The organism is Pseudomonas sp. RIT-PI-o (assembly GCF_001297215.1).
Classification (GTDB): domain Bacteria; phylum Pseudomonadota; class Gammaproteobacteria; order Pseudomonadales; family Pseudomonadaceae; genus Aquipseudomonas; species Aquipseudomonas moraviensis_A.
Genome location: NZ_LHPA01000044.1, coordinates 115,344 through 172,109 on the forward strand (window position 1 = coordinate 115,344; position 56,766 = coordinate 172,109).

Genomic DNA, 56,766 nt, shown 5'->3' on the forward strand with positions numbered 1-56,766 from the left:
GTCCTCGGCAGCACTTTCATCGGCTAATGCAACGCGCGGTTTGCCCGGGCCCGCGGCGCACCCTAGAATGCGCCGATGCGCGATGATCTCTCCCTTCTGCTGAACTCCCTCAACGATGCCCAACGCCAGGCCGTAGCGGCCCCCGTTGGCCGTCAGTTGGTCCTGGCCGGCGCCGGTTCCGGTAAAACCCGAGTGCTGGTGCACCGTATCGCCTGGTTGATCCAGGTCGAGAACGCCTCGCCTCACTCCATCCTGTCGGTGACCTTCACCAACAAGGCCGCTGCCGAGATGCGTCATCGCATCGAGCAGTTGCTGGGCATCAACCCGGCCGGCATGTGGGTCGGCACCTTCCACGGCCTCGCGCACCGCTTGCTGCGGGCGCACTGGCAGGAAGCGGGCCTGAGCCAGACCTTTCAGATTCTCGACAGCGATGACCAGCAGCGTCTGGTCAAGCGGGTGATCCGCGAACTGGGTCTGGATGAGCAACGCTGGCCGGCGCGTCAGGCGCAGTGGTTCATCAACGGCCAGAAAGACGAAGGTCTGCGACCGCAACACATTCAGGCCAGCGGCGACCTGTTCCTCGCCACCATGCGCGGCATCTACGAAGCCTACGAGGCGGCGTGCCTGCGTGCCGGCGTGATCGATTTCTCCGAGCTGCTGCTGCGCGCCCTCGACCTGTGGCGTGATCATCCAGGCCTGCTGGCGCACTATCAAAAGCGTTTCCGCCATATTCTGGTCGACGAGTTCCAGGACACCAACGCCGTGCAGTACGCCTGGTTGCGCCTGCTCGGCAAGGGCGGTGACAGCCTGATGGTGGTGGGCGACGACGATCAGTCGATTTACGGCTGGCGCGGCGCGAAGATTGAAAACATCCATCAGTATTCTTCGGATTTTCCGGATTCCGAGACGATTCGCCTGGAGCAGAACTACCGCTCCACCGCCGGCATCCTCAAAGCCGCCAACGCCTTGATCGCCAACAACACCGGGCGCCTGGGCAAAGAGCTGTGGACCGACGGCGGCGACGGCGAAGCGATCAACCTGTACGCGGCGTTCAACGAACACGACGAAGCACGCTACGTGGTCGAAACCATCGAAAGTGCGCTGAAAACCGGCCTGGCCCGTAGCGATATCGCGATTCTGTACCGCTCCAACGCCCAGTCGCGAGTGCTCGAAGAAGCCCTGCTGCGCGAGCGGATTCCGTACCGCATCTATGGCGGGCAGCGCTTCTTCGAACGCGCGGAAATCAAGAACGCCATGGCCTACCTGCGCTTGCTTGAAGGTCGAGGCAACGATGCGGCGCTGGAACGGGTGATCAACGTGCCGGCCCGTGGCATCGGCGAGAAAACCGTCGAAGCGATCCGCGAGCACGCGCGACACAGCGATGTATCGATGTGGGAAGCGATGCGCCAACTGGTCGCCAACAAAGGCCTGACCGGCCGCGCCGCCAGTGCGCTCGGTGCATTCATCGAGCTGATCGAGAACCTCGCCGCCAAGTGCGCCGAGATGCCGCTGCACCTGATGACGCAAACCGTCATCGAGCAGTCCGGCCTGATCGCCTATCACGAAGCGGAAAAAGGTGAAAAAGGTCAGGCTCGAGTGGAAAACCTTGAGGAACTGGTCAGCGCCGCGCGCAACTTCGAGAACACCGAAGAGGACGAAGAGCTGACGCCACTGGCGGCATTCCTCGGCCACGCATCGCTGGAGGCCGGCGACACTCAGGCCGACGAGCACGAAGACAGCGTTCAGCTGATGACCCTGCACAGCGCCAAAGGTCTGGAATTCCCTTACGTGTTCCTGGTGGGCATGGAAGAAGGCCTGTTCCCGCACAAGATGAGCCTGGAAGAGCCCGGGCGTCTTGAAGAAGAACGGCGTCTGGCCTACGTCGGTATCACTCGGGCCATGCAGAATCTGGTGATGACCTACGCGGAAACCCGGCGTCTGTACGGCAGCGAAACCTACAACAAGGTGTCGCGTTTCGTACGCGAGGTGCCGAAGGGCCTGATTCAGGAAGTGCGTCTGTCCAATAGCGTCAGCCGACCGTTCGGCGGCAACCAGTCGATGAGCGGCAGCAATCTGTTCAGCGGCAGCGAGATACCGGAAACCGGTTTTGTGCTGGGTCAGGCCGTACGTCATTCGATCTTCGGCGAAGGGGTGATCCTCAACTTCGAAGGTTCCGGCGCCCAGGCCCGAGTCCAGGTGAACTTCAGCGAAGGCAGCAAATGGCTGATGCTCGGCTATGCCAAGCTGGAAGCCATCTGACCCCGGTTTGTTTTTTTGTGGGAGCGCGCCTGCTCGCGAATGAAATCAACGCGGTTGATCTGATACACCGCGGTGCAGCTTTCGCGAGCAGGCTCGCTCCCACAGAGTTCGGTGTTCTGACCCACAATCCCTCTGAACCTATCGCCTTTTCCTACAGACAAAAGTACATCGGCTGATTGCCTCGCCAAGCTGAACGCAACCTGTCAGGCAAAAGCCCGAAACACTCTCTCGCTAGCCAGTAACACTTCAGCTGTGCAACATGGCGCGCGTGTCTCCACAAAACGGGAATACCCTTTATGAAACGTTTTCTTAGCATCGCCATGGCGTTGTGCATCGGCCTGACGATGAGCCTCGACGCCAACGCCAAGCGCTTTGGTGGTGGCAAAAGCGCCGGCGCTGCGCCGACGCACCAGACCAGCCAGATGGCTCCTTCTTCTCCAGGCGTGGGCGGTGCAGCAGCGACCGCTGGCGCTGCCGGTGCTGCTGGCGCCGCGGCCAAGGCCGGCGGTGCTTCGCGCTGGCTCGGCCCTCTGGCGGGCATCGCCGCCGGTGGCTTGCTCGCGTCGATGTTCATGGGCGACGGCTTCCAGGGCATGCAAATCTTCGACATCCTGATCATGGCCCTGATCGCGTTCGTGATCTTCCGCTTCATTGCCGCCCGTCGTCGCAAGCAGCAGGAGCAATTCGCTCCGGCCGGCGCGCCGATGCAGCGTGAAGTGTTCGAGCAGAAGCCAGCCGCCATGGGTTCGATCTTCGGTGGTTCGGCTGCTCCGGCTGCCGCCCGTCCGGTGATCAACGCACCGGCCTGGTTCAACGAAGAGCGCTTCCTTGAAGCCGCACGCAGCCACTTCCAGTCGCTGCAGCAGCACTGGGACGCCAACGAAATGAACAAGATCGCCGAGTTCGTGACCCCGCAAATGCTCGAGTTCCTCAAGCGTGAGCGTGCCGATCTGGGCGACGGCTTCCAGTCGACCTACATCGACAATCTGCAGGTGCAGCTGGACGGCGTCGACGATCGTGCCGACAAGACCATCGCCACCCTGACCTTCACCGGCGTGTCGAAAACCTCGCGTTTCGACCAGGGCGAAGTGTTCAGCGAAAGCTGGAACATGGAACGTCCGCAGGGCGACAACCAGCCTTGGCTGGTCGCCGGTATCCGCCAGAACGGCTGATCCCTGCTGCGCTTCACTTGCGGTAACAGAACCCCGGCCCCGGCCGGGGTTTTTCATTTCACGGTTGCATCTGTAGCGAGCTACTGTATAAACCGGCCCATATAAACCGCGCCATTCAAGCAAGAGGATCCCGGACGTGGAAGAAATTATCGAACAACTGCGCGAAGCCAACGAACCCGTGCCGGTTCCTTTGGAACTGCCTGACGAAGACCTGCTGGTGGAAATCGAAGAACAACTCTTCATCGACATTCCGTTTGTCTTCAAGGAATTTTTGCTGACCGTCAGCGATGTGGTCTATGGCAGCCTCGAACCCGTGACGGTCACCGACCCGCAGTCACACACCTATTTGCCGGACGTCGCGGCCAATGCGTGGGATGTAGGCGTTGATCGCAGCTTGATCCCGATCTGTCAGGACGGTGACGACTACTACTGTGTCGAAGAAGATGGCACCGTGGTGCTGTGGCAGGCCGAAGAAGAATTGATCGCCGAGGAAACCTGGGAATCGGTATGGCACTGGGCGCGGGACGTCTGGCTGGAGAGCTGATCCGCCAGACGCCCCGGGTGGTCAGTGCCCCGACGACTCGTTGTGGTTGTCGAGGGTTTCCAGCAGGGCCACCTGCATGCGCGTGTGCACGCGGATGAACCAGCGCCAGAGCAGCGCCGCTACCGCAGCGGCGACTACGGCGATCAGCACCAGCAGCTTGTTGGTCGGCAGGATACTGGCCGACAACGCCGCCAACAGCAGGAAAATCACCAGCAGCGAGAGAATCGGGATCACTTCGGCGATCACCCGGCGCACTCGCTGCGTGTGACGCCCGGCCATCTCCGGCTTGACGCCCATCTCCGCCAGTAGCATCGACAGCGCTTTGAGCTTGCGATATGCCGCGATCAGGAATGGCAGCGAAACCAACAGCGCCCCGCCCCAGATCAACGCCTTCTGCCAGCTCGGATCGCTGATCCAGTCCTGCAGCCACAACGACATGCGCTCGGCGAAATACGCGCCGGCGAAGAAGATCGCAATCACCAGCGCCAGATTGACCCCGACCTGCAACAGAATCCGCCGGATCATCGACGCCAGCATCGCGCCCTCGCCTTGCGGCTGAATGCTGCGCAACCATTCGCCATACATGCCGAGCACCCGGCCGAGACGCTTGGGCACGGCTGCCGAGAGCTTAATCGACAGCGGATCCGCCGCGCGAATCAAGTACGGCGTCAGCAGCGTGGTGATCACCGACACGGCCACCGCAACCGGATAGAGGAAGTTGCTGGTCACCTGCAAGGTCATGCCCAGCGCGGCGATGATGAAGGAAAATTCGCCAATCTGTGACAGGCCCATGCCGACCCGCAGCGAGGTTCGTCCGTCGTTGCCAGCGATAAATGCTCCGAGGCCGCAGGACAACATCTTGCCCAGCACCACGGCGACGGTGATCACCGCAATCGGCCAGGCGTATTCGATGAGAATCAGCGGGTCGAGCATCAGCCCGATCGCGACGAAAAAGATCGCACTGAACAAGTCACGAACCGGCTCGACCAGTCGCTCGATTTTCAGCAGCTGTCGCGACTCGGCCATGATCGCGCCGATCAGGAAGGCGCCGAGGACCATGCTGTATTCGAGCTTGACCACCAGCAGGCAGAAGCCGAAACACAAGCCAAGCACAGTGATCAGCAGCATCTCGTTGCTGTCGAATTTCGCTACATACGCCAACAGACGCGGCACCAGGAGGATGCCGATGACCAGCGCGACGATCATGAACAGCGACAGCTTGCCGACCGTGGAGAACACTTCGCCCGAGCTCACCGTGCCGCTGACCGCGATGCTCGACAGCAGCGCAATGATGCCGATGCCGAGGATGTCCTCGACAATCAATACCCCGAAGATCAACTGCGCGAAACGCTCGTTCTTCATCTTCAGATCGTTGAGGGCTTTGACGATGATGGTGGTTGAGGAAATCGCCAGAATCGCGCCTAGGAACAGCGAATCCATGGTGTTCCAGTCGAACCAGCGGCCAATCTCGTAGCCGATCCAGATCATCAAAATGATTTCGAGGAACGCGGCAATAAACGCCGTAGCCCCGACCTTGAACAACTTGCGCAGGCTGAACTCCAGACCGAGACAGAACATCAGGAAAATCACCCCGAGTTCGGCCAGGGTCTTGATGGTTTCTTCGTCGTGGATCAGGCCGAACGGTGGTGTGTGCGGGCCGATGATGAACCCGGCGACGATGTAGCCGAGCACCACCGGTTGCTTGAAACGGTGGAACAGCACGGTGACCACACCTGCGACCAGCATGATCACTGCCAGATCCTGAATAAAACTGATGGCATGCATGGCGTGGGCTCCTTGATCACGACAGTCGCAGGCAGACGTCAGAAAAGTCCGCGCGAGCAGGTTAAAAATCCGCTTTAGATGTGGGAATTGCCCTTGGGCAGGGCTTTTGCAGGTTAACACCGCGACTTCGCTCTGGAAGCCGGTGCAATATATGGAAACAGATCGCTACCGGCGTGACGGCGGCCCGTTGCCCGGCGTCCCGATAACGGTGCTTTCTGAAAAGCCACCAAGCGCCCGCAGAGGCGCTTCCAGCCATCAGCCTTGACCCGTGAGAACGTTATGGAACCCGGAAACGCCCAGCTGTCGATGACGGTACTGATGACCCCCGACATGGCCAACTTCTCTGGCAATGTCCACGGCGGCACCCTGCTCAAATACCTCGACGAAGTGGCCTACGCCTGCGCCAGCCGTTATGCCGGGCGCTACGTGGTGACACTGTCGGTTGATCAGGTGATTTTCCGCGAGCCGATTCATGTCGGCGAACTGGTGACCTTCCTCGCCTCGGTCAACTACACCGGCAACACGTCGATGGAAGTCGGCATCAAAGTGGTCACGGAAAACATCCGCGAACGCTCGGTGCGCCATACCAACAGCTGCTTCTTCACCATGGTCGCCGTGGACGACCAGCGCAAACCGGCCGCCGTACCGCCGCTGCAACCGCAGAACAGCGAAGACAAGCGCCGCTTCATGCAGGCGCAACAGCGTCGGCAGATTCGTCAGGAGCTGGAGAAGCGTTATCAGGAGATCAAGGGCGACGCTTGAAATGGAGAGCGCTCGATTGATCGCTTTCGCGAGCAGGCTCGCTCCCACATTGGGAATGCATTCTTCCTGTGGGAGCGAGCCTGCTCGCGAATACAGACGACTAGCTCTTAGAGACTGATCGCTGTCGCCTCGAACTTCACCCGCGGATGGGCAATCCGGTCCTGCGCCCGCACCAGTTGCAGCTCATAACTGGCGCACGCTTGGGTTTCCAGCAACACCTCATGCACCGCCGCTGCGGTGAATTCGAAGGCTGCGAGCAGGCTGTCGCCCAGCAGTACCCGCGCCAGGAACAGGCCGGATGTCAGATCGCCCACGCCCACCGGCTGACGCGGAAACGCCAGTAATGGACGGCGCAGATGCCAGCTGCCCTCAGCCGTCACCAGCAGCATCTCGAAACCATCGGCCGGTTTGCCCGGGTAATCCAGATGCTTGACCAGCACTGCTTTCGGCCCGCGCGCCAGCAGCGCCCGCGCCATGGCAAGGCAATCAAACAGCGACTGCGGCTTGCGCCCGGAAAAACTGTCCAGCTCCAACTGGTTCGGGCACATGATGTCCGCCACGGCGGCCGCTTCATTGAGCAGGAAATCACTGACCTCGGTGGGCACGCTGCAACCCTTCTCTGGATGACCCATGACCGGGTCACACAGATACAACATCTTCGGATTGACTGCTTTGATCCGCGCCACACCGCTGAGTATCGCCCGGCCCTGCGCGGCGCTGCCGAGATAGCCGGACAGCACCGCATCGCAGTTGCCCAGCTCGCCAATCGCGGCGATGCCTTCGATCAGTTCGGGAATCTGCTGCGGCGCCAGCACTTCACCGGCCCACTGACCATACTGGGTGTGGTTAGAGAACTGCACGGTGTTGAGCGGCCAGACGTTGACCCCGACGCGCTGCATCGGAAAAACCGCAGCGCTGTTGCCGGCGTGGCCAAACACCACGTGGGACTGGATGGCGAGCAGATGAGGCGTACGTTTCATTCGGGTCATTCCGTAAAACGATTGAAATTCAAGCCGCGCAGTATGCGACGAAACACAGCCTGTACGACAGACCGGCGAGACAGTTAAGCTGACGCCATCTTTTGGAGTTCGATGTAGATGCTGACCCTGGAAAACATCTTCGTGCTGATGCTGTTCGCCGCTGCCGGTGCCTGGTTCTGGCACAACCACGGCTTGCGCGAGCGCGCGCTGGAGCGGGTCAAACAGCATTGCAGCAACGTCGGCGTCGAATTGCTGGACGGTAACGTCGCGCTGAAAAAGATCGGTTTGATCAGGGATGCCAACGGTCGCCGCCGACTGGCGCGGGTGTACAACTTCGAATTCACCGTGACTGGCGAGAGCCGCCACAACGGCACCGTGACCCAATTCGGCGCGCACAGTGCGCAGATTGAATTGGCACCCTACCCGGCACCGTTCGACGATACGCCGCCGGTGGTCGAAGTGCACAAGCCTCGCGCGGAAGTCATCGAGCTGAGCCAGTGGCGGCAGGAACATACAAAGTGGAAGCCTTGAGCTGATTCACCGAACTCGGCATTGAGTCAAATCGGCGTCTAGCTGTTCGATATTCTGCGGCCCGGTAAAGATCAGCTCAATTCGCGAATCTTTTCGCCATTCGCTGGCCTGCCAAATCAGATCTGCATTTTCCAGCGCATTGACTGAAACCCAGCCATCGCTGCCGTGGATAACCAGTTTGGCCCGCTTCCACTCGAGAGCGGCCAGCCAATCAACGATGCGTCCTTGGTCAAATATCTGTCCAGGATGCCAGCGCCACCCGATGCTCCAGCCATCCTCCTGCGCCTGGCTCAGGCAAATCGGCACGCTCGGGTCGCTCCAGACGGCCGGCAGCTGCGCCAAGCCCGTGGGCAGCGGCAGATTAACCACGCCTTCGGTTGCTTTTTCTGTCATCCCCGGCAGCTCATCCAGAGGCAACTGGGCTTGCTGCGTCCAGATCATCCTGACCGGTGGCAGCTGGCGAGCGATGTTCTCCCGAACCGTTTCATCAAGGTCGTCTGCCTTGTTCAACAGCAACAACCCCGCGCTGGCCAACGCTTGCTGCTGGGGCTCCGGCAAGCCTCTACCTGCATGCAATGCCTGAGCATCCAGGACCAGAACACACGGCTGAACCGCCAGCACGCCCAGCCAAGGCGCCGTGTTCAATTGCTTGAGCAACTGTGCGGGATGGCCCAGCCCGGATGGCTCGATAAACAGTCGATCCGGTCGGGCCTTGCGCAGCAAGCGGCCAAGGCCGATCTGGAACGGCGCGCCATTGACGCAACACAGGCAGCCCCCGGCCACCTCACCCAGTGCGATACCATCGGCATCGCGAGTCAGCAGCGCGGCATCCAGACCGATCTGGCCAAACTCGTTGATCAGCACCGCCCAGCGTTCGTCCGCGGGCCGCTGCGCCAACAACTGGCGAATCAGGCTGGTCTTGCCCGCGCCCAACGGGCCGGCGATGACGTGGGTCGGAATGTTCTGCAACATGGCGGGTACTTTTCTGCGGACAGTTATTGAGGAGACTGATGATGCGCTGGTGGGGATGGTCGTTGCTGTTGACGCTGCTGTCGAGTGAAGCGTGGGCCCAGGCCTGCGTGGTGCACACACAGGGCGAACGGCTCGACGTCAAAGTCTGTCAGCAGAACAGGACGATTCCGCAGAAATTGTTCAGTGACGGCTTCTGCCAACCGACGCTGGCCGGGCAGAAGGTCGAGGTGCAATACGTCGATCAGTGCCCGAGCGGGGCTTTCGGTGTGTGCAGCAACGCGCAAGTCGCCAATATGCCCTATCGCCAGGATATCCACTATTACGGCGTGGCCACTGATGCGGCGTATCTCAAGCCGTACTGCGAAGGCCAGAGCCAGGGCGCCTGGCGCAAGCCCTGAGTGTCAGCCGAGCCAGTCGAGGGTCAGCAGCAGACGGCGTTCACCGGGAGCCGGTTGCGGTGAACGATGGATTAGGCCGAAGCCCTCATTGCCGTGCCACTTTTCGCCCTTGAGCAGGGCAACGTCGCCGCTGTTGAGCTGGCGAATCGTCGCTGCATCTTGCGGTTCGGCATTGGCCTGACCAAGTCGCATGCGATCCATCGCCCCCTCTTCAAGCCACTGGCTACCGACCCCGGCATAGGTCGTGATCAGGCGCACGGGTACGTGATCGACGTGGAAGCGCGGACACATGGCCTTGTCCAGCACGCGCAAGCGCACGCCGATACGCCGCGCGCCGAGCAGGCAGGCGAAGGCACTGATCAGCCATTTAAGGTCGCTCATGAAACCTTCGTAACCTTGAAGATCACGCAGCCCTGAAGCCAGTCCGTCGAGATCCGGTTCGGCGTCTTCGTCAGGTAATTCCAGGCAAAGCGACTCGGCCAAGGGCTCGTTGAGCGACAGCACTAATTGTGCGAAATCGGCGATGTGCAAAGGCAGCTGGCGTTGCCAGATCGCGAGATTGGTTCCGTCCTCAAGGATTCGCGTCAGCGTTTGCGGGCTCAGGCCCTGATGCTGATGACGGGTAAGGAGGTAATGATCTTTGAGTGCGAGCATCAGGCGGCCTCTTCGTGCCAAGGGCCGAAGGGATCAGGCAGCAAGCGCCAGCCTTCGACACCCACTGCCATTTCTTCATCGGTGAGCAGACAGGCATCCAGCTCGGCTGCGAGCTGTAGGAAATCGATGTTCTGACCGATGAAAACCAGTTCCTGGCGACAATCTCCTACGCTCGGAGTCCAGTTTCCCATGATGGCCTGTACGCTTTCCTGATCCTCAGGCCATTGATTCTTCGCCACGAAACGCCACCAGCGACCGGCAAATCCATGCCGCATCAAACCACCGGCCTGCGACCAACTGCCAGCATCGGTAGGCTTGCTGGCGAGCCAGAAGAAGCCTTTGGAGCGCAGCAGCTTGCCGTTCAGCCATGGGCGGTCGATGAAGCTGAAAAAGCGCTGTGGGTGGAAGGGCCTGCGGGCGCGGTACGCCGTCGAGGCGATGCCGTACTCTTGAGTTTCCGGGACGTGCTCACCGCGTAATTCCTGTAGCCATCCGGGTGCCTGTGCGGCTTTTTCAAAATCAAAACGGCCAGTGTTGAGGATTTTCTCCAACGGCACCTCGCCCATCACCATTGGAATGATTTCAGCCTGGGCATTCAGGCGCTTGAGGATCGCTATGAGCTCTTCGCGCTCATGCTGGCTGATCAGGTCGATTTTGCTGATCAGCAGGACGTCGGCGAATTCGATCTGTTCGATCAACAGGTCCGTGATGGAACGCTCGTCTTCTTCACCGAGGATTTCGCCGCGAGAGGCGAGGCTTTCGGCGGCCTGGTAATCGAGCAGGAAGTTCACGCCGTCGACGACTGTGACCATGGTGTCGAGACGGGCGATGTCGGCGAGGCTTTGTTCGTGTTCATCGCGGAAGGTGAAAGTTTCGGCGACTGGAAGCGGTTCGGAGATGCCGGTGGATTCGATCAGCAGGTAATCGAAACGTCCTTCCCTTGCGAGCTTGCTGACCTCTTCAAGCAGGTCTTCACGTAACGTACAGCAAATGCAGCCGTTGCTCATTTCAACGAGTTTTTCTTCTGCGCGGTTCAAGCTGACATCACGCTGGACTTCGCTACCATCAATATTGATTTCGCTCATATCGTTGACGATTACCGCAACGCGCAGACCTTTGCGGTTACGTAGTACGTAATTCAAAAGCGTACTTTTACCGGCGCCGAGAAATCCTGAAAGTACGGTGACGGGCAATTTCTCTGACATTGGATAATCCTCGTTGATAGCCGCCGATATGCGCTTTGGTGATTTGCGCATGACGTATTGCGCTTCTTGGTAGTGAAGAAGGCAACGGTTGTTATCGGCAGCTCCGGCTGGTTTGCGCTTTATGTTATAGTGTAACAATACAGAGTTGCTAGCCCGAGCGGGAAGATTTCACGATTTGTCTCGCCACCTATCCTGGAAACCGCGATGAACAATGCGCTGAAATACCTGCTTTTGAGTTCCGGCATGGCGCTCACCGGCCAAGCCGAAGCGCACGTTCCCGGTCTCGCGCACTGCACGCGCAGCGCTAACCTGCTGGCTTGCGTGGACGCCGAAGGCAACGCCTATAGCGTCAATACGGTCGGCACCTCGCTGTATCTCAGGGGATTCGAAAAGAATGGCCATCGCTACTGGGCGCAAACCAACAGCCGGTTCGGCCAACTGACGTTTTTTACCGGCATTGCCTCGGATGGCGAGGCTTGGGTCGGCTATACCCGGCGTGTTGGCTGGACGACCATCAACCGCTTCTCAAGCTCGGGAGGCAGCAGCGCAAGGTTCACTTGCAGCCGGATGACGGGCTGCTAGTGAAAACCTTTTCATGAAAAAAGCTTCGCTGCATGCAGTGTTATAATGTAACGTAAAATGAGATCAACACGACGGTCTCAACCATGAACGCTCTTACGCTACCGGATATCGCCAACCAATCTGCACGCCAGGCATTGCCACTCGATTGGGTAGGCATGCGTGGGATTGCCCTACCTGTTTTGCTTGAAGGCCAACGCCTCAGTGCCAAAGTAGACGCTGGCGTGAGCCTTGATGATGGTGAAGCGCGCGGTATTCACATGTCGCGGTTGTACTTGGCACTCGATACGCTCGAACAGCGAAGCCTTTCCCCGGCGCTGTTGCGGGAAATACTCAAGCGTTTTCTGGCCAGTCATCAGGGTCTGTCTGACTGCGCATATCTGAACATTCATACTGACTTGCTACTCAAGCGACCCGCGCTGATCAGTCCCTTGGCAGGCTGGAAATCCTATCCGGCTACCATCTCAGCCAGCCTGAAACAGCGGATGTTCCACGTGGAACTAAAAGTCGAGGTGCCTTATTCCTCGACATGCCCGTGCTCCGCAGCCTTGGCAAGGCAATTGATCCAGCAGCAATTCGTCGACGATTTCGCCAATAAGTCTCTGCAGCACGCTGAGGTGTTGGCATGGCTCGGCTCAACCAAAGGGATCGTAGCGACACCGCATAGCCAACGCAGTTATGCGCAACTTCACCTGCATCTTGATGACTTCATCGATGAGCTTCCGCTGACCGCAATCATCAATGACGCCGAAGCCGCTCTCGGCACCGCCGTTCAGGCCGCCGTAAAACGCCCGGACGAGCAGGCCTTCGCTCTCGCCAACGGGCAAAATCTGATGTTCTGCGAAGACGCAGCCCGCCGTCTCAACCTGGCACTGCAGCGCACGCCGGGTATCAACCGATTCCATATCCGCGTGAGCCATGCCGAAAGCCTGCACGCTCACGACGCCGTTGCCGAGAGCAGTTGGCAGCGGGAGCAACCATGATCCGCTGCCAATCGCTGGTCTGGGGCGCGCCCGGACAACCGTTGACGACACCTCTGAGCCTGGAGTTCGAAAGCGCCAGCCTGACTGCCGTCATCGGCGCCAACGGCTGCGGCAAAAGCAGTTTGTTGAAAATCATCGCCGGATTGCAAAAGCCCTTGGCTGGCAAAGTCGAAATGGCTGTTCCACGGCAAAGCGGCATTTCCTTTCTGCCGCAACAGCAGCACCTGGATCGACAATTCCCGATCAGCCTCGAAGAACTAATCGCTGCAGGTTTCTGGGGTCGTCGGCTCTCGACTCAATTGCGCACGCAGCGCTTGAAAAACGCACTGGAAGACTGGCATTTGAGTGGACTTGAACAGCGTCCTTTGATGGCCCTGTCCGGCGGTGAATTACAGCGTGCGCTGCTCGCGCGATTGAGCCTCGCAGACGCCCCAGTGCTGTTGCTGGATGAACCGCATGCCGCACTCGATGAACTCGGGCAGCAATTGCTCTGGCAACACATTCACCATTGGCAGGCGCAGGGCCGAACACTGGTTGTGGTCTGCCATGACCTGGTCGCGGTGCGACAACATATTCCGCATACGCTGCTGATCAGAAACGGCCACTGCGTGTACGGGACCAGCCGAGAATTGATCCAGCCGACACCGTCCATGCGGGTGGCCTGATGCTCATCACCGTCAGCCATTTTTGGCAGCCCTTCAGCGAATTCGTATTCATGCGCCGCGCCTTGCTCGGCGGACTGGTGCTGGCATGCAGCACGGCGCCCTTGGGCGTGTTCCTGATTCTCAGGCGAATGAGCCTGATCGGCGACGCGGTGGCCCACGGCATTCTCCCCGGTGCAGCATTGGGATTCTGGTTCGCCGGTTTGAGCCTCCCTGCCCTTACGCTGGGTGGCCTCGGCGCCGGTCTGAGCATGTCCGGTCTCGCCGCCTGGATCACTCGGCGCACGGGCCTACGCGAAGACGCCAGCCTCGCCGCTGTCTATCCGATCTCACTGGCCAGCGGCGTGCTGATTCTTGGCATGGCCGGCAAACGCCTCGACCTTTTGCATTTGCTGTTCGGCTCTGCGTTGGCCGTGGACGGGCCGACGCTGACCGGCATGCTTTGGGTCTCGGCCCTCAGCCTCGTGGCCATGACCGCGATCTACAAAGCGTTGTTACTGGACACACTAGACCCGCTGTTCTTGCGCACGGTCAGCCGTCTCGGGCCGCTGGCCCATGCCGTGTTTCTCACTCTGGTCGTGCTGAATCTGGTGATCGGCTTTCAAGCCATCGGCGCACTGATGGTGGTCGGACTGATGATGCTGCCTGCGGCTGCCTCAAGGTTCTGGAGCCGCCGCCTCCCGGTACTGGTTGCTGTCGCCGCCGTCATGGGTTGCCTGTCGGTGTGGCTCGGCTTGCTGCTGTCGTTTTACTACTCGCTGCCTAGCGGCCCGGCCATCGTGCTGGTCGCCGGGGTCGGCTATCTGCTTTCAGTGGTGTTCGGGCCGGTTCACGGTTTGCTGCACCGTCCGCCCTTGCTCACATCCCAATGAGGTGTTTCCCGATGCGCGCTCTACTCGTGCTGTTCAGCCTGATGCTGTCGATGACGTTGTCGGCTGCCGAAAAACTGCCGGTGGTCACCAGCTTCAGCATCCTCGCCGACATGGTTCAGCAGGTCGGCGGCGAGCACGTGCAAATCACCAGCATGGTTGGCCCGGACGCCGATGCGCACACCTACGAGCCGACCCCGGACGATGCCAAGGCCCTGCTCAGGGCGCGGCTGATCATCAAGAACGGGCTCGGTTTCGAGCCTTGGCTGGATCGGCTGGTGACCAGCACCGACAGTAAGGCGACGGTGATCACTGCCAGTCGCGGGGTGATTCCACGTTCGCTCGATGAGGACGGCGAAACCGTGCCGGATCCACACGCCTGGCACAATCTGGCGAATGCTGAGTTGTATGTCGGCAACATCACCAAGGCACTGGTCACTGCCGACCCGGCCAACAAGGCCGACTACGAGCGCAACAGCCAGAACTATCTCAAACAGATCTACGCGCTGCTCGCCGAAGCCAAAAACAAACTCGGGGCGCTGCCACCAGGCAACCGCAAGATCGTTACCAGCCACGATGCGTTCGGCTACCTCGGCCAGGCCTATGGCATCGACTTTCTGGCGCCGCAGGGGTTGTCCACCGAACGCGAACCGTCGGCTGTTGAAGTCGCAGCGTTGATCACGCAGATTCGCCGGACCAGAGTCAAAGCGGTGTTTATGGAGAACATCAAGGACGCGCGTCTGCTCAAGCAGATCGCGGATGAAAGCGGCGCGCACATCGGTGGCACGCTGTATTCGGATGCGCTGGCGGCGAGTGGCCCGGCGAGCACCTTTACCGGGCTGTTCGAATACAACCTCAATACGCTGTACAAGGCGTTGAGTCAGCCATGACCTGAGGCGAACTTCCGATCTATTCGCGAGCAGGCTCGCTCCCACAGTTGGAATGGGTTCCAGCTGTGGGAGTCGCAGAGGTTTTAAGCGCGGGGTTTAACGGTGCCGCAATCCTGACCCAGCCACACCGCACGGGTTTCCAGGCTGCCCTTCTGGTTGATGCCGATGGCGTTGAAGGTGCCATTGGCGACGGTGGTAAATTCGCGGTCACTGAGGAATGTCGCTACGCCGGTGCCCTGGGCCTTCGGGCAGCTGAAGCGGAATTTCCATTGGTTGCCGGTACGCTCGGTGATCTGCTGCTTGCAGCCCGATTGCGGATCGGCCAACGGGATATCGTTGGTCGCCACTTGCTGTGGCGTCAGGCAGGCGCGGATGCCTTTACCGCCGATATTGATGCCGTTCTTTTCCAGCGCCGCCCGCTGCTGTGGGGTGATCTGGCCCTGAATCTGGCCAAGGATCGATTGCACGTCCATGGCCTGGTCATCGACCTTCAGATTGCTTGAAGTCATCTCCCACAACCCCGGCTGCAGCATTTGCGCCTGCGCAACCACCGGTAATGCCAAACCCAGGCCCAGCGCCAAACCCAGCAGACGAACGTTCATCGAGAAACTCCTGATCAGTTGTGGCCGTTAGACGCCGGCCGGTTGCGTCGGTTCATGCACCGATTAAATAGAGACATTCGCAGCAGAACATGGTCTGTTAAGCATTGCATCTCGCGGAGCAAGGCTGCCCCATGGATTTTTTCGGACCGCATATTTTCGGTTACCTGATCGCCCTGTTGCACACACTCGGTTCGATCGCTGCGATCCATGCAGTGCTTACCGTGCGCACCGCACAAGGCTCGATCGCCTGGGCATTGTCGCTGATCTTCATTCCCTACCTCACGCTTATTCCGTACCTGGTGTTCGGTCGCAGCACCTTCGATGGTTACATCAAGGCGCGGCGCCAGGCCAACGAGCAGATGCGCTTGGCGATATCCGAACTGAACTGGCGCCCGTGGGTGGAAGAAGCCTTGGCCGCCCGGGCCTCAAGCGCCTACGCCTCATTACGTGCGATGCCGAAACTGGGGCGCATGCCGTGCCTGGCGAATAACGAAGTGCAACTGCTGGTGAACGGCACGGCGACCTTCGAGGCGATTTTTCAGGCGATCGAACAAGCGAAGGAAGCAGTGCTCATCCAGTTCTTCATCATCCACGATGATCGCCTCGGCCAGCGCTTGCGTGATGTGCTGTTGAAGAAAGCCGCCGAAGGGGTGTCCATTCACTTGCTCTACGACCGCATTGGCAGTCATGCCCTGCCCCATCACTACGCGCAGGCGTTGCGCGATGGTGGTGTCGAGGTCAAAGCCTTTGCTACGCGCAGTGGCTGGCTCAACCGCTTTCAGGTGAATTTCCGTAACCACCGCAAAATCGTCGTGGTCGATGGCGTGGTCGGCTTTGTCGGCGGGCATAACGTCGGCGACGAATACATGGGCGAGAAACCGCCGCTGGCGCCCTGGCGCGATACCCACGTCAAAGTACGCGGGCCGGTGGTGGCGTGTATGCAGGAATCGTTCGCCGAAGACTGGTTCTGGGCCGCACGCACTTTGCCGCCGTTGATTCTGCCGGATGAGTACCCGGCGGACGGCGTGCTCTGTCAATTGCTCGCCAGCGGCCCGGCCGATGCCTACGAAACCTGCTCGCTGTTTTTCGTCGAAGCCATTCACGCGGCGACGCAGCGGGTATGGATCACCAGCCCATATTTCGTCCCGGACGAAGCCGTCTTCGCTGCCCTGAGGCTGGCGGTTTTGCGTGGGGTCGATGTGCGCCTGCTGTTGCCGTCGCGGCCGGATCACAGAATCGTCTATGCAGCGTCCAGCCTGTATGCGTTTGAAGCGGTGCGGGCCGGCGTCCGGGTGTTCCGCTATCGACCGGGCTTCCTCCATCAGAAAGTGGTGTTGATCGACAGCGAGATCAGCGCCATCGGCAGCGCCAATCTGGATAACCGCTCGTTCCGCCTGAACTTCGAAGTGATGCTACTCACCGTCGACAGCGCGTTCGCCGCCGCTGTGGAACACATGCTAAATGATGATTTCGCTCAGGCCGATGAAGTAGCCAAAGAAGAAAGCCGGGAGATCCACCGCCTGCAACAGGTCGGCATGCGGATCGCCCGGCTGATTTCGCCGATACTTTGAACGTCCCGGTCTCAGGGGTTGTAGATGTCGTCGCGGGTCCAGGGCAGTTCGTGGCTGCCATCCGGGTGCGCTTTCACGGCAAGGATCTGATGCAGATTGATCCAGCCTCGGGCGAAAGCATAAGCGCAGCCGGCCAGGTACAGACGCCAGATCCGCAGCGCCTGCTCCGGTACCAGTTTCGCCGCAGCTTCGAGGTTGTCCTCCAGCCGCTCGCTCCAGTGATCAAGCGTACGTGCGTAATGCAGACGCAGACTCTCGACATCAACGATCTCCAGCCCTGCTTCACTGATCTGGGCGGAGATCATCGCCAGATGCGGCAACTCGCCGTTGGGGAACACGTATTTCTCGATGAAATCTCCGGCACCGCGCCCAACCGGGCGGCCATCGGTGTGCTTGGCGGTGATCCCGTGGTTCATCACCAGACCACCCTCCTTCACCGCACCGAACAATGTTTTGCAGTACTCGGCGAGATTGGCGTGGCCGACGTGTTCGAACATGCCAACGCTTACGACTTTGTCAAAACGACCGTCCTGCGGCAGATCGCGATAATCGAGCAACTGCAGTTCGACCTGATCTTCCAGGCCTTCGGCTTTGACCCGCTCCTGCGCGAGCGCTAATTGTTCCTTGCTCAAGGTAATACCGAACACCTTCACGCCGAACTCTCGCGCCGCGTACCGCGCCAGACCGCCCCAACCACAGCCGACATCTAGCAGATACTCACCCGGCTGCAGGCGCAGCTTGCGGCACAAATGGCGGAATTTGGCTTGCTGAGCCTGTTCGAGAGTTTCGCTGCCGGTTTCGAAATAGGCACAGGAATAGGCCATGTCGCTGTCCAGCCAGAGCTGGTAGAACGCATTCGACAGGTCGTAATGGTAGGAAATGGCTTTGGCGTCGGTGTCCTTGTCGTGATGCGCACGCACCGGTTGACTGCCTTCGTCTTCGTCGAGCAGCGCACTGCTCAACTCGTCACAGACGCGGATGACTTCGCTGATCGAGCCCTCCAGTTCCAGCTTGCCCTCGACGAACGCCGCACCCAGCGCATCCAGGCTCGGGTGGGTAAACTGGGTGACCATCTGCGGGTCCTTGACCACGATGGTCACGCTGGGCGCCGGGCCCAGGTTGAACTCGTGGCCATCCCAGAGTCGCAGGCGCAGTGGGAGCTGCAGGTTCTGTAAGGCCGGTGGAAGTTGCGCGAGCATGGAAAATCCCCCCTTGTTTCAGACGTCTGATCTGAGGGTAGACCAACCTGGAAAAATAGCAGGCTATCGATTCGATTAGCCTTGTCTATCATTACCGGCGCCGCGGCTGCACGCCAGACACCACGCGCCTTACGACAGATGACTGTGTTTGCAGCCTGCGGTTCGATGAATTTTCTTTCATCTCTCCTGAGCATCTGCCTTGAGCAAAGGCTCTTGAAAGCGCAGCAAACGTCCGGCGTTGCCCAACACCAACAGGGTGCTCAGATTGTGCAGCAGGGCCGCAATCATCGCCCCAGCCGCGCCGAGCCAGCCGAAAGCTGCAAAAACCACAATTGCCAGCGTCCAGCCCAGGCCGATCACCACATTGACCTGCAAGGTACGCCGGCACTGACGGCTCAAGCGGATGCAAGTACCGAGGCGACGCAAATCGCTGCCGATCAAGACGATGTCTGCCGACGCAAGAGCAATGTCGGCGCCACCAGCGCCCATCGCCACGCCGACCACACCGGCCTTGAGCGCGAGGGAATCGTTGATACCGTCGCCAACCACCATCGGGCGGAAGCCGTGATCGATTTCCTTGAGCACTCGATTGAGCTTGTCCTCGGGAAGCGCTTGCGCCTGGACTTCGTTGAGTCCGACTTCTTGCGCCAGGGTTCGGGCCACACTCTGACGATCACCGGTCAGCAGCAGTTGTCGACCCAGCCCCAGCTCGCGCAGTTCGCTCAAGGCAAAGCGTGCTTCAGGTTTGATGCTGTCAGCGAGCAACAGCCATGCGAGGAATTCACCGTGCAAAGCCAGACCCGCGATCGGGCCGTCGTGTTCAGGAACAAGGGTCGTTGTGATACCCAGCTGCGCGAATAATTCAGGCCGACCGAGCGCAGCTTCGCCCTTCTCTGTCATCGCCACTACACCCAAGCCTTGGCGCTCATGGATATTGGTTAGAGGCCAATAGGCTTGCTGATCGACCAATCCAGAGAGCGCCCGGCTCACCGGATGACTGCTCGCCGCGCCAAGACTGGCGGCCAGCTCCGGCACTTCGCCGGCGTCCGCGTTCAGGCTGGCGATCGACTGCAAACGCAAAGTGCCGTAAGTCAGCGTGCCGGTCTTGTCGACCACCAGCGAGGTCAGATCGGCGAGTTCTTCAAGGAACGCCGAGCTGCGAATCAGAATCCCATGGCGCGCGGCGACGGCGACACCGGCAATCGCCGTGGCCGGGGCAGACAGCACCAGCGCACAGGGACACGCCGCCACCAGCACCGCGAGCATCGCCTGGGCATCATTGGTGACGAACCAGGTCACCGCCGCCAGCAGCAACACCAGCACCATGTAACTACCAGCGTAGCGTTCGAGCAAACGGGTGATCGGCGGTTTCGAGCGTTCGGCGTTTTGCATCAGAGCGATGACTTTGCCCAAGGTCGATTCGCCGCCAGTGCGGGTGACTTCGATGCGCAGCAATCCATCGAGGTTGATCGCACCGCCGAAGACCGGCATGCCGAGGCCAGCTTCCACCGGCACCGACTCACCGGTAATCGACGCGGTGTCGAGGCTCGCCTGCCCGGATAACACACGACCGTCCGCCGGTACCCGATCGCCGGCCCGCACTTCGACGATATCGCCAGTGCTGAGCGTGCCGTTGTCCACTTCGATGATCGAGCCGTCTGCTTGCAGCGTGCGCGCATGGCTGCGGGTCAACTGGCCGAGTGCGTGAATCGCTTCCTGGGAACCGATGACGCTGCGCTCTTCCAGCACATGGCCGAAGATCATGATGATCGGCAACAACGCTGCGGTGAGCAGATCGCCGGTCGCCCAGGCACCGAGCATGGCCAGCGCGATCAACTGATCGGTGATGCCATGCAGGCTGGGGTAACGCAGGCTGTACCACGCCGAACGCATCACCGGGACCGCTACCAATAAAGAAGCAGAACCGAGCAATAACTGACTGACACCTACCTGCTCCGGTAGCATCCAGCGCCAGACCAGCCCCAGACCCAACAGCCCGAGCGCGAGCATCGCCAGGGTCAATTGGCGCGCGGCGCGGCGTTGTTCGGCCGAGGACAACAGACTCGGAGCTGCGGTGGTCGCCGTCATTGACTGGCTCCTTGAATGATCAACCGGGAATCGTCTTTCGGGTTAACAGTGGTGACCGACCCGGCCTGGCCGAGAATCTTTGGCACGCGTTCGCGATACAGACGCAGGAGCATTTGCGGGTCGGCAGACGTGGCCAGACTCGAGACAGTTGCGGTATTGGCCGAGGCTTTGGCGATGCGCTCACCCGCCTGCGCGTGGGCCACTTGCAGCGTACGGTCGGCCTGTTCGTTGGCAGATTGAGTGAGTTTTTCTGCCTCGGTACGCGCGTTGGCTACCGCTTTATCGGCCTGCTGACTGGCGGTCAGAACCGCGTTGAAGGCACTGACCGCCGGTTCCGGCAGGCTCGATTGCACATCCACCCGCGACACCTGGATGCCGATGCCCTGCCCGCTCGCTTTCAGCTCAGCGATACGCGCGTTGATGCCTTGCACCAGATCACCGCGCAATCGCTCGCGACGCTCGGCCGCCTGATTGTCGGCGCCCACCAGCTCCGGACGAGCGACCAGAATAGTGTCGAGATCCCGCGCGGCGGACAGCGCCACCGCACTGCCTGTCACCACCCGGTCGAGCGCCGGCAGCACATGCTCGCCCTGCAACACGAACGCATAGGGATCGGAGACCTGGTAAAACACTCGCACGTCCAGTTGCACCACGCCGGCATCCCCGGTTAATAAATAACCAGACCCGGCGAGAGCATCGCTCAATGGCGTGGCGAAAGAAGCCACACGATCAGCCTTCAGCGCCTCGTCACTGCGCAACAGATTTTCCACCCGACGCTCGATTACCCGATCCGCCGCTGGCAACAGAATTACCTGTTCAAAGGGTTGCGGCCATGCCCATAACAGACCTGCATTCTGCACGCGATCCAGCGCCCCAAAGTGCAGCACCACGGCGCGGTTCTGCGGATCGATCTGCCGCACATTCGAGCACGCCCACGCCAAGGCGGCCAACACGGTTACCGCGTAAAGGGCGATAAACGCCAGACGCCCCGCCTGAATCCACGGACTGTTCAACGCATGTGTTCCACGTGGAACTTGTTCATTCATGGTTGCGATCCGGATTTGCTGTCGAGACTCGGGGGGCCATCGACCAGCACGCGGAACGGCGCGGCATCAGTGCGCAGAATCAGTTTGGTTTCCGGTGTGACAATGGTGCCGAGGGTATCGAGCGAGCGCAGCAGGTTGTACAGGTGCGGCGAGCTGGCGTAGGCGCGACCATAAATCTGCGCAGCCTCTACCCGTGACTGCGCTTCGATGTCGGCGGCTTTTACCGTGGCATCGGCTTGGACAATTCGCGCATCGCGTTCGGCAGCGGAGCGGATCTGCGCCGCCTCGCGTTTGCCGATCGCTGTGCGTTCGGTGGCGATGGTTTCACGCTCGGCGCGCATACGATCGACCGTTGCACTGAGCGTGACCGAAGGTAACGTCAGCCGCTCAATGCCGACTTGCACCACACGCACTCCATAAGTGGCGAGCAATTGTTGAGCGATCTGCTGACGCAACTGCGCTTCAAAATCGCTGATGTGCACTTGGCTGGCATCGGTGTTGACCAGATCGGCCAGGTCGAAACTGCTGGCCGTGGTTTCCAGGGCCGAGCCGACAAAGGTACGAATCTGCCGGGCCGCTTCGTCCGGCTGATTCTGCACTGCACGCATGAAGCGCTGCACGTGTTCAGGATCACCCTGCACCTGCCACGCCACATACGCTTGAACGATGATGCGCAAACCGTCCCGAGTACCGACATCCTGCAAACCGCTGGAGGTCGTCCGCAGACGCAAGTCCACCGGAATTGCCGCCTCGAACGGCGCAGGCCAGCGCCAGCTCAATCCGGGATCAAGCAAGACCCGCGAGGGATTACCGAAACGGGTGATGACCGTGGCTTCGCCGGAGCGGACTTGCACCAGACTCGCGGCAGCGATGGCAAACGCCACCAGCAACGCCGCCCAACCCATGCGTCGCCATGGAAATGGCCCGGCGTCTTCGGCATCGCCATGATGGTGATGACCATGGTGATGGTGATGCCCGCCGTGGCCATGGTCGTGGCCGCGGTGGTCGTGAACGTCATGCACAGGCGACTGGCTCAATGGGTGGCTCCTGGTTGAGCGTTGATACGTGCGGGCGACGGATCAGCCGGCAGCGTGAAAGTGCGCAGATCGATGGTTGGCGCATTGGCGCTGCCGCCGAGTCGATGATCGAGTACCAGCAACCTGGTCTTACTCAAGCCCTGACTGAGCTGGCTGAGGTATTGCTCCAGCACGAAGGCCTGGCCGGCACTGGCGAAGGCTTTCTGTTCGGCACTGAATTTCAGGTTGGCGGTTTGCGCGGCGGCGTTGATCTCCCGCGCGTTTGCCGTTGCCTGGTCGCGAACCGTGCTCGCCTGCAACTGCGCTTCGTTGCTGGCCTGCGCAGCCGCCCCGCGTTCGCGAGCGATCAACGCCTGGGCGCCGATCTGCGCCGCTTGCACACTGTGGTAGGCATTCGCCGCGCCGGCCGGTGGATGGATTGCTTCAACAACGGTGGCGAGGATCTCCACACCGCTGTTCAGTTGGTTCAGATCACTTTGCACCGCGCGACCGATTTCCTCGGCAAGCCCTGCCCTATCGTCGCCGAGCAATCCGTCGAGGGTACGCGAGGCGAAATCGTGAACCAGAATGCGACTGGCAGTGGTGCGGAGCAGCGTCGGTACATCGGCGCTGTTATAGGTCGCAGCAAGCGCCGCCTCGTCGTTCAGACCGATGCGGTAAACAAAGCGCACGTCCATGTTGACGATCTGCAACCCCTGTTGCGCGTCGCGGCTGCTGGCAATGACCTGGGATTTGTCATTGACGTGGCTGGCGTCCCACAAACGGTTGGCGGTCAGCGGTGCCGGGCCTTCAGCGGAATCGGACTGCACGGCCAACGGCTTGTCGCCGACGCTGGTTGCCAGTTCGTGGACGACGCCGTTTTCAACGCTCAGCACGCGCCCCAACGGCCAAGGCAATCCGGCGTGCAAACCTGGGCCGAACACCTGCTCCGGTTTACCGAAGCGCTCATAGATGCCGCGACCTTGCAGAGGGATTTCATGTAAGCCGGTCAGCATCCAACCGACCAGTGCGACCACTGACATCACTGGCAACAGGGCCCGGCGCATGTAACTGAACGCCCAGATCTGGCGCAGATCGATGCCGAAACGGTTGTGCATTTCATGCTGCAGCGCCAGCCACGGTTGCGGCGGCCAGCGCAGCATATCGGCGATAAAACTGCGCGCCAGCAGGGTCGGTTCGAGTTGTTCGCGGCGCGGGCTGAAGAATGACAGCACCGCGCGCAACAACAGTTCGATGGCAACCAACATCGGCAGAATCGCGCTGAGCACCGCGATGCGAACTGGCCAGACCGCGTGTTCACTGGCGAACAGCAGACACAGTGCACCGATCAGAAGCGAGAAGATCACCACCCGGGCCAGTTGCGCGAGCGCCGCCGCTTCCGGCCATTGCGCCGGCGGCTCCTGTGCCAGGTGCCGCTCCAGCACCAGCAAGGCGAACGCCATCAACAACGCCAATGCCGCACCGATGCTCGCCGAAATACCCAACGCCGCTGTGGGTAACGCCAGATTCCATACTTGCTCGATACTGAGCAGGACCAGCAACGCCCAGCCGCCGAGCCACAACGTCGGCGCGCCGATTTGTCCGAGCAGATGCCGGCTGCGCTGATTCAGGCGCTCCAGAAGCCTTTCGTACCAGCCATCGGCTGTGGCGCCCTCCTCCACAACTGCCGGTTGCGAACTCAACGGATGCAGTACTCGCGCGCGCCATTGCGTCACCCACCAGGCCGATTGCAACCCGGCGACGAGCACCAGCAACGCTGCGCTTTGATTGATCAACAATGGCAACCACAGTGATCGTGGCGCAAACAGGCCGACGAAAAACGCCAACACCCAGCCCACCGCTGCAAATCCACCGAGGCCATAAGCCAGCCGACGCAACTGGCGTCCCTGCGCGGCTGCTTGCTGAAAGCGCGGCAGCCCGGTCACTGGCGTGGCGTCCAACTCAAGATCGACTTGCATATCACCCCGACTACATTGGTCTTGACGTTACGATATAACGAAGGCTGTGAAATATTCGTACACAATTGCACTTATTCAAAGACGCCGAAGCTGTCGCTTGCCTGAAGCCTTGACCGAAATGTTCGGCAACGCTCATATTACGCACATAATTTTTATCGCAGCTAATCTTGGCTATCCCCATCGAGCAATCTGGAGCAAGCGCATGAGCAACTATGACGTGGTGATTCTGGGCGGTGGCCCCGGTGGATATAACGCGGCCATCCGCGCCGGTCAGCTCGGCCTTAAAGCCGCTTGCGTCGAAGGGCGATCGACGCTGGGCGGCACCTGTCTGAACGTCGGTTGCATGCCGTCCAAAGCCTTGCTGCACGCTTCGGAACTGTACGCCGCTGCGGCGGGTACGGAATTCGCCAACCTCGGCATCGAGGTCAAACCGACGCTGAACCTGGCGCAGATGATGAAACAGAAAGACGAAAGCGTCGCCGGCCTGACCAAGGGCATCGAGTTTCTGTTCCGCAAGAACAAGGTCGACTGGATCAAGGGCTGGGGCCATATCGACGGCCCGGGCAAGGTCACGGTGACCGACGCTCAGGGCAATAAGACCGAGCTCAGCGCCAAGGACATCATCATTGCCACCGGCTCCGAGCCCACTCCCCTGCCCGGGGTCGAGATCGACAACCAGCGTATCCTCGATTCCACCGGCGCGCTGTCGCTCAGTGAAGTGCCCAGGCATCTGGTGGTGATTGGCGCCGGAGTGATCGGCCTGGAGCTGGGTTCGGTATGGCGGCGACTCGGCGCGCAGGTCACCGTGGTCGAATACCTTGATCGTATCTGCCCCGGCGTCGATGGCGAGGCCGGCAAAACCTTGCAAAGCGCGCTGAGCAAACAAGGCATTGCCTTCAAATTGAGCTCGAAGGTCACCAGCGCCACCAGCTCCGCTTCAGGCGTGCAGCTTAGCGTCGAACCTGCCGCAGGCGGCGCTGCTGAACTGATCGAAGCCGACTATGTGCTGGTGGCCATCGGGCGCCGGCCGTACACCCAAAGCCTGGGTCTGGAGAATGTCGGCCTGAGCACCGACAAACGCGGCATGCTCGCCAACAAGCAACATCGCACCGAAGCCGCCGGGATCTGGGTGATTGGCGACGTCACGTCCGGGCCGATGCTCGCGCACAAGGCCGAAGACGAAGCCATGGCCTGCGTCGAACAGATCCACGGCAAGGCCGGCGAGGTCAATTACGCGCTGATTCCCAACGTCATCTACACCCAGCCGGAACTGGCCAGTGTCGGCCTGACCGAAGAACAGCTCAAGGCCGAAGGGCGCGCCTACAAGGTCGGCAAGTTTCCCTTCACTGCCAACAGCCGGGCGAAGATCAATCACGAAACAGAAGGCTTTGCCAAAGTCCTCGCCGACGAGCGCACGGACGAAGTGCTCGGCGTGCACCTCGTTGGCCCGAGCGTTAGCGAGATGATCGGCGAGTTTTGTGTGGCGATGGAGTTCAGCGCCTCGGCCGAGGACATCGCCCTGACCTGCCATCCGCACCCGACGCGCTCGGAAGCTTTGCGTCAGGCAGCGATGAATGTCGAAGGGATGGCGACGCAGATGTAAATCTCCAAGTCTTGCGCGCTCCTTCGCGAGCAGGCTCGCTCCCACATTGGAATGCGTTACCCCTGTGGGAGCGAGCCTGCTCGCGAATGGCGTCACCCGGTCTACAGCGGCAGATGTCCCAACGGCAACGCCCCCGGCGCTTTCACTGTGTGAATGGCAAAGTTGCTGCGAATATCGCTCACCCCCGGCAGCTTCAGCAGATGCGCGCTGACAAAGCGGTCGTAAGCGCGCAAGTCTGGCACCACCACTTGCAACAGGAAATCCGACTCCCCGGACACCAGAAACGCTGAGACCACCTCAGGCAACGCAGTGACAGCGGCATAAAAAGCCTCGGCGCGTTCTTCGTTATGCCGCTCGACCTTGACCCCGACAAACACCGTCAGCCCCAGCCCGACTTCATCTCGATCGAGATTGGCCTGGTAGCCGCGGATCACTCCTGCTTCTTCAAGCATGCGCACCCGCCGCAGGCAGGGCGAGGCTGACAGGCCGATTTCCTCCGCCAGCTCGACGTTGCTCAGGCGGCCGTTGCGCTGCAGCGCTGCGAGAATCTTGCGGTCATAGGCGTCAAGTTTCATCTTTGGCAGATTCCGATAGTTACGCGCTGGAAAACCAGCAGGTTATGCCAAACACAGGGGATTTTGAAGCTGACTACGCAAGCACCTGCCCCGCCCTCTCGCTCTAGACTGGCGCGACCAAATCGACAATGAGAGGGCGCGACGTGGCAAGTCTCTGGCTGTTTATCCTGACCCTGGCTGTGGTGCTTCTATTGCCGGGGCCGGACATGATCCTGCTCTTGCAAACCGGTGCGCGGCAGGGTCGCGGCGCTGCCTTGGCCACAGCCGTGGGCCTGGCCATCGCACGGGCCTGTCATGTGGCGTTGGCGGCGCTGGGGCTGGCAGCGCTGTTCAAAACGGCACCGTGGACGTTTGATGTGGTGCGCATCGCGGGTGCGGCGTACCTGCTGTGGATCGGCATTCAATGTTTTCGCAGCTCGCTGGTGCCGAGCCTGCAATCCCAAGAGCGAGCACCTGCACACGGCCACTGGCGCGAAGCGATCCAGCGCGGCCTGCTGACCAACCTGCTCAACCCCAAGGCCTTGCTGTTCTGCTCGGTGCTGCTGCCGCAATTCATCGTCAGTCACGGCGCGCCGGTGTTGAGCCAGTTCGCCGTACTTGGCCTGGTGCTGGTCAGCGTCGGCCTGCTGTTTGACAGTGTTGTCGCCCTGACCGGCGCGGCACTGGGCCGTTGGCTGCAACACAGTCCAACAGCCCAGCGCGTTCAGCAATGGCTGTTCGGCAGCCTGTTGATCGGCTTCGCCGTACGCCTGAGCTTCCTTCAGCAGGCTTAAACCTGGCGCCCCTTGCGTTGACGACGGGTGATCAACACAAGCGCGGCAAAAGCGACCAGCACCATCGCGCCAATCTGCACCGGCCACTTGTAAGGTCGCAGCGTCGCACGCACCGCGTCGGTCACTTGGGTGACGTAGCGCTTGTCGGCATTTTCGAAGTCCGGGTACGGGCATTGATTGCCGAAGTCTTGCGCCCACGCCACGTAAGGACCTTCTTTGACGTAGCGCTGATACAGCGCACTCTGGTCTGCAAGGCTGCTGTTCCAGCCGGCAGCGTTGCACAGCACCGCGGCAAATGCCTGGCTGGTGTGCGGCAGGTGATCGGCGGCGCGACTGGCCAATGCCGTGGCGACAAAACGATAGTGATAACGCTGATCCGGTTGCGCGGCGGTGGCCTGCTGGCGTTGGACTTCCGCTGCGGAAATCAGCGCGCCGACATCCAGCTTCGTGCTCTCCAGCGTGTAGCTGCCGCCGAATGTGGCGTAATCAGGCGCCATCTCATAACCGAGGATGTCCATGCCCCACTCCCGGGCTGTCCATGCGGCGTTGTACAACGCACTGGCGCGTTTGCTCGGCCACCATGCCGCCTCGGCCTTGAGCCGTTGCTCGCCATAGAGCCGGGCCTTGTGCTGTAGATCGTCACTGGCAAAGTAACTGACCGCTTCCTCGTAACGTCCATCACGCAGCAACCGTCGACCGAGCAGATTGCGCAGATTGGCGGCCACCGACAGCGGCACGTAGTTATCGCGTTCCTGCTGCGTCAATGGCGGCGGCGCCGGCACGTTCTCATCAACATACTGTTTAAGCTCATCGATCGTCAGCACCCGCTCGGCAACGGTGGCGGCATCGAACCAGTAAATGCTGTTGCTGCGGTACAACTGGACAAAGGCTTGCAGGTATTCGCCGCGTTGCAACGCCAGGATCGCGCTTTCGCCCTCGACCCGGCATTTTGGCTGCACGGTTTCAAACGCCCAGTCCGGTGTGCGGCGATAACCCCAGTCTTCGTTCTGCGGGAAAGCCTGGGCAGCTTTGGCGTAGGCTGCCGCGGCGGCAGTCGTGTCGCCATCACGCACCGCCAGTTTTGCCCGCAACCACCAAGCGAGCCCGCCGTCCCCGGCATTTTCCAGGAAGGCCTTGGCAGACGCGTAATCGCCCTGTTGATAACTCATTGCCGCCAATCGATCGGCATTGTCGAGGCTGCCACGTGTGCTGGTCTGCAGCAGTGTTACCAGTTTCTTTTCGTTCGGCGGCTGTTCACCGAATGACCAGCCCTGACGACTGACCAGCGACGCCGTGACCAGTTGCTGCACCGCTGGCTGCTGCAGCAGCTTCGCCAGTTGGGCTTGGGGCAATTCAGCCAGTTCGTTCATCAGTTGCTTGAGCGAGGTGTAACCGACCGCCGAGCCGTGCAGGTTCTGCGCTTCGTACAGTTCGATGGCGCCGCTCCAGTCACCCGCGCTGCGCAACACCCGCGCTTCTTCACCGAGGCTGGCAACGCCCAGTTCCAGCGGATCGCTGAAGCCATCGATGCTCAGCTGCCGGGCCTGACGAAAGGCAGCGCGCGCCTGTTCCAGCGCTTCGATACGGTCATGCGCCTCGGTGCTCATGGCGAAAGCGATGCGCCCCAGGGAATACGCCGCCCAGGTACTGCGCAACGGACGCTGCTCTGCCGGCAGCGCCAGCACCTTGTTGAAATAATCCGTGGCCGATTGCTGATCGCCGCTGGCAAAGGCCACTGCGCCGGCGACGTACAAACGGATTTCCGCCGGCAGACCGGCGCCCTGCTCGTCAGCCTGACGCGCGTCGTTGAGCCCGCGCAAGCGCTTGACCAAGGCTTGCTGCTCGGCGCTCAGGCCGACCTGTTCAGCCTGTTCCCGTGCCAGCTCCGACGCGTTGTCTTCGGCGTAATCGTTGGGGTTATGGGTCGCGGCGGTGACATTTTTCAGCCCGGCAATGGTTTTGCCGAGGCGACTGATTTCGAAGCTGAAGCTGCCTTCGGGCAAATCGGCCAACGTCTGCGCGCGATTGTCGAGCAGGCGCATCGGGAAGTCCGGGCCGCAGGCCAACGCCGAGCCCAGCGGCAGGCTGAGGCTCAGGCACAGCAGATGGCGGGGCCAGTTACGGGTCAACATGCGAACCTCCTTGATCAATATATGCACAACGCGCCCAACCGATAGCGCGCTGCCCGCCCGCCGGCAAGCGGCCGTCACGCAGGCGGGTGAAGGTAAGCAGATTGGCACTTTGTTGCAACGAGTAACCGGCGAGCGCATCGGCGCCAGCACAGTCCTGCACCTTCAGCGTGATTTGCGCGGGCCATGGGCTGTCGAGATTGCCGCGGTTTTCGAGCTGAATGTCATAGAGTCCGGCCTGCTCTTTGAGCGACAGGCCGAAATGACTGCTGAGCAAATCACCTCGAGCCACTGCGCGTAGAGTCGTCAGGCTCCAGGCGCGACGGTCGTTGGCCAGCGGCAGACGAAACCAGATCAGCCCGGCGAGATGCTCGGGCGGGTCGTCGCGCAAGGTCTTGGCCAATTGGCTGAGTTGCAGCGGATCGGCGAGCAGCTCCCGGCGCTGTCCGCCGCGCTCGAGTTGCACTTCGCTTTCCACCACCGGCGCACCACCGTCAGTTGCCAACAGCGCAACGCCATAAGCCGGCAGCGCCAGATAGAACGGTTTGTCGCTGGCACGTGCCCAGGCCTTGGCCCACTTCAAGGCCTGTTGTGGATCAAACAGACCTCGTCGCGGATCGCTCACCGCGTGAACCTGCAGCACGCTGCTGTCGACGCTCTGCAACAGTGCCGGCAGCCGAGGGCTGTCGAGCCAGGCCGGCAGCGCGGTGATGCTCAGAGGCAGAGATGGCGGCAAGACGGAGCGTAGATGCTTGAGGAAGGCAGCGTATGCGGGCAGCCGTGCATTGCCGGCATCGTGGTCGATCTCGACGCCGCTCAGCGTGAGGCCCCGCGCCTGCCAGTCGGCGATGACTTGCAGAATCTGCGCGGTGACCTGCTCCTGATCCAGCGATCGAAGTTGACCGTCGAGGCGAACCACCGCGATCAAAGGTCGGCCATCCGCTTTCAGTAACGCTGGATCGACCTGCGCCCTGCTCCAACGGGTACCGGGAAAACCCTGCAATGCCAGCACCCGCAACGTCGAGAAGTCACTGCGACTGTCGCTCAATGCCGGCGCGTGCGCGGACGTCCATTGGCGCTGCCAGACGTAGAGTTGCTGGTCCAGGGCAGGTGCGACGTGTTGCTCGCAACCCGCAAGCAAGACGCCAAGCAACAGACCCACAATAAACCGCATACCCTGAAAATCCCTGAGACCACAAGCCGCAAGGTTACACAAAAACCCCGTAGGAGCCGACGAATGAAACGAGGCTGCGATCTTTTGATCGTGCGTTAACAATCAGGATCAAAAGACCGCAGCGTGCCGCAGCTCCTACAGGGATGCCGCAGGCTTGCGCGCAATGATCACCTGACTCTTCGCCACCACCGCATCCAGCGCCTGTTTGATCTGCGCCCCGCGCGGGGAGTCGAGTACCGCTTGCCACGTGTCGGCCCAGTGATTGAGCAGTGGGTGATCAGGGTTGCTGAATTCGACCTTGGCTTCCCAGAACAGCATCATCCACATCGTCCAGTAAAAGCCGTATTGGCTATGGCTGATGATTTCCAGCCCGGCGTCGCCGACCATTGCCTTGAACTGCTCTTCACTGATGATGCGTATGTGATTGGGTTTCTGGAAGTACTCGGGCGCGGCGATGTCCTTTTGCAGGTCTTCGGAGCTTGGGTGCGGCACGCTGAGCAGGTACAACGCGCCAGGTTTTCCAACCCGCACCAGCTCAGCGAGAAACTGCGCAGGGTCGTCGACATGTTCGATCACTTCCGTCGAGACCACACGTGTCGCCGTGGCGTCGGCAATCGGCAGCGGATTGCAATCGGTGACGTGGCACTCGACTTCGCGCGCCGGGGTATCGCTCAAGCGCTGACGGGTGGCTTCGACCTTGGCCGCATCGATATCGGCAATGATGATCTTCGCCCCGCGCATGCCGCAGAAATGCACGTTACCGCCATCGCCGCAGCCCACATCGAGCAGCGTGTCGTCGGGGGTCACCGGGAACCCTGTGAACAGTTCGCCGGTTTGCTGATTGAACCAGCCGCTGAGCATCGCATCGTGCAGGCCGAGCATGTACGGGTCGGTCTTCTCGGCAACCGCCACAACAGGCTGCGCCGGCGTGGCGTTCGTGAGTTTCTTCAAAAGGCTCAGCATGAGGTGGCTCCAGGGGATGGAAGGGCGGATCGGGGCGTGCCGAGGCGCTTGACCAGCGCGGCGCCTCGGTTGCGCATCGGCATTTCGATCAAGCGGTAATTCAGTTCACTGAACAGCACGATCAGGCCGAATCCCAGCAACAGCGTGAACACCGGATGCCCGGCCGGACTCGGCAGACCGGCGCTCTGCAAACGGAAAATCAGTTCACGCACCAGTTGATACGCCGGGATATGGATCAGATAAATGCCATAGGAGCGGCTGCCGACCCACGCGAGCAACCGTTGCACCGCACCGGCAGGCACCAGGTAATCGCGGTTGTATGAAGCGATCCACACCAGCACGGCACTGAGCAGCGCGATTGAACCGATGCGATAAGGCGCGAAGGTGAACCGATCGGTGGCCATGAAGCTGAGCAGCAATGCGATGGCGATGAAGACTGAAATCCCGGCCCACGGCCGCGCCAGCCAGGTTGGCTGCCAGCGCTGATAGCCGGGCCGTGCGCTCCACATCGCCAACAGCACGCCAAGGGCCAGCGCGTCGGTGCGCACCACCATCAGCAACGGGGTGCGCACGGTCAGAATCTGCACCGCGACCAGCGCCAGCAGTGCCCAGACCAGACGCTGGCGAAACAGCAGAATCAGCAGCGGAAACAGCAGATAAAACTGTTCCTCCAGCGCCAGGCTCCAGTAGACAAAACTGCTGCCGTATTCGTATCGGAAGAAGCTGTCGGCAAAACGGAAATTGGCGTATTGCAACACGCCGGCCAGGGTCGCTTGCAAGTTGGCATGCCAGGTACCGAAAGCGCCGGAGCGATTGAGGAACACACAGGCCAGCAGCATCAGCGCGAGCCATAGCCAGGCCGACGGCAACAGGCGAAAGGCGCGGCGCAGCCAGAAGTTGCGCGTCTGCTGCCAGCACTCCTGGCGACTGGTACAACCTTGCAACGCCGGAACCAGGCTGCGAGCGATGACAAAGCCGGAGATGGCGAAAAACAGATCGACGCCCCACCACGTTTGCAGACTGCCGTGAATGCTGTCCAGCAAAGGCACCGGGTCCGCGAACAGACTGCCCTGCAGGTGATGGAACAATACCCCCAGCACGGCGACGGCGCGCAGCACTTCTATATCCATGATGCGCTTGCCGTTCATGCTTGGCAGGTTTCCCCCGCAGCGGCACGGTGTTCGAACAACTGTGCAAGAAATGCCCGCAGGCGCTGCTCGGCCACAGCCTGACTGCAAAAAGCCTGCAGGCTGTCTACAGCTTGTGCGGACATCGCGGCATAACGCTGCGGCTGGTTTTTTGCAACGTCGTAACTGGCCCGGTAGGCCTCACATAATGATGCCCAGTTGGTCACGTAACGCAGCGTGCGAAATGCCTTGCGCGGATCGTGCGGCCAGGCGGTCAATTCGTCGGTGGACTCGATCAGAAACGCGTTCTCAGCGTTCAGGTAATCGATCATTGCCGTGGTTCGAGGCGCTACTGCGGGCTTGCCGCAAGACATGAATTCCATCAGAGGCAGGCACTGGCCTTCCCCGTAGGACGTGTTCACGACATAGCGAGTCGCCTGCACGAGTCGCTCGTAGTCCGGATCGGCGAGATAACCGTGAATCAACACGATACGGCATCGATAGGACTGGTTTTTGTACAAATGGTGGAGGATGTCAGCCAGCGCCTCTTCAGCATCGAAGTGCGTCAGTTTCAGCACCAAGGTGGCGTCTTCGACTTCGCGAAAGCTCACACAGAACGCGCTGAGCATGTCCTCCCAGTTCTTGCGGCCATCGCCGGGATTGAACACTGACGTATACACCACGCCCTCAAGGGACAGGGTCTGCTCGGTCACCGGTGCGGCAAAATCAATCCCCTCGCCGCTGCGCAAATGCTCTGGGGCGAAGGCATTCAAGTCGAGCTGACGGCTGTCGGCCACCACCCCTTTGATCGTCAGCCGCAGCGGCTCGGCAGCGCAATGATCCTGTGCTTGCCTGCCGCGTGCGGCGAAGCGGTCCCACACCGGCGCCGGGATAGCGCTGATCGGGTAGTCCGCGGACATGGCTTCGCGGACCGCAGCGACGGTATAACTGGAATGGGTGACAGCCGCGCCGCAGGCGTGCAAAACGCTGCGCCAGTCGTTGCGTGGCTCACCGGCGAACGGCTCGTTGGGGATCGTGCTGAACTCCCAGGCAAACACCGGCACGGTCGGACACGCCAGATCAACGGGCGTACGGTGCGGCGGGGAAAACGACAGGAACACACAGGGCTCGCCCCGAGCCAGGCATTCGCCATAGAGCGCATCGACTTGCGTCTGCGGATCAGCCACTTCGACAACCCGCCCGATTCGTTCGAGAACCGGTCGATATTCCTTGAGGACGAAGTAATAGCTGTATTCGGAACGCCCCAGGTTTTGCGTAATGGTGTGCTGATTGGTTTCAGAATGAATGATGATCAGCATGAGGCGTTATCCAGAACAGGCTCGATATCAGCGGCCGTGGGAGCCAGCGCGAAAAAATCCGCCAGGCGTGTCTGCAATGGCGCGAACGCGCAGTAATTGTGCATCCGCTCGATGGCGGCGGCCGACATCCGCTGATAGTCCTGCGGGTGCGCAGTGGCCATGCGGTAACTGTTTTCGTAGGCGCTTTTCAGCGAACCCCAGTCCGGTCGGTAGCGCAGGGTGCGGTAAATAATCCGCGTGTCCTGGGGCCAGATCGTCAACTCTTCGCTGGACCTGACCACGAATGCCACCGAGTCGTCGATGTAATCTTCCATGGCGGTGTGGGCCGGCGCGATCACCGGTTTGCCGCTGGACATGAACTCCATCAAGGGCAGGCACAGGCCTTCGCAGCGCGAGGCATTGACGTAGAACGTCGCCGCCTTGTAGAGCTCGGCATACTGCGCGTCGTCAAGGTAGCCGTGCATCACCACAACGCGGCAAGCGAACGGGCTGAGCTGCGCGAGCAACGTCATCAATTCGCTGTAATACACGGCCAGATCGTTCTGGGTGATCTTGACCACCAGGGTAGCGTCCGGCTGCTCGCGAAATGCCCAGCAAAACGCGGTAATCAGTTGATGCCAGTTCTTGCGGCCATCCTTGGGATTGAAGACCGAGACGTACACCACACCGTCGACACGGGTTTCAACGATGCCGTCGGTGGCCGGCAGGTCCAGCGGCGGTGGTTCGCTGAGCGGAATCGGGTGCGCGCCGCAAATGGCGGGCAGACGTTGCTCGAGCCAGGCGTGAAGGTTGTCGGGAACGCGATCACGAACCCCTTCCCAATACCAGTTCTGCAGGTATTTCACCCGTGGGACCGGCTCTGCCAGGTCACGCCCGAGATCCAGTGCCCATAGCCGTAGATAGTGCCGGGCGATGACGAATCGGCGCTTCAGGGTCAGCGGCGGTGGACGCGCGGCTTCTATTTCAGCCGCCAGTGCAGCTTCTTCTTCAGGTGTCAAAGGGACGGGAATCAGCGCATCGGCGGACAAGCCAAGTTCGCGGCTATCGAAAATACAGCCTCTGATCGCCAGGGTTGCCCCCGCATTGATCGGTGTCGGGACATGCGCCTGGCGGATATCCGAAAACCTTTCCCATAGCGCTGTCGGTAGCACCAGCACCGGAAAATCCTCACCCATGGCCCGCCGGATCGCCCGGGCAGTGTGGCTCGACAAGGTGATGACCCGGCCCTGGCGCGCGAGCATTTGCGTCCAGTCCTGGCGCGGGTCGTTGTCCCACTGTTCATCGGGAATCGAGTCGAACTCCCACGCCACGACGCAGACCGTCGGGCATTGCAGATCGGCCGGGGTTTTCTGCGGTGGGGCAAACGACAGGAATACGCTGTCTTCGCCTGCGGCGAGCAATCGGCGGTAAAGGGGATCGACTTCTGCCGGGGCGGATACGACATGCACACGACCAAGACTTTCCAGCAACGGACGATAGGCCTTGAGCACGAAGTAATAACTGTATTCGGGACGGCCGAGACTCTGGCTGATGGAGCTGTCGCTGACGTCCGAGTAAAGAATGAAATTCATGGCATCCCACGATAAAGCTGCCATTCCGGCAACTTCATGCTGTGACGGCCAGAGATGGATCGGGCCGGGAATCCCGACACGGCGTCCTTCATCAGACACGTCTTAGTTCTTGTTTTAGTGGTCAGTTTCACTCTGCGTCGCAACCCCCGTGTACAACTTCGGAATATCGCGACGAGGGGCATTCTAAACACATCCATTGAGGGTTCGGGAACCATCGGGCGTGAATAATTCGGTCTACGCTGTCCAGAACTGACCGGTCACGGTTTGCCCTGTTGAAATTGTCGTGTAATTGGCACAGATTGATCGCAGAACAAATACAACAACTGTTTCGCCTGTTGTCCTACCGAGCTTTCGTCTCGGTCTGACAGACCCTCCTACACCAGCTGTAGGAAATAGCGAAACATAAGCCCAAGGGGTCGCGGTTTTGAAAAATTGCCTGGTCGCCACAGGTCTCGCCAGTTTCGCGCAATACCCTCTGCGGACACCCCTGTTGCCCGCCGGATCGGCGAACACGGAGCGCGCGCTATGACTCGACTGTTGGTGGAGTGCACCCACGTCTTCAACCACCCGAAACTCAACTCGGGGATTCAGCGGGTGGTGCGCAATGTCATCAATAAATTGCCGTCCGGTGCTGCTGATATCGAATGCATGCCGGTGGTTTTCGTCAACGGCCAACTCTACCGGGTCTTGCGCCTGGCCCCTCTGAACACGCCGGTTTTCAACGCCTTCGCGACATTCGCTGACCGCCTGGAACGCCTTGCCCATCGTTTTTGGCAATGGCACCAGCGGCGCGAGGCCCAATGTGAGTCGAAGCTGGCTCGCCGCGCTGTATATGTTGCCTACCGCCTGACCTCGTTCACCGCATTCGGGATCCCGTTGAGGCTGTTCAAACGCCTGAGGCACTTGCAGCTGCTCAAGCGCTGCTCGCCCTTGCAGCATCAGGCCGATGATCAATTGATACTGCTCGACTCCTCGTGGCATTCGGATTTCTTTCCTCATGTCGAGCGACTCAAGCGTGATGGCGTCGGGATCATTGCGGTGATCTATGACCTGATTCCCATGACGCATCCACACTTTTACGAAACCCGCCCGGCGCAGGTGTTCGGGGAATGGTTTGACTGGATTTGCCGCACTGCCGACGGCTACATGGCCATTTCCGCCACGGTGCGCGACGAGGTGCGCAATGAACTGCAGCGACGGCTTGGGCCCCTGCAAGCGGGAAAACGCTGGTTCGACTACTTCCACTTGGGTTCCGAGCTGGACTTGCACAGCTCGACCGCGGCCGTGGAACCGGCGTTGCGACAGATGTTCGAGGCACCCGGCCCGGTTTTCCTGATGGTCAGCACGATCGAGCCGCGCAAGAACCATGCTTATCTGCTGGATGCTTTCGAGCGTGCCTGGGCAGGTGGTTCCAGCGCCAGGTTGTGTATCGCTGGACATATCGGCTGGAAGTGCGACGAGCTGCTCTCACGGATACGCCACCATCCGGAATTGAACCGGCGCCTGTTCATGTTCAACAACCTCAGCGACACCAGTCTGGAGCATGCTTACGCCCACGCCAGTTCGCTGGTTTTCCCATCATTCGTCGAAGGCTTTGGCCTGCCGCTGGTGGAAGCCATGCAGCGCGGTTTGCCGGCAATGGGCAGTGACATTCCGGTGTTTCGTGAAATCGGTGGCAAGTACATGGCCTATTTCGATCTGCAGGAGCCGCAGAGCCTGACCGAACTGATCACGGCCTTCGAGGCCAGTGGTCAGTTCCCCGCCGGCAAGGATGTACGCGACTGGCGCTGGATTGACTGGCGCCAAGCCAGCCAACAGTTGGTAGAGCGCAGCGCGCTGCATGTCCTGCGAGGAGAGGCCGCGCAACCGGCCGTTACGCTTGAGGGCATCAGTGCACCGGTTGAAGCGTTGCCGACGCCCCCTGAATATTCGCGAATGCGCGCGTCAGGCAGTTTTCAGTAGCCCGGCCGCGGTAGGCGGCATCGCCACAAAACCGGGCAGGCCCTCGATGCGTGCCAGCCAGGCCCGGACATTGGCGTATTCCTCCAGCGAGACATTGCCCTCCGGCGCATGCGCGATGTAGCTGTAGGCAGACACATCAGCGATGGTTGGCTCATCGCCTGCCAGATAGGCGGTCTTGCCCAACTCCAGCTCCATGACCTTGAGCAGGTTGTGCGCGCGGCCGATGACTTCTTCGGCATTCAGTTGCGCACCGAACACCGTGATCAAGCGTGCCGCCGCCGGGCCAAAGGCAATCGGCCCCGCCGCTGCCGACAGCCAGCGCTGCACATGTGCTGCGCCCACCGGATCGGTGGGCAGCCAGCGACCGTTGCCATACTTCTGCGCCAGATACACCAGAATCGCATTGGAATCGGCCAGCACCACACCGTTGTCATCAATCGCCGGCACCTGGCCGAAACTGTTGATCGCCAGATACTGCGGCTGCTTGTGCTCACCCTTGGCCAGGTCGACGAAGATCAGCTCGGTCGGTAGCTGCAGCAGGGACAGCATCAACTCGACGCGATGGGCGTGGCCGGAACGGGGGAAGTTGTAGAGTTTGATCGGTTGCATGGTCGACTCCGCTGGAAAGTGACGACGCTACGGAATGAGCGCGCCGATGGAGTCATCATCTACGGATCGGCAAAACTAAAGAATCACCAGCCGATGCAATCGATTATTTCAGTGGCTGCAATAACGCCGCCGTGTTCAAGGCCGGATGCTCGCGCAACGCCTTCACGGCGAAGTCGACAAAGCTGCGGATCCGCGCCGGCGCCTTGCGCCCCCCCTGATACACCACATGAATCGGCAACGGCGGCAATTCAAATTCGGCGAGGACGATTTCCAGTTCGCCTGCCGCAACCTTGTCCGCCACTTGATACGACAGCACTCGCGTCAGTCCCAGGCCTTTGCGTGCAGCGGTTATCGCGGACTGATTGGCCGTGACCGTGAGTCGCGGTTCGGTGCGCACGCTGAGTGCTTCACCCGCGTCGAGAAACGGCCAATTGCGTTGCTGACCGATCGCCGACGTCGCCACCACCGGCAGCCCGGCCAACGCCTGCGGATGATCCGGTCGGCCATGCCTGGCGAGGAAATCCGGCGAGGCGCAGATCACTCGCCGCACTTCGCCGACGCGGATCGCATGCTGATTGCTGTCCGGCAGTTCGCCGATGCGCACCGCGACATCGATGCCCTCCTCGACCATATTGACGACCCGGTCGAGCAACAGCGCATTGATCGACACATCCGGATAACGACACAGGTAATCGGCCATCACCGGGGTTACGAACAGATCGCCGAACAGCACCGGCGCAGTGATCGTCAACTGCCCCCGCGGCAACGCATGACTGCCTGCCGCCGAATCCTCGGCCTCCTGGACTTCGGCGAGAATCCGTCGGCAGTCATCGCAGTAACGCTGCCCGGCTTCGGTCAGATGCACCGTGCGCGTGGTGCGCACCAGCAACTGCGTACCGATGTGCTGCTCAAGCGCCGCTACTGCGCGGGTGACACTCGCCGCCGACAACCCCAGACGCCGCGACGCCGCCGAAAAGCCTTGCTCCTGGGCGACGACAACGAAGATCTGCATTTCCTGAAAGCGGTCCATGGGATTCCTCGGCGGCGGATACGACAATCGCAGCCGAGGCTGCGATTGTGAGAGCGTAGATCAACGGTGGATAACTTATTCCACAGTCACCGACTTCGCCAGGTTACGCGGCTGGTCGACGTCAGTGCCCTTGAGCACAGCCACGTAGTACGACAGCAGTTGCAGCGGGATCGTGTAAAGGATCGGCGAGAGGATGTCGTGGATGTGCGGCATTTGCACCACGTGAGTGCCTTCGCCGTCGGTCATGCCAGCTTTTACGTCGGCGAACACGATCAGCTCGCCGCCGCGGGCGCGGACTTCCTGCAGGTTGGATTTGAGCTTTTCCAGCAGTTCGTTGTTTGGCGCCACGGTGACCACCGGCATGTCGTTATCCACCAGCGCCAGCGGGCCGTGTTTCAATTCTCCGGCCGGGTAGGCTTCGGCGTGGATGTAGGAGATTTCCTTGAGCTTCAAGGCACCCTCCATCGCCACCGGGAATTGCGCACCTCGGCCGAGGAACAGGGTGTGGTTTTTCTCGGCGAACAGCTCGGCGATTTTTTCCACGGTGCTGTCCATCGCCAGCGCTTCGCCCAGGCGAGTTGGCAGACGACGCAGCTCTTCGACCAGCGTCGCCTCGACGCCATCAGCCAAAGTCCCGCGGACCTGACCCAGCGACAACGTCAGCAGCAACAGACCGACCAATTGCGTGGTGAAGGCTTTGGTCGAGGCCACGCCGATTTCGCGACCGGCCTGGGTCAGCAAGGTGAGATCGGATTCGCGTACCAGCGAGCTGATGCCAACGTTGCAGATCGCCAGGCTGGCGAGGAAACCCAGCTCTTTGGCATTGCGCAAGGCCGCGAGGGTGTCAGCGGTTTCGCCGGATTGCGAGATGGTGACGAACAGCGTGTCTGGCTGCACGACCACTTTGCGATAGCGAAATTCGCTGGCAACTTCGACCTGGCACGGAATACCCGCCAGCTCTTCGAGCCAATAACGCGCGACCATCCCGGCGTGATAGCTGGTGCCGCAGGCGACGATCTGCACGTTGCGCACTTTGGCGAACAGTTCGGCGGCTTGAGGACCGAAGGCCTCAACCAGCACTTGATTGTTGCCCAGGCGGCCTTCGAGGGTGCGCTGGACCACGGCCGGCTGCTCGTGGATTTCCTTGAGCATGTAATGGCGGAACTCGCCCTTGTCGGCGGCTTCGGCACCATCGGTGTACTGCACGGTCTGGCGCTCGACAGCGTTGCCGTTCACGTCCCAGATCTGCACGCTGTCGCGACGGATTTCAGCGATATCGCCTTCCTCCAGGTACATGAAACGGTCAGTGACCTGCCGCAGGGCCAACTGGTCGGAAGCGAGGAAGTTTTCGCCCAGGCCCAGACCGATCACCAGTGGGCTGCCACTGCGCGCGGCGACCAGACGATCCGGCTGCTGCGCATTGATCACCGCCAGACCGTAAGCGCCATGCAGTTCCTTGACCGTAGCCTTGAGTGCGGCCGCCAGGTCAGGTTGTTCCTTGAGCTTGTGCGTCAGCAGGTGGGCGATGACTTCAGTGTCGGTGTCTGAGCTGAACGCATAACCCAGTGCTTTGAGTTGTTCGCGCAGGGCTTCGTGGTTCTCGATGATGCCGTTGTGCACCACCGCAATGTCCCCGGAAAAATGCGGGTGGGCGTTACGTTCGCACGGCGCGCCATGGGTGGCCCAACGGGTGTGGGCAATACCGAGCCGGCCGGCCAGCGGGTGTTCGGCCAGCGCCGTTTCCAGTTCACTGACCTTGCCCGGACGGCGCATGCGTTCCAGGGTTTCATCGTTGGTATAAACCGCCACACCGGCGCTGTCATAGCCGCGGTATTCGAGGCGCTTCAGGCCTTCGAGGAGGATGGCGGTGATATTACGTTCAGCTACAGCGCCGACAATGCCACACATGGTTATTTCTCCTGACTGACAGCCGCACAGATCAAGGTGATCCCGCGGGCCTGAAGCTGATCGCGCGCCTCTTGAGGCAGGCGATCATCGGTGATGAGGGTATGGATGCTGCTCCACGGCAGCTCCAGATTGGGAATCTTGCGGCCGATCTTGTCCGCCTCGACCATCACGATGACTTCGCGTGCAACGTCAGCCATCACCCGGCTGAGACCGAGCAATTCATTGAAGGTCGTGGTGCCGCGAATCAGATCGATGCCGTCGGCGCCGATGAACAGTTGATCAAAGTCGTAAGAGCGTAGTACCTGCTCGGCGACCTGACCCTGGAAGGATTCCGAATGCGGATCCCAGGTGCCGCCGGTCATCAGCAGCACTGGCTCGTGTTCGAGTTCACTCAGGGCGTTGGCGACGTGCAGGGAGTTGGTCATCACCACCAGCCCCGGTTGCTGGCCCAGTTCGGGAATCATTGCGGCGGTGGTACTGCCGCTATCGATGATGATGCGTGCGTGTTCGCGAATGCGTTGGACCGCTGCGCGGGCAATCGCCTGCTTGTATCTGGAGATAGTCTGCGCAGTTTCCGCGACAAGTTCCTGCGGCATGCTGATCGCTCCGCCATAACGACGCAGCAACAGGCCGTGGGTTTCCAGCGCGGCGAGATCCTTGCGAATCGTAACTTCGGAAGTTTCGAAGCGCTTGGCCAGTTCATCCACACTGACTTCGCCCTGCTCGTTGAGCAGGGCGAGAATGTTGTGGCGACGCTGGGGCGTGTTGCGCTTGGACATGGCGGCTTAAGTTTCGATTCGAAAGATAACGTGAAGCAATGAAACTCTATCGAAAGGTTGCCGTCAAGACGCGAGGAGAAAAATTCAGAAAGATAGAACCTCGCTCCCACAGAGACTGTGGATAACTCAGGATTTTTTGATTTTTTCCGGACGCTTCCAGCCGTCGATATTCTTTTGACGCGCACGGCCCACCGCCAGTTGGGCGTTATCCACATTTTGCGTGATGGTCGAGCCGGCCGCAGTGGTTGCACCGCTGGAGATATCCACCGGCGCAACCAGCGAGTTGTTCGAACCGATGAACACATCAGCGCCCATTACTGTCTTCCATTTATTGGCGCCATCGTAGTTGCAGGTGATGGTGCCGGCGCCAATGTTGGTGCGCGCGCCGATCTCAGCGTCGCCCAGATAAGTCAGGTGGCCAGCCTTAGCGCCTTCGCCCATGTGCGCATTTTTCAGCTCAACGAAATTACCCACATGGGCGCGAGCTTCGAGCACCGTGCCGGGGCGCAGACGTGCGAATGGACCGGCGTCGCTGCCCTCGCCGAGAATCGCGCCTTCGATATGACTGTTGGCCTTGATCACCACCCCCTTGCGCAAGGTGCTGTCCTTGATCACGCAGTTCGGACCGATCACAACGTCGTCTTCGATGACCACGTTGCCCTCAAGGATCACGTTGATATCGATCAGCACATCGCGGCCGACGGTGACTTCACCACGCACGTCGAAACGCGCCGGGTCACGCAAGGTCACGCCTTGAGCCATCAGGCGACGGCCAGCGCGCAACTGATAATGACGCTCGAGTTCGGCCAATTGCTTGCGATCATTGGCGCCCTGCACTTCCATTGGATCATGCGGTTGTTCGGTGGCAACCACCAGGCCATCACTCACCGCCATTTCGATCACGTCGGTCAAGTAATACTCGCCCTGCGCATTGTTGTTCGACAGGCGACTCATCCAGTCAGCTAGGCGATTGGCAGGCACGGCGAGGATTCCGGTGTTGCCTTCAGTGATCGCACGTTGCGCCTCGCTGGCGTCTTTGTGCTCGACGATCGCCGCAACCTTGCCGTCGGCATCGCGCACGATGCGGCCATAACCGGTCGGGTCATCCAGCTCTACGGTGAGCAGGCCCATTTGTCCCGGCACGACGTGCTTGAGCAGACGCTGCAGGGTTTCGACTTCGATCAGTGGCACGTCACCGTAAAGGATCAGCACGGTGTCGGCATCGATGAACGGCACGGCCTGAGCAGTGGCGTGGCCTGTGCCCAGTTGCTTGTCCTGAAGCACGAAATTCAAGTCATCGGCCGCCAGGCGCTCGCGCACCACATCGGCACCGTGACCGATCACCACATGAATGCGCTGGGGATCCAGTTGCCGAGCGCTGTGGATAACGTGACCGAGCATGGAGTTGCCGGCAATCGGGTGCAGCACCTTGGGCAGCGCCGAGCGCATGCGAGTGCCTTGACCGGCCGCGAGGATAACGATTTCGAGAGACATGACTGGCTACCAATCCTGGGTGGTCAGCGACTGCGACCGGTTTTTGGGGAATTCGGAAAAGAAAAAAGGGTAGCCGAGGCTACCCTTTTTTATCAATCGCACAACAAGCGGCTGACGGATTAACCGCCAAACTTCTTGCGGATCTGCTGGACGGTGCGCAGCTGGGCTGCAGCCTCGGCCAGACGAGTGGCAGCGGCGCCGTAATCGAAGTCCGCGCCTTTTTCGTTCAGGGCATTCTCGGCAGCCTTGAGAGCTGCCTGAGCCTGAGCTTCATCCAGGTCGGCGGCACGTTGCACGGTATCGGCAAGTACCTTGACCATGTTCGGCTGAACCTCGAGGAAACCACCGGAGATGTAGAACACCTCGGCTTCCCCGCCTTGCTTGATCAGGCGGATCGGACCCGGCTTGAGATTAGTGATCAGCGGCGCGTGACCCAGAGCGATACCAAGATCACCCAGTGCACCGTGCGCAATCACCATCTCGACCAGGCCGGAAAAGATTTCCCCTTCCGCGCTGACGATATCGCAATGGACTGTCATAGCCATCTGATTGCCTCAACCTAAATTAGCGCCCGTTGCCGGGCGCCGGGATTACAGTTTCTTGGCTTTCTCGATCGCTTCTTCGATGCCGCCAACCATGTAGAACGCTTGTTCTGGCAGGTGGTCGTAGTCACCGTTGAGGATGCCTTTGAAGCCAGCAATGGTGTCTTTCAGGGAAACGTATTTACCCGAAGCACCGGTGAAGACTTCAGCCACGAAGAACGGCTGAGACAAGAAGCGCTGGATCTTACGAGCACGGTTAACCAACTGTTTGTCGGCTTCCGACAGCTCGTCCATACCCAGGATCGCGATGATGTCTTTCAGCTCTTTGTAACGCTGCAGAACATACTGGACGCCGCGAGCGGTGTCGTAGTGGTCCTGGCCGATCACGTTCGGGTCCAGCTGGCGCGAAGTCGAATCCAGTGGATCTACCGCCGGGTAGATACCCAGGGAAGCGATGTCACGGGACAGAACGACGGTGGCGTCCAAGTGGGCGAAGGTGGTCGCTGGCGACGGGTCGGTCAAGTCGTCCGCCGGTACGTATACCGCCTGGATCGAGGTGATCGAACCTTCCTTGGTCGAAGTGATACGTTCCTGCAGAACGCCCATCTCTTCAGCCAGGGTCGGCTGGTAACCTACTGCCGAAGGCATACGGCCCAGCAGTGCGGATACTTCAGTACCGGCCAGGGTGTAACGATAGATGTTGTCGACGAACAGCAGAACGTCGTTACCTTCGTCACGGAACTTCTCGGCCATGGTCAGGCCGGTCAGTGCTACGCGCAGACGGTTTCCCGGCGGCTCGTTCATCTGACCGTAAACCAGTGCCACTTTGTCCAGAACGTTGGAGTCCTTCATCTCGTGGTAGAAGTCGTTACCCTCACGAGTACGCTCACCCACACCGGCGAACACGGAATAACCGCTGTGCTCGATGGCGATGTTACGGATCAGTTCCATCATGTTTACGGTTTTGCCTACACCGGCACCACCGAACAGACCGACTTTACCGCCTTTGGCAAACGGGCAGACCAGGTCGATAACCTTGATGCCGGTTTCCAGCAGGTCGTTGCCGCCTGCTTGCTCAGCGAACGAAGGCGCTGGACGGTGAATTCCCCAACGCTCTTCGGTGTCGATCGGGCCAGCTTCGTCGATCGGGTTACCGAGGACGTCCATGATCCGGCCCAGGGTCGCTTTACCGACCGGTACGGAGATGGCTGCGCCAGAGTCGGTAACTTCCAGACCGCGCTTCAAGCCCTCGGTGGAACCCATCGCAATGGTGCGAACCACGCCGTCGCCCAGCTGTTGCTGAACTTCCAGGGTGGTTTCAGCCGCGCTCACTACTTTCAGCGCGTTGTAGATGCTCGGTACGCTGTCGCGTGGAAATTCCACGTCGATAACGGCGCCGATGATTTGAACGATACGTCCGCTACTCATAGCTGGATCCTCTGAATATTTGAACCGTTAAACCGCGGCAGCGCCGCCGACGATTTCCGAGATCTCTTGGGTGATCGCAGCCTGACGCGCCTTGTTGTAGATCAGCTGCAAATCGCTGATCAAATCACCGGCGTTGTCGGTAGCGTTCTTCATCGCGATCATCCGCGCAGCCTGTTCAGCCGCGTTGTTCTCGACCACCGCCTGGTAGACCTGCGACTCGACGTAACGGACCATCAAGCCGTCAAGCAGCTCTTTGGCGTCCGGTTCGTAGAGATAGTCCCAGTGGTGCTTGAGATCCTGATCCGGGGTGGCCACCAGTGGAATCAACTGCTCCACGGTAGGCTGTTGCGTCATGGTGTTGATGAACTTGTTGGACACCACGGACAGGCGGTCGATACGGCCGTCCAGGTAGGCATCCAGCATCACCTTGACGCTGCCGATCAGATCATTGATCGACGGCTCTTCACCCAGGTGGCTGATAGCTGCAACGACGTTACCGCCGAAGTTGCGGAAAAAGGCCGCACCCTTGCTACCGACTACACACAGATCAATCTCGACGCCGTTTTCGCGGTTTACCGCCATGTCCTTGACCAGGGCCTTGAACAGGTTGGTGTTCAAGCCGCCGCACAGACCACGGTCACTGCTCACGACGACATAACCGACGCGCTTGATTTCGCGGTCGATCATGAACGGGTGGCGGTATTCCGGGTTGGCGTTGGCCAGATGCCCAATTACCTGGCGGATACGCTCCGCATAAGGACGGCTAGCAGCCATGCGCATTTGTGCCTTGCGCATTTTGCTGACCGCCACTTTTTCCATGGCGCTGGTAATCTTTTGCGTGCTTTTGATGCTCGCAATCTTACTGCGAATCTCTTTTGCGCCTGCCATGTAACACCTATCAGGTTAGCAAGCGGGAGCCTCGCGGCTCCCGCTGCGGCTTACCAGGTTTGGGTGGCCTTGAACTTCTCGATACCGGCTTTCATGCCAGCGTCGATTTCGTCATTGAAGTCACCTTTAACGTTGATCTTGGCCATCAAATCGGCGTGATCGCGGTTGAAGAAAGCGATCAGCGCTTGTTCGAAGCTGCCGACCTTGGCGATTTCAATGTCAGTCAGGAACCCACGCTCAGCGGCATACAGCGACAGCGCCATGTCAGCGATCGACATTGGTGCGTATTGCTTCTGCTTCATCAGCTCGGTAACGCGCTGACCATGCTCAAGTTGCTTGCGGGTCGCTTCGTCCAGGTCAGAAGCGAACTGGGCGAATGCCGCCAGTTCACGGTACTGAGCCAGAGCGGTACGGATACCACCAGAGAGCTTCTTGATGATCTTGGTCTGAGCGGCACCACCCACACGGGATACCGAAACACCGGCGTTCACTGCAGGGCGGATGCCCGAGTTGAACATGGCCGATTCCAGGAAGATCTGACCGTCGGTGATGGAAATCACGTTGGTCGGAACGAACGCGGAAACGTCGCCAGCCTGGGTTTCGATGATCGGCAGTGCGGTCAGGGAACCGGTTTTGCCGGTCACTGCGCCGTTGGTGAACTTCTCTACGTATTCTTCCGAAACGCGGGATGCGCGCTCCAGCAGACGGGAGTGGAGATAGAACACGTCGCCTGGGTAAGCTTCACGGCCTGGTGGACGGCGCAGCAGCAGGGAAATCTGGCGGTAAGCCACTGCCTGCTTGGACAGATCGTCATAAACGATCAGCGCGTCTTCACCGCGGTCGCGGAAGAATTCACCCATGGTGCAACCGGAGTACGGTGCCAGGAATTGCAGCGCAGGAGATTCCGAAGCACTGGCAGCCACGATGATCGTGTTGGCCAGGGCGCCGTTTTCTTCCAGCTTGCGAACCACGTTGGCGATGGTCGATTGCTTCTGACCGATGGCTACGTAGACGCAGAAAATGCCGCTGTCTTTCTGGTTGATGATCGCGTCGATCGCCAGAGCGGTCTTACCGATCTGACGGTCACCGATGATCAGCTCACGCTGGCCACGGCCGACAGGGATCATGGCATCGACTGCCTTGTAGCCAGTCTGTACAGGCTGGTCTACCGACTTACGCCAGATCACGCCTGGAGCAACTTTCTCGACCGCGTCGGTCTCGGTGTTGCCCAGTGGACCTTTGCCGTCAACAGGGTTACCCAGAGCATCGACTACGCGGCCCAGCAATTCCTTACCAACAGGAACTTCGAGGATGCGGCCGGTGCACTTGGCGCTCATGCCTTCAGCCAGCGACTGGTAGGAGCCCAATACCACGGCACCTACGGAGTCCTGCTCCAGGTTGAGGGCCATACCGTAGACGCCGCCCGGAAACTCGATCATCTCGCCGTACATGACGTCGGCCAGACCGTGAATCCGCACGATGCCGTCAGATACGCTGACGACAGTGCCTTCGTTACGGGCTTGGGAGGTCACATCGAGCTTGTCGATGCGGCCCTTGATAATTTCACTTATTTCGGAAGGATTGAGTTGCTGCATTGCTCTGCTGCCCCTTCAAACTCAAGATTTCAATGCTTCGGCAAGTTTCGCGATTTTGCCGCGAATCGAGCCATCGATAACCAGGTCGCCGGCGCGGATCACGACACCACCAATCAAGGCAGCGTCCTCCGCAACTTGCAGGCGCACTTCCCGGTTGAGTCGTGCACTGAGAACCTTGGCGAGTTTGTCTTGCTGTTCTTGGTTCAATGCAAATGCACTGGTTACTTCAACGTCTACCGATTTCTCTTGTTCGGCCTTGTACAGGTCGAACAGAGCGGCGATCTCCGGCAGAAGCAGGAGACGGTCGTTCTCGGCAACGACGTTGATGAAATTGCGTGCCTTTTCATCAAACTTGTCGCCGCACACGTCAATGAACGTGGCGGCCTTTTCTGCGCTCGTCAGTCGCGGGGCCTTGAGCACGCGCTGCAGGGTGTCGTCTTGCGACACCGCTGCTGCCAGGCCGAGCATGGCTGACCAATTGGCCAGTTGCTGGTGGGCCTGAGCGTGCTCGAAGGCCGCCTTAGCGTAAGGTCGGGCCAACGTGGTCAGTTCTGCCATGATCGCCCTCGCTTAGATTTCAGCAGCCAGTTGGTTAACCAGCTCTGCGTGCGCGTTTTGATCGATTGTGGCACCCAGGATCTTCTCGGCGCCGCCAACAGCCAGCAAGCCCACTTGGGCACGCAGCTTGTCTTTGACGCTGTTCAGTTCCTGTTCGATCTCGGCTTGAGCCTGAACCTTCACACGGTCAGCGTCGATACGGGCTTTTTCAACAGCCTCTTCGACGATCTGGTTACCGCGTTTCTTGGCTTGCTCGATGATTTCAGCTGCCTGAGCTTTCGCTTCGCGCAGTTGCTGACCCGCTTTCTCTTGGGCCAACTCCAGGTCGCGAGCTGCACGGCTGGCAGCGTCCAGACCATCAGCGATCTTCTTTTGACGTTCGTGCAGAGCAGCGATGACCGGAGGCCATACATACTTCATGCAGAACAGTACAAAAATCAGGAACGCAACGGACTGGCCAATCAGGGTCGCATTAATGTTCACGCCAACACCTCGCAGTTACGTTGTCCATCACACCAAATTACCCGGAAGATCCGAGTAATCAGCCAGCGATCTGACCAACGAACGGGTTCGCAAAGGTGAAGAACAGAGCGATACCAACACCGATCATGGTTACGGCGTCGAGCAGACCGGCAACGATGAACATTTTGACTTGCAGCATTGGAACCATTTCTGGCTGACGCGCTGCGCCTTCCAGGAACTTGCCGCCCAACAGGCCGAAACCAATTGCGGTACCCAGTGCGCCCAGGCCGATCAACAGTGCAACAGCGATAGCGGTTAGACCAACTACAGTTTCCATCTTTCCTCCCGACTTTTACGTCGTATGGTTTAGGTTTTTTAGATTAAAGCGGTAAAACAAATCGTTTCAGTTGCCCCGCAAGGAGCTCCCTCCCGTTTGACCGGGAGGAACATCAGACTAGTCGAGACTGGTCTTAATGGTTTTCTTCGTGCGCCATCGACAGGTAGACAATGGTCAGCATCATGAAGATGAACGCCTGCAGGGTGATGATCAGGATGTGGAACACCGCCCACGCCCACTGCAGAACAACGCCCAGGCCGCTGAGCCAGAGCAGGCCGCTGCCGAACATCACAGCGATCAGAATGAACACCAGCTCGCCGGCATACATGTTGCCGAACAGACGCAGAGCCAGAGAGATCGGCTTGGCGATCAGGGTGACGAATTCCAGCAGGAAGTTCACCGGAATCAGCAGCGCCTGAACAAAGATGTTCTTGCTGCCGAACGGGTGCAGGGTCAGTTCGCCGATGAAGCCGCCGATGCCCTTGACCTTGATGCTGTAGAAAATGATCAGTGCGAACACCGAGAACGCCATGCCCAGGGTCGCGTTCGGGTCGGTAGTCGACACGGCGCGGAACGGGATGTGGTGGTCGCCGGAGATCAGGATGGCCAACTGAGGAATCCAGTCGACCGGTACCAGGTCGACGGCGTTCATCAGGAACACCCAGACGAAGATGGTCAGTGCCAGCGGTGCAATCACCGGGCTACGGCCATGGAAGCTGTCTTTCACGCTGCCATCGACGAATTCGACCAATACTTCAACGAAGTTCTGCAAGGCACCCGGCTGACCCGACGTCGCTTTCTTTGCCGCCATGCGGAAAAGAAGAACGAAGATCAGACCCAGCGCGACCGACCAGCCGAGGGTATCGACGTGGAAAGCCCAGAAGCCCATTTCCTTGGCCTCTGCTGCGGTGTGGGCAAAGCCCCAGCCGCCGTTGGGTAGCTGACCGAAAGTCAGGTTCTGCAAGTGGTGCTGGATATAGCCCGAAGCGGTTGTTTCTGCCATGGTTGCCTCAAACGCCCTAAGGTCTCGAAAGTCTTGTTCTCATCAGCAGGGGAGCGAACCAGCTGACCGACTGCGTCAGCACGAACACGCCGAATACTGCGATCGGCGCCAGTGGCTTCACACCTGCAAACACCAGTGCAAACAGCACTGCCGTCAAAATCAGTTTGCCTGCCTCGCCGGCATAGAAAGACCGGACGATGGACTGGGCTGCTCGGGCGCCGGAAAACCGAAATGCCTTGTGAGCAAAATAAACATTGGGCAGCAAGGCTATCAGGCCTCCGCAAAGTCCCGAGTATCCGGCAACGACTCCATGCCATTGCCAGAGCGCCAAAGCGGCAATGAGCAAAATGACAAATTGAGCCATCAACACCGGAAAAACCGCCAGGCGATGGAAAGGCAAGCGGTTTGGCGTGCGGGTTTCCATCACAATTGCTCTCCAATGGTCGGCTGCCGAAATTCAATAACTTGGCATAATTTGTGCCGACAAAATGCGCGCAGAGTATAGGGGCGGTTCTGCCCCTATTCAACTGTCAGGTAGTGATTTCCGACTGCGCGCTACATGAGGAAATGTTTCAGCGGATGTGTGCGAGCACACCTTGAAGCTCATCGAGAGAGTTATAACCAATCACCAGTTGGCCTTTGCCCTTCTTGCCGTGGCGAATCTGCACCGCAGAGCCCAGCCGCTCGGCCAGGCGCTGCTCGAGGCGAGCGATGTCCGGATCGGGTTTTATTGCTTCCACAGGCTCCGGCTTGCCACTCAACCACTGCCGAACCAGTGCCTCGGTTTGGCGCACGGTCAGCCCTCGTGCGACAACATGTCGCGCCCCTTCAACCTGCTGATTGTCCGGCAGACCGAGCAAGGCGCGCGCATGACCCATTTCCAGGTCACCGTGCGAGAGCATGGTTTTGATGACTTCGGGCAGTGCAATAAGTCGCAACAGGTTAGCCACAGTCACCCGCGACTTACCCACAGCCTCGGCGACCTGCTGCTGGGTCAGCTGAAATTCCTGCTGCAAACGCTGCAAAGCCACCGCTTCTTCGATCGGATTGAGGTCTTCGCGCTGGATGTTCTCAATCAGCGCAATCGCGATGGCGGTTTCATCCGGCACATCGCGGACCATCGCCGGGATCGTCTCCTGCCCGGCCTGCTGACTGGCGCGCCAGCGGCGTTCACCGGCGATGATCTCAAAACGACCGCCGCCAATCGGGCGCACCACGATCGGCTGCATCACGCCCTGAGCCTTGATCGATTGCGCCAGCTCTTCCAGTGCCTGCGGATCCATGTCGCGGCGCGGCTGATATTTGCCACGCTGCAGCAGGTCCAGCGGCAGATGTTGCAGTTCACGGGTGTCAGCCTGCGCGGCCTGTTCTTCCAGCGCGCTGACCGTCGGACCACTCAGCAGTGCATCCAGTCCACGTCCGAGACCTCGTTTCTTGACGGCCATGGGGATTCCTTAAGTTGGCTGAGCAGCAGCAATGCGTGAATTTTTGCGCTGACGGCGAACCATCTCGCCCGCCAGAGCCAGATAGGCCAGGGCGCCACGCGATTGCTTGTCGTAAGCCAGCGCCGGCATGCCGTAGCTTGGTGCTTCGGCCAGGCGAATGTTGCGCGGGATCACCGTGTCGTACAGCTGATCGCCGAAGTGTTCCTTGAGCTGCGCCGAGACATCGTTCATCAGGCTCAGGCGCGGGTCATACATGGTCCGCAGCAGGCCTTCGACTTTCAGGTTCGGATTGAGCAGCTCAGCGATGCGCTTGATGTTATCCACAAGGTCGCTCAAGCCTTCGAGGGCAAAGTATTCGCACTGCATGGGGATAATCACCCCGTCAGCGGCGACCAGAGCGTTGAGCGTGAGCATCGACAGCGACGGCGGGCAGTCGATCAGGATGTAATCGTAGTTATCGCGGATGGGCGCCAGCGCACTGCGCAGACGGCTTTCCTTCATCTGCATTTCCAGCAATACCACTTCAGCCGCAGTCAGGTCGCGGTTGGCCGGCAGCAGCTGATAACCGCCGTGCTCGGAAAAGTGCATGGCCTGGCCCAGATCGCATTCACCGATCAGCAGATCGTAAACCGAGTTTTCCAGGCCATGTTTATCCACACCGCTACCCATGGTGGCGTTGCCCTGTGGATCGAGATCGATCAACAGCACCCGGCGCTTGGTCGCGACCAGGGATGCTGCGAGGTTGATGCAGGTGGTGGTCTTGCCCACACCACCCTTCTGGTTCGCTATCGCGAATACCTTAGCCATTCTTGCTTGTGTTCCCAATCATGCCGTGCGGCGCAGTATCAGCAGATGGCGTTGGCCTTGGCAACCGGGGACGGCCAGGGCGTGTTCGCTATCGAGTTTGAAATCTGCCGGCAATGCTACCAGCTCATCGGCGGGATGAACGCCCTTCATTGCCAGCCAGCGTGTATCGGCATCGCCGAGGTGGCGAGTCCAGTTGGTGAAGTTTTCCATGCTGCTGAATGCCCGGGAAATGATTCCGTTGAAAGGCTGTGCAGGCTGGAAAGCTTCGACGCGACTGTGGATAACTTGCAGGTTATCCAGCTTCAGTTCGAGTTTGACCTGAGTCAGGAAGCGGGTTTTCTTGCCGTTGCTGTCCAGACAGGTCACCTGCGAGTCCGGATACAGGATGGCCAGCGGAATGCCAGGCATGCCGCCACCGCTGCCGACGTCGAGCCAGCGCCCGTTTTCGATAAACGACATCACGCTGAGACTGTCGAGCAGGTGGCGCGAAACCATTTCGTCCGGATCTCGTACGGCGGTCAGGTTGTAGGCCTGGTTCCATTTGATCAACAGGGCCAGATAGCCCAGCAGCCGTTCGTGCTGGATTGGGGTGAGATCGACCCCGAGCTCGCGGGCTCCTGTGGATAACTCTTCGGCGTGTTGCGAAGTGACCTTGGCACTCAAGCGCTTTGCTCCAACTGACGGCCCGCGCCGCGTTTTTTCAAATGAATCATCAACAGCGAGATCGCCGCCGGGGTTACGCCCGGAATCCGCGACGCCTGGCCCAGCGTCTCGGGACGTGTGGCGCCGAGCTTGCTCTGGATCTCCTTGGACAGGCCGGAGATGTTGGTGTAATCGATATCCACAGGCAATTTCGTGTCTTCACTGGCGCGCAGACGGGCGATTTCGTCCTGTTGACGGTCGATGTAACCGGCGTACTTGGTCTTGATTTCCACCTGCTCGGCGACCTGTGGATCTTCCGCGCCCTGCCCGGTCACTTCGACCAGACCGGCGTAGTCGATTTCCGGACGGCTCAACAGGTTAAGCAAATTGTATTCGTGAGTCAGTGGCGTGCCGAATTTCTCGGCAATCGCATCGCCCTGAGGGGTATTCGGACGAACCCAAGTGCTTTTCAGGCGCTGTTCTTCCAGCTCGATACTTTCGCGCTTCTTGCAGAAGGCCGCCCAACGCGCGTCATCGACCAGACCGAGCTCGCGACCTTTTTCGGTCAGACGCAGATCGGCATTGTCCTCGCGCAGAATCAGGCGGTACTCGGCACGAGAAGTGAACATGCGGTACGGCTCTTGGGTACCAAGGGTGATCAGGTCGTCGACCAATACCCCGATGTACGCTTCATCGCGGCGTGGGCACCAGGCTTCTTTGCCCTTGGCGCGCAGCGCAGCGTTGGCCCCGGCGAGCAGACCTTGAGCGCCGGCTTCTTCGTAACCGGTGGTGCCGTTGATCTGCCCGGCGAAGAACAGACCGCCGATGACTTTGGTTTCCAGGCTGTACTTCAGATCGCGCGGATCGAAGTAGTCGTACTCGATCGCATAACCCGGACGCACGATGTGCGCGTTCTCCATGCCGCGGATCGATTGCACGATCTGCAATTGCACGTCGAACGGCAGGCTTGTGGATATCCCGTTCGGATACAGCTCATGGGTGGTCAGACCTTCCGGTTCGATGAACACCTGATGGCTTTCCTTGTCGGCAAAGCGGTGGATCTTGTCTTCGATCGACGGGCAATAGCGCGGGCCGACGCCTTCGATTTCACCGGCAGCGGAATACATCGGCGAACGATCAAGGTTCGCCGCGATGATTTCGTGGGTGCGGGCATTGGTGTGAGTGATCCAGCAACTGACTTGCCGTGGATGCTGTTCCTTGTTGCCCATGAACGACATCACTGGAATCGGCGTATCGCCTGGTTGCTCGGTCATAACCGAGAAATCCACAGACTTGCCATCGATACGCGGCGGTGTGCCGGTTTTCAGGCGACCGACACGCAGTGGCAGTTCACGCAAACGATGAGCCAGCGCGATTGACGGCGGATCACCGGCGCGACCGCCGGAAAAATTCTGCAAACCAATGTGGATAAGTCCGCCGAGGAACGTACCGGTGGTCAACACCACGGAATCGGCGAAGAAACGCAGACCCATTTGCGTGACAACACCGCGGACTTGTTCCTGCTCGACGATCAAGTCATCAGCAGCTTGTTGGAATATCCACAGGTTCGGCTGGTTTTCCAGGATTTCACGGACAGCTGCCTTGTACAGAATCCGGTCGGCTTGCGCACGGGTCGCCCGTACCGCCGGGCCTTTACGACTGTTCAACACACGGAACTGGATGCCGCCCAAATCTGTGGCCGTAGCCATCGCGCCGCCGAGGGCATCGATTTCCTTGACCAGATGGCTCTTGCCGATGCCACCGATGGCCGGGTTGCAACTCATGGCACCGAGGGTTTCCACGTTATGCGTCAGCAATAGGGTTTTTGCCCCCATGCGTGCTGACGCCAGTGCTGCCTCGGTACCGGCATGACCGCCGCCGATGACGATCACTTCAAAACGGGAAGGGAAATCCACCACGCACCTCGTGCCTGCTTAAGTAGGTCATTCAGGAAAAATTTGAGCTCAGGTTTCTGGACCTGGTCGGCAAGTATAGGGACTTCGCCCTTTCTAAAGAACCCTCTGCACAAAATTTAACCAGCTGTGGAGAACTCGAGGTTAAAAGAATAAAAAAGAGAGAAATTTATAAAACCTTTGTTTTTATGTTTATTCTTACTGGGCAACCTTTCTGTGGATAGATCGCTACAGGCCTTATTTATCAATGTGTACAGGGATTCAAAACCCTGTGCTCAGGTGCCGAGGAGGCCCTTGGATAACCGGTGTAAGCCTGTGGATTAAAGGTATGCTTATCCACAGGGCAGGTTATATCCAATTTTCAGGCCCTGTTATCAACCGACCTTAGCGCCAGTTATTCACAGGGCTTAACCCGCAAGAAACCGCTGGATGGATGTTTCCATGCGCAAAAAAAACGTCACCGAAGGATCGGTGACGCTTGGAAAGCCTGCGACAGGACATCAAAAGGCTATTGTGAGAGAACGTAACAGAGGCTAATAATAGCCATTATCATTAACTTGCCAGTTTCTCCCATGCCCCTACCCGCCCATACCGCTGCGATCGAGCAAATCTACGAGCAACACCATTCGTGGCTGTATGGCTGGCTCAAGGGCAAACTGCACAACACCTGCGATGCAGCCGATGTGGCGCATGACACCTTTTTGCGCATTCTGGCGGCGCGCAATGCGGCGCATATTCGAGAGCCGAGGGATTACCTGGCGACCATCGCACGCGGTCTGGTCATCGACCGCTATAGAAGGTGCGCCATTGAAGCCGCGTATTTGCAGACACTGGCGACCCGGCCAGAAGCGGCGGTTATCAGCGAAGAGGACAAGGCGCTGATCATCGAAACCCTGCTCGCTGTGGATAAAGCCCTGGCCGGGCTGGGCACGCGCACACGGCAGATATTCATCCTCTCGCAGGTGGACGGCCTGACTTATCAACAGATCGCTCTGCAGATGAAGGTATCGCTGACCACAATCAAGAAACACATGATCCGCGCCCTCACGGAATGCGCCCTGATCATGGCGCAGCACTGATGGCCGTCGCTGCCAACCGCCAGGTATTCGAAACCGCTGCCAGCTGGTATGTGCAGTTTCAATCCCAGCCTCCGAGCCTTGCCGAACAAAAAGCCTGGCAGCTGTGGATAGATAGCGATCCGGCGCATCTGGCGGCGTGGAACCAGATGGAACAATTGCAGCGCCACTTGGGAACGCTGCCGCAGGATCTGAAGCGACGTGCGCTCAATAGCGGCCAACACAGGCGACAGGTACTCAAGCTGTTGCTGCTCGTAGCGGGTACAGGCTTCGTGGGCTGGAATGTTGAACGACACACGTCCCTCGGA

The 56,766-nt window shown here is 59.9% G+C and carries 53 protein-coding genes (1 of these 53 cut by a window edge); 17 read left to right on the forward strand and 36 right to left on the reverse strand.

Annotated elements, in window-relative coordinates; genetic code table 11:
* Positions 1–75: 75 nt before the first annotated feature.
* From uvrD to AEQ63_RS24440, 3 genes are all read left to right on the forward strand, one after another.
* Entirely contained in the window at positions 76–2,259 is a 2,184-nt protein-coding gene (gene uvrD, locus AEQ63_RS24430; RefSeq protein ID WP_064365169.1) for a DNA helicase II, read from the forward strand.
* A 296-nt stretch (positions 2,260–2,555) separates the two neighbouring features.
* Complete coding sequence (locus tag AEQ63_RS24435; RefSeq protein ID WP_064365170.1) at positions 2,556–3,431, forward strand: Tim44 domain-containing protein; 876 nt, start codon at positions 2,556–2,558, stop codon at positions 3,429–3,431.
* Positions 3,432–3,567: 136 nt separating this feature from the next.
* Positions 3,568–3,975, forward strand: coding sequence for an SMI1/KNR4 family protein (locus tag AEQ63_RS24440; RefSeq protein ID WP_038359443.1), 408 nt, complete (start codon positions 3,568–3,570; stop codon positions 3,973–3,975).
* Positions 3,976–3,996: 21 nt separating this feature from the next.
* Here the strand turns inward: AEQ63_RS24440 and AEQ63_RS24445 are convergent, their stop codons facing one another.
* Positions 3,997–5,760, reverse strand: coding sequence for a cation:proton antiporter (locus AEQ63_RS24445; RefSeq protein ID WP_042608043.1), 1,764 nt, complete (start codon positions 5,758–5,760; stop codon positions 3,997–3,999).
* A 279-nt stretch (positions 5,761–6,039) separates the two neighbouring features.
* Here AEQ63_RS24445 and AEQ63_RS24450 point away from each other — a divergent pair, with 279 nt between their 5' ends.
* Complete coding sequence (locus tag AEQ63_RS24450) at positions 6,040–6,522, forward strand: acyl-CoA thioesterase (protein ID WP_016772447.1); 483 nt, start codon at positions 6,040–6,042, stop codon at positions 6,520–6,522.
* Positions 6,523–6,629: 107 nt separating this feature from the next.
* Here the strand turns inward: AEQ63_RS24450 and pdxY are convergent, their stop codons facing one another.
* Positions 6,630–7,502, reverse strand: coding sequence for a pyridoxal kinase PdxY (gene pdxY / locus AEQ63_RS24455; protein ID WP_064365171.1), 873 nt, complete (start codon positions 7,500–7,502; stop codon positions 6,630–6,632).
* A 117-nt stretch (positions 7,503–7,619) separates the two neighbouring features.
* On the opposite strand from pdxY, the gene AEQ63_RS24460 reads away from it, so the two are divergent.
* Positions 7,620–8,033 (forward strand): DUF3301 domain-containing protein, encoded by a 414-nt coding sequence (locus tag AEQ63_RS24460; protein ID WP_064365172.1) that lies wholly within the window; start codon positions 7,620–7,622, stop codon positions 8,031–8,033.
* Between the two features lie 6 nt (positions 8,034–8,039).
* Here AEQ63_RS24460 and AEQ63_RS24465 read toward each other — a convergent pair whose 3' ends face one another.
* Positions 8,040–9,005 carry a CobW family GTP-binding protein gene (locus AEQ63_RS24465; protein ID WP_064365173.1) on the reverse strand — a complete coding sequence of 322 codons (966 nt, stop codon included), beginning with the start codon at positions 9,003–9,005 and terminating at the stop codon, positions 8,040–8,042.
* 41 nt (positions 9,006–9,046) lie between these two features.
* On the opposite strand from AEQ63_RS24465, the gene AEQ63_RS24470 reads away from it, so the two are divergent.
* A complete protein-coding gene (locus AEQ63_RS24470; RefSeq protein ID WP_064365269.1) occupies positions 9,047–9,403 on the forward strand; it encodes a hypothetical protein in 357 nt (118 codons plus the stop codon).
* Between the two features lie 3 nt (positions 9,404–9,406).
* On the opposite strand, the gene AEQ63_RS24475 is transcribed toward AEQ63_RS24470, so the two are convergent.
* Both AEQ63_RS24475 and zigA read right to left on the reverse strand, forming a co-directional pair.
* Positions 9,407–10,057: a DUF1826 domain-containing protein gene (locus AEQ63_RS24475; RefSeq protein ID WP_064365174.1), complete on the reverse strand. Its 651-nt coding sequence runs from the start codon at positions 10,055–10,057 to the stop codon at positions 9,407–9,409.
* On the reverse strand, positions 10,057–11,262 hold the full coding sequence (gene zigA, locus AEQ63_RS24480; protein WP_064365175.1) for a zinc metallochaperone GTPase ZigA: 1,206 nt from the start codon (positions 11,260–11,262) through the stop codon (positions 10,057–10,059). Before zigA ends, AEQ63_RS24475 begins: the two co-directional genes overlap by 1 nt.
* A gap of 204 nt (positions 11,263–11,466) precedes the next feature.
* Here zigA and AEQ63_RS24485 point away from each other — a divergent pair, with 204 nt between their 5' ends.
* From AEQ63_RS24485 to AEQ63_RS24505, 5 genes are all read left to right on the forward strand, one after another.
* Entirely contained in the window at positions 11,467–11,844 is a 378-nt protein-coding gene (locus AEQ63_RS24485) for a hypothetical protein (protein ID WP_064365176.1), read from the forward strand.
* Positions 11,845–11,927: 83 nt separating this feature from the next.
* The gene (gene folE2, locus AEQ63_RS24490) at positions 11,928–12,824 is read left to right on the forward strand and encodes a GTP cyclohydrolase FolE2 (protein WP_064365177.1); all 897 of its coding nucleotides are present in this window, start codon (positions 11,928–11,930) and stop codon (positions 12,822–12,824) included.
* Positions 12,821–13,489 (forward strand): metal ABC transporter ATP-binding protein, encoded by a 669-nt coding sequence (locus tag AEQ63_RS24495; protein ID WP_064365178.1) that lies wholly within the window; start codon positions 12,821–12,823, stop codon positions 13,487–13,489. Before folE2 ends, AEQ63_RS24495 begins: the two co-directional genes overlap by 4 nt.
* A complete protein-coding gene (locus tag AEQ63_RS24500; protein ID WP_064365179.1) occupies positions 13,489–14,358 on the forward strand; it encodes a metal ABC transporter permease in 870 nt (289 codons plus the stop codon). The genes AEQ63_RS24495 and AEQ63_RS24500 overlap by 1 nt, the downstream gene beginning before the upstream one ends.
* A gap of 11 nt (positions 14,359–14,369) precedes the next feature.
* Positions 14,370–15,245, forward strand: a complete 876-nt coding sequence (locus tag AEQ63_RS24505; protein WP_064365180.1) for a metal ABC transporter substrate-binding protein — start codon at positions 14,370–14,372, stop codon at positions 15,243–15,245.
* 83 nt (positions 15,246–15,328) lie between these two features.
* Here the strand turns inward: AEQ63_RS24505 and AEQ63_RS24510 are convergent, their stop codons facing one another.
* A complete protein-coding gene (locus tag AEQ63_RS24510) occupies positions 15,329–15,847 on the reverse strand; it encodes a DUF3617 domain-containing protein (protein ID WP_042608032.1) in 519 nt (172 codons plus the stop codon).
* Positions 15,848–15,978: 131 nt separating this feature from the next.
* Between AEQ63_RS24510 and cls the strand changes: the two genes are divergently transcribed.
* Positions 15,979–17,418, forward strand: a complete 1,440-nt coding sequence (gene cls / locus AEQ63_RS24515; protein WP_064365181.1) for a cardiolipin synthase — start codon at positions 15,979–15,981, stop codon at positions 17,416–17,418.
* A gap of 11 nt (positions 17,419–17,429) precedes the next feature.
* On the opposite strand, the gene cfaB is transcribed toward cls, so the two are convergent.
* The 5 genes from cfaB to hflK (AEQ63_RS24540) form a co-directional block, all read right to left on the reverse strand.
* Positions 17,430–18,617 (reverse strand): C17 cyclopropane fatty acid synthase CfaB, encoded by a 1,188-nt coding sequence (gene cfaB, locus AEQ63_RS24520; RefSeq protein ID WP_064365182.1) that lies wholly within the window; start codon positions 18,615–18,617, stop codon positions 17,430–17,432.
* 177 nt (positions 18,618–18,794) lie between these two features.
* On the reverse strand, positions 18,795–20,705 hold the full coding sequence (locus AEQ63_RS24525) for a cation-translocating P-type ATPase (RefSeq protein ID WP_064365183.1): 1,911 nt from the start codon (positions 20,703–20,705) through the stop codon (positions 18,795–18,797).
* Complete coding sequence (hflK, locus tag AEQ63_RS24530) at positions 20,702–21,751, reverse strand: protease modulator HflK (RefSeq protein WP_064365184.1); 1,050 nt, start codon at positions 21,749–21,751, stop codon at positions 20,702–20,704. The genes AEQ63_RS24525 and hflK (AEQ63_RS24530) overlap by 4 nt, the downstream gene beginning before the upstream one ends.
* On the reverse strand, positions 21,748–22,788 hold the full coding sequence (gene hflC / locus AEQ63_RS24535; protein WP_064365185.1) for a protease modulator HflC: 1,041 nt from the start codon (positions 22,786–22,788) through the stop codon (positions 21,748–21,750). Before hflC ends, hflK (AEQ63_RS24530) begins: the two co-directional genes overlap by 4 nt.
* Positions 22,785–24,746 carry a protease modulator HflK gene (hflK, locus tag AEQ63_RS24540; protein WP_064365186.1) on the reverse strand — a complete coding sequence of 654 codons (1,962 nt, stop codon included), beginning with the start codon at positions 24,744–24,746 and terminating at the stop codon, positions 22,785–22,787. Before hflK (AEQ63_RS24540) ends, hflC begins: the two co-directional genes overlap by 4 nt.
* A 202-nt stretch (positions 24,747–24,948) precedes the next feature.
* Between hflK (AEQ63_RS24540) and lpdA the strand changes: the two genes are divergently transcribed.
* On the forward strand, positions 24,949–26,349 hold the full coding sequence (lpdA, locus tag AEQ63_RS24545) for a dihydrolipoyl dehydrogenase (protein ID WP_064365187.1): 1,401 nt from the start codon (positions 24,949–24,951) through the stop codon (positions 26,347–26,349).
* Between the two features lie 101 nt (positions 26,350–26,450).
* Here lpdA and AEQ63_RS24550 read toward each other — a convergent pair whose 3' ends face one another.
* Entirely contained in the window at positions 26,451–26,924 is a 474-nt protein-coding gene (locus AEQ63_RS24550) for an Lrp/AsnC family transcriptional regulator (RefSeq protein WP_024014870.1), read from the reverse strand.
* 143 nt (positions 26,925–27,067) lie between these two features.
* Between AEQ63_RS24550 and AEQ63_RS24555 the strand changes: the two genes are divergently transcribed.
* On the forward strand, positions 27,068–27,697 hold the full coding sequence (locus tag AEQ63_RS24555) for a LysE family translocator (protein ID WP_042608024.1): 630 nt from the start codon (positions 27,068–27,070) through the stop codon (positions 27,695–27,697).
* Here the strand turns inward: AEQ63_RS24555 and AEQ63_RS24560 are convergent.
* From AEQ63_RS24560 to AEQ63_RS24585, 6 genes are all read right to left on the reverse strand, one after another.
* Complete coding sequence (locus tag AEQ63_RS24560; protein ID WP_064365188.1) at positions 27,694–29,829, reverse strand: hypothetical protein; 2,136 nt, start codon at positions 29,827–29,829, stop codon at positions 27,694–27,696. The two genes, AEQ63_RS24555 and AEQ63_RS24560, sit on opposite strands and share 4 nt — an antisense overlap.
* The gene (locus tag AEQ63_RS24565) at positions 29,816–31,000 is read right to left on the reverse strand and encodes a DUF3142 domain-containing protein (RefSeq protein ID WP_064365189.1); all 1,185 of its coding nucleotides are present in this window, start codon (positions 30,998–31,000) and stop codon (positions 29,816–29,818) included. Before AEQ63_RS24565 ends, AEQ63_RS24560 begins: the two co-directional genes overlap by 14 nt.
* Positions 31,001–31,135: 135 nt before the next feature.
* On the reverse strand, positions 31,136–31,963 hold the full coding sequence (locus AEQ63_RS24570) for a class I SAM-dependent methyltransferase (RefSeq protein WP_064365190.1): 828 nt from the start codon (positions 31,961–31,963) through the stop codon (positions 31,136–31,138).
* Positions 31,957–33,111, reverse strand: a complete 1,155-nt coding sequence (locus AEQ63_RS24575; RefSeq protein WP_064365191.1) for an acyltransferase family protein — start codon at positions 33,109–33,111, stop codon at positions 31,957–31,959. The genes AEQ63_RS24570 and AEQ63_RS24575 overlap by 7 nt, the downstream gene beginning before the upstream one ends.
* A complete protein-coding gene (locus AEQ63_RS24580) occupies positions 33,108–34,409 on the reverse strand; it encodes a glycosyltransferase (protein WP_064365192.1) in 1,302 nt (433 codons plus the stop codon). Before AEQ63_RS24580 ends, AEQ63_RS24575 begins: the two co-directional genes overlap by 4 nt.
* Positions 34,403–35,980: a glycosyltransferase gene (locus tag AEQ63_RS24585; protein ID WP_064365193.1), complete on the reverse strand. Its 1,578-nt coding sequence runs from the start codon at positions 35,978–35,980 to the stop codon at positions 34,403–34,405. The genes AEQ63_RS24580 and AEQ63_RS24585 overlap by 7 nt, the downstream gene beginning before the upstream one ends.
* A gap of 525 nt (positions 35,981–36,505) precedes the next feature.
* Here AEQ63_RS24585 and AEQ63_RS24590 point away from each other — a divergent pair.
* On the forward strand, positions 36,506–37,942 hold the full coding sequence (locus AEQ63_RS24590; RefSeq protein WP_082367961.1) for a glycosyltransferase family 4 protein: 1,437 nt from the start codon (positions 36,506–36,508) through the stop codon (positions 37,940–37,942).
* Here the strand turns inward: AEQ63_RS24590 and AEQ63_RS24595 are convergent.
* The 18 genes from AEQ63_RS24595 to mnmG form a co-directional block, all read right to left on the reverse strand.
* Positions 37,925–38,551, reverse strand: coding sequence for a glutathione S-transferase family protein (locus AEQ63_RS24595; protein ID WP_064365194.1), 627 nt, complete (start codon positions 38,549–38,551; stop codon positions 37,925–37,927). The two genes, AEQ63_RS24590 and AEQ63_RS24595, sit on opposite strands and share 18 nt — an antisense overlap.
* Positions 38,552–38,654: 103 nt before the next feature.
* Positions 38,655–39,581, reverse strand: a complete 927-nt coding sequence (locus AEQ63_RS24600) for a LysR family transcriptional regulator (RefSeq protein ID WP_042608016.1) — start codon at positions 39,579–39,581, stop codon at positions 38,655–38,657.
* Positions 39,582–39,656: 75 nt separating this feature from the next.
* On the reverse strand, positions 39,657–41,489 hold the full coding sequence (gene glmS / locus AEQ63_RS24605; protein WP_064365195.1) for a glutamine--fructose-6-phosphate transaminase (isomerizing): 1,833 nt from the start codon (positions 41,487–41,489) through the stop codon (positions 39,657–39,659).
* A 2-nt stretch (positions 41,490–41,491) separates the two neighbouring features.
* The gene (locus tag AEQ63_RS24610) at positions 41,492–42,268 is read right to left on the reverse strand and encodes a DeoR/GlpR family DNA-binding transcription regulator (protein ID WP_064365196.1); all 777 of its coding nucleotides are present in this window, start codon (positions 42,266–42,268) and stop codon (positions 41,492–41,494) included.
* Between the two features lie 126 nt (positions 42,269–42,394).
* Positions 42,395–43,762 carry a bifunctional UDP-N-acetylglucosamine diphosphorylase/glucosamine-1-phosphate N-acetyltransferase GlmU gene (gene glmU / locus AEQ63_RS24615; RefSeq protein ID WP_064365197.1) on the reverse strand — a complete coding sequence of 456 codons (1,368 nt, stop codon included), beginning with the start codon at positions 43,760–43,762 and terminating at the stop codon, positions 42,395–42,397.
* Positions 43,763–43,881: 119 nt separating this feature from the next.
* Positions 43,882–44,307: a F0F1 ATP synthase subunit epsilon gene (locus tag AEQ63_RS24620; RefSeq protein ID WP_016772407.1), complete on the reverse strand. Its 426-nt coding sequence runs from the start codon at positions 44,305–44,307 to the stop codon at positions 43,882–43,884.
* Between the two features lie 45 nt (positions 44,308–44,352).
* On the reverse strand, positions 44,353–45,732 hold the full coding sequence (gene atpD, locus AEQ63_RS24625; RefSeq protein ID WP_007911961.1) for a F0F1 ATP synthase subunit beta: 1,380 nt from the start codon (positions 45,730–45,732) through the stop codon (positions 44,353–44,355).
* Positions 45,733–45,759: 27 nt separating this feature from the next.
* Positions 45,760–46,620 (reverse strand): F0F1 ATP synthase subunit gamma, encoded by an 861-nt coding sequence (gene atpG / locus AEQ63_RS24630; RefSeq protein WP_007911960.1) that lies wholly within the window; start codon positions 46,618–46,620, stop codon positions 45,760–45,762.
* 50 nt (positions 46,621–46,670) lie between these two features.
* Positions 46,671–48,215, reverse strand: coding sequence for a F0F1 ATP synthase subunit alpha (atpA, locus tag AEQ63_RS24635; RefSeq protein WP_016772405.1), 1,545 nt, complete (start codon positions 48,213–48,215; stop codon positions 46,671–46,673).
* Between the two features lie 21 nt (positions 48,216–48,236).
* Positions 48,237–48,773 carry a F0F1 ATP synthase subunit delta gene (locus tag AEQ63_RS24640; protein WP_016772404.1) on the reverse strand — a complete coding sequence of 179 codons (537 nt, stop codon included), beginning with the start codon at positions 48,771–48,773 and terminating at the stop codon, positions 48,237–48,239.
* A 12-nt stretch (positions 48,774–48,785) separates the two neighbouring features.
* A complete protein-coding gene (locus AEQ63_RS24645; protein WP_016772403.1) occupies positions 48,786–49,256 on the reverse strand; it encodes a F0F1 ATP synthase subunit B in 471 nt (156 codons plus the stop codon).
* 58 nt (positions 49,257–49,314) lie between these two features.
* On the reverse strand, positions 49,315–49,572 hold the full coding sequence (gene atpE / locus AEQ63_RS24650) for a F0F1 ATP synthase subunit C (protein WP_003097235.1): 258 nt from the start codon (positions 49,570–49,572) through the stop codon (positions 49,315–49,317).
* Positions 49,573–49,705: 133 nt separating this feature from the next.
* Positions 49,706–50,575: a F0F1 ATP synthase subunit A gene (atpB, locus tag AEQ63_RS24655; RefSeq protein WP_042607991.1), complete on the reverse strand. Its 870-nt coding sequence runs from the start codon at positions 50,573–50,575 to the stop codon at positions 49,706–49,708.
* A 16-nt stretch (positions 50,576–50,591) separates the two neighbouring features.
* Complete coding sequence (locus tag AEQ63_RS24660) at positions 50,592–50,999, reverse strand: F0F1 ATP synthase subunit I (RefSeq protein WP_042607990.1); 408 nt, start codon at positions 50,997–50,999, stop codon at positions 50,592–50,594.
* A 148-nt stretch (positions 51,000–51,147) separates the two neighbouring features.
* Positions 51,148–52,020: a ParB/RepB/Spo0J family partition protein gene (locus tag AEQ63_RS24665; protein ID WP_064365198.1), complete on the reverse strand. Its 873-nt coding sequence runs from the start codon at positions 52,018–52,020 to the stop codon at positions 51,148–51,150.
* A 9-nt stretch (positions 52,021–52,029) separates the two neighbouring features.
* The gene (locus tag AEQ63_RS24670; RefSeq protein WP_016772400.1) at positions 52,030–52,827 is read right to left on the reverse strand and encodes a ParA family protein; all 798 of its coding nucleotides are present in this window, start codon (positions 52,825–52,827) and stop codon (positions 52,030–52,032) included.
* Between the two features lie 18 nt (positions 52,828–52,845).
* Positions 52,846–53,490, reverse strand: a complete 645-nt coding sequence (rsmG, locus tag AEQ63_RS24675; protein WP_064365199.1) for a 16S rRNA (guanine(527)-N(7))-methyltransferase RsmG — start codon at positions 53,488–53,490, stop codon at positions 52,846–52,848.
* A complete protein-coding gene (gene mnmG, locus AEQ63_RS24680) occupies positions 53,487–55,385 on the reverse strand; it encodes a tRNA uridine-5-carboxymethylaminomethyl(34) synthesis enzyme MnmG (RefSeq protein WP_064365200.1) in 1,899 nt (632 codons plus the stop codon). Before mnmG ends, rsmG begins: the two co-directional genes overlap by 4 nt.
* Before the next feature lie 569 nt (positions 55,386–55,954).
* On the opposite strand from mnmG, the gene AEQ63_RS24685 reads away from it, so the two are divergent.
* Together AEQ63_RS24685 and AEQ63_RS24690 are read left to right on the forward strand one after the other, a co-directional pair.
* Positions 55,955–56,461 carry a sigma-70 family RNA polymerase sigma factor gene (locus AEQ63_RS24685; protein ID WP_064365201.1) on the forward strand — a complete coding sequence of 169 codons (507 nt, stop codon included), beginning with the start codon at positions 55,955–55,957 and terminating at the stop codon, positions 56,459–56,461.
* Positions 56,461–56,766, forward strand: partial view of a FecR domain-containing protein gene (locus tag AEQ63_RS24690; protein ID WP_064365202.1) — the 5' portion only. Its footprint extends 642 nt past the window's final position; only the first 306 of its 948 coding nucleotides appear in the window; its start codon is at positions 56,461–56,463; its stop codon lies off the right edge, out of view. The genes AEQ63_RS24685 and AEQ63_RS24690 overlap by 1 nt, the downstream gene beginning before the upstream one ends.

Excerpts from the sequence above, each read along its gene's own strand:
- AEQ63_RS24580 (WP_064365192.1), bottom strand. The coding sequence starts at position 34,409 with ATGCTGATCATCATTCATTCTGAAACCAATCAGCACACCATTACGCAA.
- AEQ63_RS24465 (WP_064365173.1), bottom strand. The coding sequence starts at position 9,005 with ATGTTGCAGAACATTCCGACCCACGTCATCGCCGGCCCGTTGGGCGCG.
- cls (WP_064365181.1), top strand. The coding sequence starts at position 15,979 with ATGGATTTTTTCGGACCGCATATTTTCGGTTACCTGATCGCCCTGTTG.
- AEQ63_RS24665 (WP_064365198.1), bottom strand. The coding sequence starts at position 52,020 with ATGGCCGTCAAGAAACGAGGTCTCGGACGTGGACTGGATGCACTGCTG.
- folE2 (WP_064365177.1), top strand. The coding sequence starts at position 11,928 with ATGAACGCTCTTACGCTACCGGATATCGCCAACCAATCTGCACGCCAG.
- glmU (WP_064365197.1), bottom strand. The coding sequence starts at position 43,762 with ATGTCTCTCGAAATCGTTATCCTCGCGGCCGGTCAAGGCACTCGCATG.
- AEQ63_RS24670 (WP_016772400.1), bottom strand. The coding sequence starts at position 52,827 with ATGGCTAAGGTATTCGCGATAGCGAACCAGAAGGGTGGTGTGGGCAAG.
- atpD (WP_007911961.1), bottom strand. The coding sequence starts at position 45,732 with ATGAGTAGCGGACGTATCGTTCAAATCATCGGCGCCGTTATCGACGTG.
- atpB (WP_042607991.1), bottom strand. The coding sequence starts at position 50,575 with ATGGCAGAAACAACCGCTTCGGGCTATATCCAGCACCACTTGCAGAAC.
- pdxY (WP_064365171.1), bottom strand. The coding sequence starts at position 7,502 with ATGAAACGTACGCCTCATCTGCTCGCCATCCAGTCCCACGTGGTGTTT.
- AEQ63_RS24610 (WP_064365196.1), bottom strand. The coding sequence starts at position 42,268 with ATGTCCAAGCGCAACACGCCCCAGCGTCGCCACAACATTCTCGCCCTG.
- AEQ63_RS24620 (WP_016772407.1), bottom strand. The coding sequence starts at position 44,307 with ATGGCTATGACAGTCCATTGCGATATCGTCAGCGCGGAAGGGGAAATC.
- hflK (WP_064365186.1), bottom strand. The coding sequence starts at position 24,746 with ATGCAAGTCGATCTTGAGTTGGACGCCACGCCAGTGACCGGGCTGCCG.
- AEQ63_RS24570 (WP_064365190.1), bottom strand. The coding sequence starts at position 31,963 with ATGCTGAGCCTTTTGAAGAAACTCACGAACGCCACGCCGGCGCAGCCT.
- AEQ63_RS24470 (WP_064365269.1), top strand. The coding sequence starts at position 9,047 with ATGCGCTGGTGGGGATGGTCGTTGCTGTTGACGCTGCTGTCGAGTGAA.
- hflK (WP_064365184.1), bottom strand. The coding sequence starts at position 21,751 with ATGAATGAACAAGTTCCACGTGGAACACATGCGTTGAACAGTCCGTGG.
- AEQ63_RS24485 (WP_064365176.1), top strand. The coding sequence starts at position 11,467 with ATGAACAATGCGCTGAAATACCTGCTTTTGAGTTCCGGCATGGCGCTC.
- AEQ63_RS24500 (WP_064365179.1), top strand. The coding sequence starts at position 13,489 with ATGCTCATCACCGTCAGCCATTTTTGGCAGCCCTTCAGCGAATTCGTA.
- AEQ63_RS24460 (WP_064365172.1), top strand. The coding sequence starts at position 7,620 with ATGCTGACCCTGGAAAACATCTTCGTGCTGATGCTGTTCGCCGCTGCC.
- AEQ63_RS24475 (WP_064365174.1), bottom strand. The coding sequence starts at position 10,057 with ATGCTCGCACTCAAAGATCATTACCTCCTTACCCGTCATCAGCATCAG.
- atpA (WP_016772405.1), bottom strand. The coding sequence starts at position 48,215 with ATGCAGCAACTCAATCCTTCCGAAATAAGTGAAATTATCAAGGGCCGC.
- atpG (WP_007911960.1), bottom strand. The coding sequence starts at position 46,620 with ATGGCAGGCGCAAAAGAGATTCGCAGTAAGATTGCGAGCATCAAAAGC.
- zigA (WP_064365175.1), bottom strand. The coding sequence starts at position 11,262 with ATGTCAGAGAAATTGCCCGTCACCGTACTTTCAGGATTTCTCGGCGCC.
- AEQ63_RS24445 (WP_042608043.1), bottom strand. The coding sequence starts at position 5,760 with ATGCATGCCATCAGTTTTATTCAGGATCTGGCAGTGATCATGCTGGTC.
- cfaB (WP_064365182.1), bottom strand. The coding sequence starts at position 18,617 with ATGCTCGCGCAACTTCCACCGGCCTTACAGAACCTGCAGCTCCCACTG.
- AEQ63_RS24590 (WP_082367961.1), top strand. The coding sequence starts at position 36,506 with ATGACTCGACTGTTGGTGGAGTGCACCCACGTCTTCAACCACCCGAAA.
- AEQ63_RS24660 (WP_042607990.1), bottom strand. The coding sequence starts at position 50,999 with ATGGAAACCCGCACGCCAAACCGCTTGCCTTTCCATCGCCTGGCGGTT.
- uvrD (WP_064365169.1), top strand. The coding sequence starts at position 76 with ATGCGCGATGATCTCTCCCTTCTGCTGAACTCCCTCAACGATGCCCAA.
- AEQ63_RS24435 (WP_064365170.1), top strand. The coding sequence starts at position 2,556 with ATGAAACGTTTTCTTAGCATCGCCATGGCGTTGTGCATCGGCCTGACG.
- AEQ63_RS24565 (WP_064365189.1), bottom strand. The coding sequence starts at position 31,000 with ATGCGGTTTATTGTGGGTCTGTTGCTTGGCGTCTTGCTTGCGGGTTGC.
- AEQ63_RS24560 (WP_064365188.1), bottom strand. The coding sequence starts at position 29,829 with ATGTTGACCCGTAACTGGCCCCGCCATCTGCTGTGCCTGAGCCTCAGC.
- AEQ63_RS24550 (WP_024014870.1), bottom strand. The coding sequence starts at position 26,924 with ATGAAACTTGACGCCTATGACCGCAAGATTCTCGCAGCGCTGCAGCGC.
- AEQ63_RS24595 (WP_064365194.1), bottom strand. The coding sequence starts at position 38,551 with ATGCAACCGATCAAACTCTACAACTTCCCCCGTTCCGGCCACGCCCAT.
- AEQ63_RS24575 (WP_064365191.1), bottom strand. The coding sequence starts at position 33,111 with ATGAACGGCAAGCGCATCATGGATATAGAAGTGCTGCGCGCCGTCGCC.
- AEQ63_RS24510 (WP_042608032.1), bottom strand. The coding sequence starts at position 15,847 with ATGAACGTTCGTCTGCTGGGTTTGGCGCTGGGCCTGGGTTTGGCATTA.
- AEQ63_RS24505 (WP_064365180.1), top strand. The coding sequence starts at position 14,370 with ATGCGCGCTCTACTCGTGCTGTTCAGCCTGATGCTGTCGATGACGTTG.
- AEQ63_RS24495 (WP_064365178.1), top strand. The coding sequence starts at position 12,821 with ATGATCCGCTGCCAATCGCTGGTCTGGGGCGCGCCCGGACAACCGTTG.
- AEQ63_RS24685 (WP_064365201.1), top strand. The coding sequence starts at position 55,955 with ATGCCCCTACCCGCCCATACCGCTGCGATCGAGCAAATCTACGAGCAA.
- glmS (WP_064365195.1), bottom strand. The coding sequence starts at position 41,489 with ATGTGTGGCATTGTCGGCGCTGTAGCTGAACGTAATATCACCGCCATC.
- AEQ63_RS24585 (WP_064365193.1), bottom strand. The coding sequence starts at position 35,980 with ATGAATTTCATTCTTTACTCGGACGTCAGCGACAGCTCCATCAGCCAG.
- atpE (WP_003097235.1), bottom strand. The coding sequence starts at position 49,572 with ATGGAAACTGTAGTTGGTCTAACCGCTATCGCTGTTGCACTGTTGATC.
- AEQ63_RS24640 (WP_016772404.1), bottom strand. The coding sequence starts at position 48,773 with ATGGCAGAACTGACCACGTTGGCCCGACCTTACGCTAAGGCGGCCTTC.
- AEQ63_RS24525 (WP_064365183.1), bottom strand. The coding sequence starts at position 20,705 with ATGACGGCGACCACCGCAGCTCCGAGTCTGTTGTCCTCGGCCGAACAA.
- lpdA (WP_064365187.1), top strand. The coding sequence starts at position 24,949 with ATGAGCAACTATGACGTGGTGATTCTGGGCGGTGGCCCCGGTGGATAT.
- AEQ63_RS24450 (WP_016772447.1), top strand. The coding sequence starts at position 6,040 with ATGGAACCCGGAAACGCCCAGCTGTCGATGACGGTACTGATGACCCCC.
- AEQ63_RS24600 (WP_042608016.1), bottom strand. The coding sequence starts at position 39,581 with ATGGACCGCTTTCAGGAAATGCAGATCTTCGTTGTCGTCGCCCAGGAG.